The sequence below is a fragment of the Kumtagia ephedrae genome (genome assembly GCF_003012745.1).
GTDB lineage: Bacteria > Pseudomonadota > Alphaproteobacteria > Rhizobiales > Rhizobiaceae > Kumtagia > Kumtagia ephedrae.
Map to the genome: position 1 here is coordinate 1 of NZ_PXYK01000013.1, position 52,501 is coordinate 52,501.

The 52,501-nt window shown below is 66.2% G+C and carries 68 protein-coding genes and 1 tRNA gene (1 of these 69 cut by a window edge); 46 read left to right on the forward strand and 23 right to left on the reverse strand.

The window, feature by feature from the left end; all coding sequences use genetic code 11:
* Positions 1–155 precede the first annotated feature (155 nt).
* Positions 156–1,034 (reverse strand): diaminopimelate epimerase, encoded by an 879-nt coding sequence (gene dapF, locus C7I84_RS14350; RefSeq protein ID WP_106772893.1) that lies wholly within the window; start codon positions 1,032–1,034, stop codon positions 156–158.
* An 81-nt stretch (positions 1,035–1,115) separates the two neighbouring features.
* The gene (locus C7I84_RS14355) at positions 1,116–1,277 is read right to left on the reverse strand and encodes a DUF1328 family protein (RefSeq protein ID WP_106772894.1); all 162 of its coding nucleotides are present in this window, start codon (positions 1,275–1,277) and stop codon (positions 1,116–1,118) included.
* Positions 1,278–1,501: 224 nt separating this feature from the next.
* On the opposite strand from C7I84_RS14355, the gene C7I84_RS14360 reads away from it, so the two are divergent.
* On the forward strand, positions 1,502–2,050 hold the full coding sequence (locus tag C7I84_RS14360) for a protease inhibitor Inh/omp19 family protein (RefSeq protein ID WP_106772895.1): 549 nt from the start codon (positions 1,502–1,504) through the stop codon (positions 2,048–2,050).
* A 24-nt stretch (positions 2,051–2,074) separates the two neighbouring features.
* The gene (zapE, locus tag C7I84_RS14365) at positions 2,075–3,265 is read left to right on the forward strand and encodes a cell division protein ZapE (RefSeq protein ID WP_106772896.1); all 1,191 of its coding nucleotides are present in this window, start codon (positions 2,075–2,077) and stop codon (positions 3,263–3,265) included.
* A gap of 585 nt (positions 3,266–3,850) precedes the next feature.
* Here the strand turns inward: zapE and C7I84_RS14370 are convergent.
* Positions 3,851–4,279: a GNAT family N-acetyltransferase gene (locus C7I84_RS14370; protein ID WP_106772897.1), complete on the reverse strand. Its 429-nt coding sequence runs from the start codon at positions 4,277–4,279 to the stop codon at positions 3,851–3,853.
* A gap of 207 nt (positions 4,280–4,486) precedes the next feature.
* Between C7I84_RS14370 and mdh the strand changes: the two genes are divergently transcribed.
* From mdh to lpdA, 17 genes are all read left to right on the forward strand, one after another.
* On the forward strand, positions 4,487–5,452 hold the full coding sequence (gene mdh / locus C7I84_RS14375) for a malate dehydrogenase (protein WP_106772898.1): 966 nt from the start codon (positions 4,487–4,489) through the stop codon (positions 5,450–5,452).
* A gap of 5 nt (positions 5,453–5,457) precedes the next feature.
* Positions 5,458–6,009 carry a hypothetical protein gene (locus C7I84_RS14380; protein ID WP_106772899.1) on the forward strand — a complete coding sequence of 184 codons (552 nt, stop codon included), beginning with the start codon at positions 5,458–5,460 and terminating at the stop codon, positions 6,007–6,009.
* Positions 6,006–7,199: an ADP-forming succinate--CoA ligase subunit beta gene (gene sucC / locus C7I84_RS14385; protein WP_106772900.1), complete on the forward strand. Its 1,194-nt coding sequence runs from the start codon at positions 6,006–6,008 to the stop codon at positions 7,197–7,199. The genes C7I84_RS14380 and sucC overlap by 4 nt, the downstream gene beginning before the upstream one ends.
* 289 nt (positions 7,200–7,488) lie before the next feature.
* The gene (locus C7I84_RS14390) at positions 7,489–7,860 is read left to right on the forward strand and encodes a cupin domain-containing protein (RefSeq protein WP_106772901.1); all 372 of its coding nucleotides are present in this window, start codon (positions 7,489–7,491) and stop codon (positions 7,858–7,860) included.
* A gap of 63 nt (positions 7,861–7,923) precedes the next feature.
* Complete coding sequence (locus tag C7I84_RS29700) at positions 7,924–8,238, forward strand: hypothetical protein (protein ID WP_133170099.1); 315 nt, start codon at positions 7,924–7,926, stop codon at positions 8,236–8,238.
* On the forward strand, positions 8,162–8,581 hold the full coding sequence (locus C7I84_RS14395; RefSeq protein WP_165816079.1) for a PIN domain-containing protein: 420 nt from the start codon (positions 8,162–8,164) through the stop codon (positions 8,579–8,581). Before C7I84_RS29700 ends, C7I84_RS14395 begins: the two co-directional genes overlap by 77 nt.
* An 11-nt stretch (positions 8,582–8,592) precedes the next feature.
* A complete protein-coding gene (locus C7I84_RS14400; RefSeq protein WP_106772903.1) occupies positions 8,593–8,934 on the forward strand; it encodes a hypothetical protein in 342 nt (113 codons plus the stop codon).
* 23 nt (positions 8,935–8,957) lie between these two features.
* Positions 8,958–9,872: a succinate--CoA ligase subunit alpha gene (gene sucD / locus C7I84_RS14405; RefSeq protein ID WP_106772904.1), complete on the forward strand. Its 915-nt coding sequence runs from the start codon at positions 8,958–8,960 to the stop codon at positions 9,870–9,872.
* A gap of 122 nt (positions 9,873–9,994) precedes the next feature.
* Positions 9,995–12,985 (forward strand): 2-oxoglutarate dehydrogenase E1 component, encoded by a 2,991-nt coding sequence (locus C7I84_RS14410; protein WP_106772905.1) that lies wholly within the window; start codon positions 9,995–9,997, stop codon positions 12,983–12,985.
* A 38-nt stretch (positions 12,986–13,023) separates the two neighbouring features.
* On the forward strand, positions 13,024–14,343 hold the full coding sequence (odhB, locus tag C7I84_RS14415; protein WP_106772906.1) for a 2-oxoglutarate dehydrogenase complex dihydrolipoyllysine-residue succinyltransferase: 1,320 nt from the start codon (positions 13,024–13,026) through the stop codon (positions 14,341–14,343).
* 12 nt (positions 14,344–14,355) lie between these two features.
* A complete protein-coding gene (locus tag C7I84_RS14420) occupies positions 14,356–14,589 on the forward strand; it encodes a hypothetical protein (protein ID WP_106772907.1) in 234 nt (77 codons plus the stop codon).
* Entirely contained in the window at positions 14,590–15,171 is a 582-nt protein-coding gene (locus C7I84_RS14425; protein WP_106772908.1) for a hypothetical protein, read from the forward strand. It abuts the gene before it with no gap.
* A 13-nt stretch (positions 15,172–15,184) separates the two neighbouring features.
* On the forward strand, positions 15,185–15,589 hold the full coding sequence (locus tag C7I84_RS14430; RefSeq protein WP_106772909.1) for an MAPEG family protein: 405 nt from the start codon (positions 15,185–15,187) through the stop codon (positions 15,587–15,589).
* Positions 15,590–15,694: 105 nt separating this feature from the next.
* A complete protein-coding gene (locus C7I84_RS14435) occupies positions 15,695–16,123 on the forward strand; it encodes a VOC family protein (protein ID WP_106772910.1) in 429 nt (142 codons plus the stop codon).
* Positions 16,124–16,383: 260 nt separating this feature from the next.
* Complete coding sequence (locus tag C7I84_RS14445) at positions 16,384–16,962, forward strand: hypothetical protein (protein ID WP_342587166.1); 579 nt, start codon at positions 16,384–16,386, stop codon at positions 16,960–16,962.
* Positions 16,959–17,714, forward strand: a complete 756-nt coding sequence (locus C7I84_RS14450) for an SDR family oxidoreductase (RefSeq protein WP_106772911.1) — start codon at positions 16,959–16,961, stop codon at positions 17,712–17,714. Before C7I84_RS14445 ends, C7I84_RS14450 begins: the two co-directional genes overlap by 4 nt.
* A 24-nt stretch (positions 17,715–17,738) precedes the next feature.
* The gene (gene lpdA / locus C7I84_RS14455) at positions 17,739–19,145 is read left to right on the forward strand and encodes a dihydrolipoyl dehydrogenase (protein WP_106772912.1); all 1,407 of its coding nucleotides are present in this window, start codon (positions 17,739–17,741) and stop codon (positions 19,143–19,145) included.
* Positions 19,146–19,236: 91 nt separating this feature from the next.
* On the opposite strand, the gene C7I84_RS30360 is transcribed toward lpdA, so the two are convergent.
* From C7I84_RS30360 to C7I84_RS14475, 4 genes are all read right to left on the reverse strand, one after another.
* Positions 19,237–19,761 (reverse strand): hypothetical protein, encoded by a 525-nt coding sequence (locus C7I84_RS30360; RefSeq protein WP_207771006.1) that lies wholly within the window; start codon positions 19,759–19,761, stop codon positions 19,237–19,239.
* Between the two features lie 178 nt (positions 19,762–19,939).
* Entirely contained in the window at positions 19,940–20,137 is a 198-nt protein-coding gene (locus C7I84_RS14465; protein ID WP_106772913.1) for a hypothetical protein, read from the reverse strand.
* A gap of 79 nt (positions 20,138–20,216) precedes the next feature.
* Positions 20,217–21,293, reverse strand: a complete 1,077-nt coding sequence (locus C7I84_RS14470; RefSeq protein WP_106772914.1) for a TraB/GumN family protein — start codon at positions 21,291–21,293, stop codon at positions 20,217–20,219.
* 71 nt (positions 21,294–21,364) lie between these two features.
* The gene (locus C7I84_RS14475; RefSeq protein ID WP_106772915.1) at positions 21,365–22,303 is read right to left on the reverse strand and encodes a tyrosine recombinase XerC; all 939 of its coding nucleotides are present in this window, start codon (positions 22,301–22,303) and stop codon (positions 21,365–21,367) included.
* Positions 22,304–22,793: 490 nt separating this feature from the next.
* Here C7I84_RS14475 and C7I84_RS14480 point away from each other — a divergent pair, with 490 nt between their 5' ends.
* The 3 genes from C7I84_RS14480 (at position 22,794) to trmD (ending at position 25,101) form a co-directional block, all read left to right on the forward strand.
* Complete coding sequence (locus C7I84_RS14480; RefSeq protein WP_425351344.1) at positions 22,794–23,624, forward strand: hypothetical protein; 831 nt, start codon at positions 22,794–22,796, stop codon at positions 23,622–23,624.
* A gap of 179 nt (positions 23,625–23,803) precedes the next feature.
* Positions 23,804–24,400: a ribosome maturation factor RimM gene (gene rimM / locus C7I84_RS14485; RefSeq protein WP_106772917.1), complete on the forward strand. Its 597-nt coding sequence runs from the start codon at positions 23,804–23,806 to the stop codon at positions 24,398–24,400.
* Positions 24,397–25,101, forward strand: a complete 705-nt coding sequence (gene trmD / locus C7I84_RS14490) for a tRNA (guanosine(37)-N1)-methyltransferase TrmD (protein ID WP_106772918.1) — start codon at positions 24,397–24,399, stop codon at positions 25,099–25,101. The genes rimM and trmD overlap by 4 nt, the downstream gene beginning before the upstream one ends.
* Here the strand turns inward: trmD and C7I84_RS14495 are convergent.
* Entirely contained in the window at positions 25,083–25,835 is a 753-nt protein-coding gene (locus C7I84_RS14495; RefSeq protein ID WP_106772919.1) for a sulfite exporter TauE/SafE family protein, read from the reverse strand. The genes trmD and C7I84_RS14495 overlap by 19 nt on opposite strands.
* 308 nt (positions 25,836–26,143) lie before the next feature.
* On the opposite strand from C7I84_RS14495, the gene rplS reads away from it, so the two are divergent.
* The 3 genes from rplS (at position 26,144) to C7I84_RS14510 (ending at position 27,682) form a co-directional block, all read left to right on the forward strand.
* On the forward strand, positions 26,144–26,665 hold the full coding sequence (rplS, locus tag C7I84_RS14500) for a 50S ribosomal protein L19 (protein WP_106773045.1): 522 nt from the start codon (positions 26,144–26,146) through the stop codon (positions 26,663–26,665).
* Between the two features lie 201 nt (positions 26,666–26,866).
* Entirely contained in the window at positions 26,867–27,211 is a 345-nt protein-coding gene (locus C7I84_RS14505; protein ID WP_106772920.1) for a DUF6152 family protein, read from the forward strand.
* Between the two features lie 6 nt (positions 27,212–27,217).
* Positions 27,218–27,682 carry a hypothetical protein gene (locus C7I84_RS14510; RefSeq protein WP_106772921.1) on the forward strand — a complete coding sequence of 155 codons (465 nt, stop codon included), beginning with the start codon at positions 27,218–27,220 and terminating at the stop codon, positions 27,680–27,682.
* Positions 27,683–27,741: 59 nt separating this feature from the next.
* Here C7I84_RS14510 and C7I84_RS14515 read toward each other — a convergent pair whose 3' ends face one another.
* Complete coding sequence (locus C7I84_RS14515; RefSeq protein ID WP_106772922.1) at positions 27,742–28,095, reverse strand: DUF1428 domain-containing protein; 354 nt, start codon at positions 28,093–28,095, stop codon at positions 27,742–27,744.
* A 91-nt stretch (positions 28,096–28,186) separates the two neighbouring features.
* Complete coding sequence (gene leuB, locus C7I84_RS14520; RefSeq protein WP_106772923.1) at positions 28,187–29,299, reverse strand: 3-isopropylmalate dehydrogenase; 1,113 nt, start codon at positions 29,297–29,299, stop codon at positions 28,187–28,189.
* 157 nt (positions 29,300–29,456) lie between these two features.
* On the opposite strand from leuB, the gene C7I84_RS14525 reads away from it, so the two are divergent.
* Together C7I84_RS14525 and vapC are read left to right on the forward strand one after the other, a co-directional pair.
* Positions 29,457–29,669 carry a type II toxin-antitoxin system VapB family antitoxin gene (locus tag C7I84_RS14525; protein WP_106773046.1) on the forward strand — a complete coding sequence of 71 codons (213 nt, stop codon included), beginning with the start codon at positions 29,457–29,459 and terminating at the stop codon, positions 29,667–29,669.
* Positions 29,666–30,055 (forward strand): type II toxin-antitoxin system VapC family toxin, encoded by a 390-nt coding sequence (gene vapC, locus C7I84_RS14530; protein ID WP_106772924.1) that lies wholly within the window; start codon positions 29,666–29,668, stop codon positions 30,053–30,055. Before C7I84_RS14525 ends, vapC begins: the two co-directional genes overlap by 4 nt.
* An 82-nt stretch (positions 30,056–30,137) precedes the next feature.
* Here vapC and C7I84_RS14535 read toward each other — a convergent pair whose 3' ends face one another.
* On the reverse strand, positions 30,138–30,521 hold the full coding sequence (locus tag C7I84_RS14535; protein ID WP_106772925.1) for a RidA family protein: 384 nt from the start codon (positions 30,519–30,521) through the stop codon (positions 30,138–30,140).
* Between the two features lie 55 nt (positions 30,522–30,576).
* On the reverse strand, positions 30,577–31,182 hold the full coding sequence (gene leuD / locus C7I84_RS14540; RefSeq protein WP_106772926.1) for a 3-isopropylmalate dehydratase small subunit: 606 nt from the start codon (positions 31,180–31,182) through the stop codon (positions 30,577–30,579).
* A 170-nt stretch (positions 31,183–31,352) separates the two neighbouring features.
* Here leuD and C7I84_RS14545 point away from each other — a divergent pair, with 170 nt between their 5' ends.
* Positions 31,353–31,880, forward strand: coding sequence for a GNAT family N-acetyltransferase (locus C7I84_RS14545; RefSeq protein ID WP_106772927.1), 528 nt, complete (start codon positions 31,353–31,355; stop codon positions 31,878–31,880).
* A 47-nt stretch (positions 31,881–31,927) separates the two neighbouring features.
* Here C7I84_RS14545 and C7I84_RS14550 read toward each other — a convergent pair whose 3' ends face one another.
* Positions 31,928–32,590, reverse strand: coding sequence for a hypothetical protein (locus C7I84_RS14550; RefSeq protein ID WP_106772928.1), 663 nt, complete (start codon positions 32,588–32,590; stop codon positions 31,928–31,930).
* Positions 32,591–32,644: 54 nt separating this feature from the next.
* A complete protein-coding gene (locus C7I84_RS14555) occupies positions 32,645–33,109 on the reverse strand; it encodes a GFA family protein (RefSeq protein WP_106772929.1) in 465 nt (154 codons plus the stop codon).
* A gap of 185 nt (positions 33,110–33,294) precedes the next feature.
* Here C7I84_RS14555 and C7I84_RS14560 point away from each other — a divergent pair, with 185 nt between their 5' ends.
* From C7I84_RS14560 to C7I84_RS14580, 5 genes are all read left to right on the forward strand, one after another.
* The gene (locus C7I84_RS14560) at positions 33,295–33,591 is read left to right on the forward strand and encodes a 4a-hydroxytetrahydrobiopterin dehydratase (RefSeq protein WP_106772930.1); all 297 of its coding nucleotides are present in this window, start codon (positions 33,295–33,297) and stop codon (positions 33,589–33,591) included.
* A gap of 64 nt (positions 33,592–33,655) precedes the next feature.
* Positions 33,656–34,000 (forward strand): YkvA family protein, encoded by a 345-nt coding sequence (locus C7I84_RS14565; protein WP_106772931.1) that lies wholly within the window; start codon positions 33,656–33,658, stop codon positions 33,998–34,000.
* Positions 34,001–34,324: 324 nt separating this feature from the next.
* Positions 34,325–34,828: an invasion associated locus B family protein gene (locus C7I84_RS14570; protein WP_106772932.1), complete on the forward strand. Its 504-nt coding sequence runs from the start codon at positions 34,325–34,327 to the stop codon at positions 34,826–34,828.
* A gap of 201 nt (positions 34,829–35,029) precedes the next feature.
* A complete protein-coding gene (gene rlmN / locus C7I84_RS14575; protein WP_106772933.1) occupies positions 35,030–36,262 on the forward strand; it encodes a dual-specificity RNA methyltransferase RlmN in 1,233 nt (410 codons plus the stop codon).
* Between the two features lie 10 nt (positions 36,263–36,272).
* Positions 36,273–36,755 carry a hypothetical protein gene (locus tag C7I84_RS14580; protein ID WP_106772934.1) on the forward strand — a complete coding sequence of 161 codons (483 nt, stop codon included), beginning with the start codon at positions 36,273–36,275 and terminating at the stop codon, positions 36,753–36,755.
* A gap of 37 nt (positions 36,756–36,792) precedes the next feature.
* Here the strand turns inward: C7I84_RS14580 and C7I84_RS14585 are convergent, their stop codons facing one another.
* Positions 36,793–37,524, reverse strand: a complete 732-nt coding sequence (locus C7I84_RS14585) for an ABC transporter permease (protein WP_165816081.1) — start codon at positions 37,522–37,524, stop codon at positions 36,793–36,795.
* A gap of 377 nt (positions 37,525–37,901) precedes the next feature.
* On the opposite strand from C7I84_RS14585, the gene fsa reads away from it, so the two are divergent.
* The 6 genes from fsa (at position 37,902) to C7I84_RS14610 (ending at position 43,508) form a co-directional block, all read left to right on the forward strand.
* Positions 37,902–38,555, forward strand: a complete 654-nt coding sequence (gene fsa, locus C7I84_RS14590; protein WP_106772936.1) for a fructose-6-phosphate aldolase — start codon at positions 37,902–37,904, stop codon at positions 38,553–38,555.
* 209 nt (positions 38,556–38,764) lie between these two features.
* Complete coding sequence (locus C7I84_RS14595) at positions 38,765–39,670, forward strand: DMT family transporter (protein ID WP_106773047.1); 906 nt, start codon at positions 38,765–38,767, stop codon at positions 39,668–39,670.
* Positions 39,671–39,782: 112 nt separating this feature from the next.
* Positions 39,783–39,956, forward strand: coding sequence for a hypothetical protein (locus C7I84_RS30025; RefSeq protein WP_165816082.1), 174 nt, complete (start codon positions 39,783–39,785; stop codon positions 39,954–39,956).
* Complete coding sequence (locus tag C7I84_RS14600) at positions 39,953–41,407, forward strand: GMC oxidoreductase (protein WP_106772937.1); 1,455 nt, start codon at positions 39,953–39,955, stop codon at positions 41,405–41,407. The genes C7I84_RS30025 and C7I84_RS14600 overlap by 4 nt, the downstream gene beginning before the upstream one ends.
* Positions 41,408–41,645: 238 nt before the next feature.
* The gene (locus C7I84_RS14605; RefSeq protein ID WP_165816083.1) at positions 41,646–43,181 is read left to right on the forward strand and encodes a class I SAM-dependent methyltransferase; all 1,536 of its coding nucleotides are present in this window, start codon (positions 41,646–41,648) and stop codon (positions 43,179–43,181) included.
* Positions 43,182–43,202: 21 nt separating this feature from the next.
* Positions 43,203–43,508, forward strand: coding sequence for a hypothetical protein (locus C7I84_RS14610; RefSeq protein ID WP_106772939.1), 306 nt, complete (start codon positions 43,203–43,205; stop codon positions 43,506–43,508).
* Between the two features lie 90 nt (positions 43,509–43,598).
* On the opposite strand, the gene C7I84_RS14615 is transcribed toward C7I84_RS14610, so the two are convergent.
* The 3 genes from C7I84_RS14615 to C7I84_RS14625 form a co-directional block, all read right to left on the reverse strand.
* The gene (locus C7I84_RS14615) at positions 43,599–43,850 is read right to left on the reverse strand and encodes a hypothetical protein (protein WP_106772940.1); all 252 of its coding nucleotides are present in this window, start codon (positions 43,848–43,850) and stop codon (positions 43,599–43,601) included.
* Positions 43,851–44,236: 386 nt separating this feature from the next.
* On the reverse strand, positions 44,237–44,476 hold the full coding sequence (locus C7I84_RS14620) for a hypothetical protein (RefSeq protein ID WP_106772941.1): 240 nt from the start codon (positions 44,474–44,476) through the stop codon (positions 44,237–44,239).
* Positions 44,477–44,715: 239 nt separating this feature from the next.
* Positions 44,716–44,791: transfer RNA gene (locus C7I84_RS14625), tRNA-Ala, on the reverse strand.
* Between the two features lie 222 nt (positions 44,792–45,013).
* On the opposite strand from C7I84_RS14625, the gene C7I84_RS14630 reads away from it, so the two are divergent.
* From C7I84_RS14630 to C7I84_RS14640, 3 genes are all read left to right on the forward strand, one after another.
* The gene (locus C7I84_RS14630; RefSeq protein WP_106772942.1) at positions 45,014–45,304 is read left to right on the forward strand and encodes a YggT family protein; all 291 of its coding nucleotides are present in this window, start codon (positions 45,014–45,016) and stop codon (positions 45,302–45,304) included.
* A 10-nt stretch (positions 45,305–45,314) separates the two neighbouring features.
* Entirely contained in the window at positions 45,315–45,632 is a 318-nt protein-coding gene (locus tag C7I84_RS14635) for a DUF167 family protein (RefSeq protein WP_106772943.1), read from the forward strand.
* 76 nt (positions 45,633–45,708) lie between these two features.
* The gene (locus C7I84_RS14640) at positions 45,709–46,296 is read left to right on the forward strand and encodes a hypothetical protein (RefSeq protein WP_106772944.1); all 588 of its coding nucleotides are present in this window, start codon (positions 45,709–45,711) and stop codon (positions 46,294–46,296) included.
* A 68-nt stretch (positions 46,297–46,364) separates the two neighbouring features.
* On the opposite strand, the gene ppa is transcribed toward C7I84_RS14640, so the two are convergent.
* The 5 genes from ppa to C7I84_RS14665 all read right to left on the reverse strand — a co-directional run bounded on the left by ppa (position 46,365) and on the right by C7I84_RS14665 (position 49,860).
* A complete protein-coding gene (gene ppa, locus C7I84_RS14645; RefSeq protein ID WP_106772945.1) occupies positions 46,365–46,901 on the reverse strand; it encodes an inorganic diphosphatase in 537 nt (178 codons plus the stop codon).
* Between the two features lie 100 nt (positions 46,902–47,001).
* Positions 47,002–47,508: a GNAT family N-acetyltransferase gene (locus tag C7I84_RS14650; RefSeq protein WP_106772946.1), complete on the reverse strand. Its 507-nt coding sequence runs from the start codon at positions 47,506–47,508 to the stop codon at positions 47,002–47,004.
* A gap of 77 nt (positions 47,509–47,585) precedes the next feature.
* Positions 47,586–48,221, reverse strand: a complete 636-nt coding sequence (locus C7I84_RS14655) for a TPM domain-containing protein (RefSeq protein WP_106772947.1) — start codon at positions 48,219–48,221, stop codon at positions 47,586–47,588.
* A 1-nt stretch (position 48,222) separates the two neighbouring features.
* Positions 48,223–49,077 (reverse strand): TPM domain-containing protein, encoded by an 855-nt coding sequence (locus C7I84_RS14660; protein WP_425351345.1) that lies wholly within the window; start codon positions 49,075–49,077, stop codon positions 48,223–48,225.
* 210 nt (positions 49,078–49,287) lie between these two features.
* The gene (locus C7I84_RS14665) at positions 49,288–49,860 is read right to left on the reverse strand and encodes a LemA family protein (protein ID WP_425351349.1); all 573 of its coding nucleotides are present in this window, start codon (positions 49,858–49,860) and stop codon (positions 49,288–49,290) included.
* Between the two features lie 208 nt (positions 49,861–50,068).
* Between C7I84_RS14665 and C7I84_RS14670 the strand changes: the two genes are divergently transcribed.
* The 4 genes from C7I84_RS14670 to C7I84_RS14685 form a co-directional block, all read left to right on the forward strand.
* A complete protein-coding gene (locus tag C7I84_RS14670) occupies positions 50,069–50,299 on the forward strand; it encodes a hypothetical protein (protein ID WP_106772950.1) in 231 nt (76 codons plus the stop codon).
* A 4-nt stretch (positions 50,300–50,303) separates the two neighbouring features.
* A complete protein-coding gene (gene pdxY / locus C7I84_RS14675) occupies positions 50,304–51,188 on the forward strand; it encodes a pyridoxal kinase PdxY (protein WP_106772951.1) in 885 nt (294 codons plus the stop codon).
* 19 nt (positions 51,189–51,207) lie between these two features.
* Entirely contained in the window at positions 51,208–51,981 is a 774-nt protein-coding gene (locus C7I84_RS14680) for a DUF429 domain-containing protein (protein WP_106772952.1), read from the forward strand.
* Positions 51,982–52,049: 68 nt separating this feature from the next.
* Positions 52,050–52,501: the 5' portion of a carbonic anhydrase gene (locus C7I84_RS14685; RefSeq protein WP_106772953.1), read on the forward strand. It continues 193 nt past the right edge of the window; only the first 452 of its 645 coding nucleotides appear in the window; its start codon is at positions 52,050–52,052; its stop codon lies off the right edge, out of view.

Here is a 52,501-nt window from a genome sequence, read left to right on the forward strand (position 1 = left end):
ACCGGAAAATTCCGCCGCTTCGGGCCACCGAGGCCGAAGCAAACCAACACCCATACACCAAACGCCGGCAGCCAAAGTGTCAACCATGTGCCCGGTCCATAATGTCAAGCATCTGATCGGTTGCACAGGGGTGGGGGTACAAGTCGAGCACATCATCAGGCCGCGCTCTCCGTGTCGCGGGCCCAGGTGCCGGTGGCGGGATCGAAGCTGCCGGAAAACTCCCATTCGGCCGGGCCGGTCAGCACGACATGGTCGTCGCCGCGCCATTCCACCGAAAGCGGCCCGCCCGGCGCGATGATGGAAACCTGGCGTCCGGTCCTGCGGGTGCGCGCAGCCGCGACGGCGGCAGCGCAGGCGGCCGAACCGCAGGCCTTGGTCAGCCCGGCGCCGCGCTCCCAGGTGCGGATGGTGAGCTGGTCCGCCCCGGTGACCCCTGCGATGGTGATGTTGGCGCGCTCGGGAAAGACCGGGTGGTTTTCGAGCAGCGGGCCGAAGCGGTCGAGCTCGTAGGACCAGACGTCGCGATCGACCCAGAAGATGGCGTGCGGGTTGCCCATCGACACAACCGAGGGCGAATGCAGCACCGGCGCGTCGATAGGCCCGATCTGCAGCTCGATGGCACGGGTGTCGCGGAATTCCTCCGCCAGCGGAATCTCCCGCCAGCCGAATTTCGGCCTGCCCATGTCGACCGAAATGGTGCCGTCGGCATGCTCCTCGGCGTTGAGGATGCCCGCCACCGTCTCGAAGGTGAACATTTTTCGGCCGGTCTCGGCGGCGAGCGCCTGCACCACGCAGCGCATGCCGTTGCCGCAGGCCTGGGCCGACGAGCCGTCGGAGTTGAGGATGTCGACGAACCAGTCGGTGCCGGGCGTGCGCGCGTCGTGGATCGCCATGATCTGGTCGAATTTCGTCGCCGGATCGGCGTTGAGCGCCACCGCCGCGGTTGCCGTCACCCGGTCGGCGCGCGAACGCATGTCGGCAACGATGATCTCGTTGCCGAGCCCGTTCATCTTGGCGAAGGGTGCGCGCGCCATGGGTTCAAACGTCTCGTCTGCGGTTGGCGCCTATATGGCGGAAAGCCGTGCGAATTACCAGTGCGCCGGGGGTTCCCGCGCTCAGGCGATGGCGATGACGCCGAGGATGACCAGCAGGAACAGGATGAGCACGATGGCGATCAGGATGCGCGCGCCCGTCGCCGCCGCGCCGGCCAGCGTGTGGAAGCCGAGCAGGCTGGCCACCGCCGCGACCACCAGGAGAATGAGAATCCATTTGATCATGAAAGATGCCTCCGCTCGGGAGCATCAACGGACGGCGCCGAAGCTTTGTTCCCGCCGCGGTCCCGCCCCTCGCCCGCGGCGGCGGCATTGCGACATTATTGCAACGAATCCTCTCGGAAACCGTATGTTAATCACGACCGGTTGAAATTCCGCCCAATTATCGCTTCAGCAATGGCGGCTTCTGTGATCGGGTGATGCGGTCGAGATTCCGCAGGAGGTCGGGAATGACTTTTTCAAGGACAGGCGTCCTGTTGGCGGCGTTTGCGGCGCTGGCGCTGAGCGGATGCCAGAGCTCGCGCCTATCATCGCCCGTCGATACCCGGCCCGAGCCGCTGCCGGCCGCGCCGTCCGGCTCCGTCACCTCCGGCTCGCTGCCGCCGCCCTCGGCCCCAACCAATCCGGCGCAGTTCCCGACGGCGCCGACGACGACACCGCCCGCCCAGACGGCGGCCGCCACCCCGGCCGCTCCCGCCGCGCCGCCCGCCAACGCGCCCGACCTGACGCCGTCCACCGTCGGCGGCGTCTGGAACGTCGCCGTCTCCGGCCAGAGCTGCAAGATCGCCACATCGCAGACGAAGTTCGGCTCCGGCTTCCGCGCCGGGCCGCTGCGCTGCCCTGCCCCGGTCGACGGGGTGAAGTCGTGGAACGTCGCCGGCAAGCAGCTGTCGCTCTACGACGAGAACGGCGGCGTCATGGCCAGGCTCTATTCCTCGGGCAGCGAAAAATTCGACGGCCAGACCGAAAGCGGCGTGCCGATCTCGCTCAGCCGCTGATCCAGAATACCCCAGGACCACACCATGCACCTGCGCGACGGCATCCAGGCGCATGTCACGGTGCGGCAGCGCTACGACCATCTGGTCGACACCGGCGCGGTGACGCGCGATCCGGCACAGGAGCGCATCGTCAAGGCGCTCGACCGCCTGCTCGACGCGCTCGGCGCCAGGCGGCTCGCCCGCAAGTCGAGCGCGCTCGGCTGGCTGTTCGCCAGGAAGCCGGAAGCCTCCGGCGTCAAGGGGCTCTACATCCATGGCGGCGTCGGCCGCGGCAAGACCATGCTGATGGACCTGTTCTTCGCGCTGGTGCCGATGCGCCGCAAGCGCCGGGTGCATTTCAACGACTTCATGGCCGAGGTGCACGACCGCATCCAAAAACACCGGCAAGCGCGCAAGGAAGGCAAGGTCCGCGAATACGATCCGATCCCGCCGGTGGCGCGCGCGATCGCCGACGAGACCCAGCTTCTGTGCTTCGACGAGTTCACCGTCACCGACATCGCCGACGCCATGGTGCTGTCGCGGCTGTTCTCGGCCCTGTTTTCCAACGGCGTCGTGCTGGTCGCCACCTCCAACGTCGCCCCGGACGACCTCTACCGCGACGGCCTGAACCGTGCGCTGTTCCTGCCCTTCATCGACATCCTGAAGCGGCATGCCGACGTGGCGAGCCTTGATTCCGACACCGACTACCGCATGGAAAAGCTCAACCGCATGCCCGTCTACGTCACCCCGCTCGGGCCTGAGGCGGACCGCCTGATGGACGAGGCATGGGAGGCGATGACGCATGGCCGGCGCGCCGCGCCCGACAGCATCGCGCTCAAGGGCCGCGAGATCCCCGTGCCGGCGGCGAGTGGCGAGGCCGCCCGCTTCAGCTTCGCCGATCTCTGCGAAAATCCGCTGGGCGCCCGCGACTACCTCGCCATCGCCGCGCGCTATTCCACCATCTTCATCGACCGCATCCCGGTGCTCGACCCCACCCTGCGCAACCCGACCAAGCGCTTGATTCTGCTGATCGACACGCTGTACGACCGGCGCATCCGCCTGGTCCTCAGCGCCGCCGCCTCGCCCGACGAGCTCTATGCCGGCCGTCCGGGCGTGACCGAAGCCTTCGAGTTCGACCGCACGGCCTCGCGCCTGATCGAGATGCAGAGCAGGGACTGGCTGCGGGACTGGGCGGAGCGGCACACCGGCGCGGGACTGCAGGCGGCGGCGAGCTGACGCAAGCGCCGGGGACAGTTTACTTTTTTCGGCCCGCGCGGCATCTGAACCGCCGCGGCCTTTCTGCCGAAAGAAAGTAAACTGTCCCCTCCAGCCCGGCTCCCTAACTCGGGTAGCAATACGTGTCGACCTTCACTGTCGCCCTCGACAAACTCAGGGCGACACCCCTCCCGCGACCGACGGCTATCGCATTCCACCCCGCAATGGGCGGGCGGCCCCATTCCGAAGTGGCAGGTTCTTCATCGGCTTTGGCTTTCACCACCTCCGAGGCCTGGATTCCCGACACTCTCCGCTCGCTATCGCTCGCTCACGAGGTCGGGAATGACGACAGTTATGGTCTGCTTCAGCCAATCGCCGACGTTGACGACCGGCGGAAGGACGCTGACGATTATCGCAGGCATCAATCGATGTCGTCATTCCCGACCTCGTGAGCGAGCGGAGAGTGTCGGGAATCCAGGCCTCGGAGGTGGCGAAGCCAAAGCCGATGAAGAAAACCTATTCGGCGGCGCCGCAAAGCCAGTTTCGAGCTGCGTCGAGGGAGCCGACAAGTATTTCCAATCCGAGTCGTTACCTTCGAACAACCCGTCAAAGCTCGTAGACATACATCACAAAATCCTGCGCCGGCTCTGCCGTCTCGGGCCGCGTCTCATAGAACCGCCGCGCCGGAACATTGTCCGGCTCGGTCCCGACCCACGCCTCCTCGCAGCCGAGCGAGCGGCCGATGGCGAAAAGCTCGTCGAGCATCCGGCGGGCGATGCCCTGCCGCTGCCGGGCCGGCGCGACGCCGACCTCGTCGACATAAAGCTCGGTCGGCTTGTCGGGGTGGCGATGCACGACGCCCGCCGCCTGGCCGACGATGACGCCGTCGTCGAGCGCCACGATCATGATGTGCCCGGGCCCGGCGAGATAGGCCGACAGCCGGCCGGGCCTCACCGGCGCGTCGAAAACGTCGGCGGCGATCCGCTCGAACAGCGCCTCGTCGCCAGGATGCACCTGCCTGATCTCGACCGGCATGACCGCTCCTCCGCCGCGCGGTGGTTATAGTTTTGACGTTTACGTAAATACCAATCAATCTAACCGATTGAAAGTATTGGGCTCAAAATAATCGGTTGAATATTACAGCGGTCGGGTCTATGGCATCGCGACGTTCGGGCTTTTCTCCGGGCCCGTCAGCTTCTACCGCGTTTTCCGCGACGTTTCAAAGACAGGGGTTCGTTCCGAATGGCACGCAGCAAGATCGCTCTCATCGGGTCCGGCATGATCGGCGGCACGCTCGCCCATCTGATCGGCCTCAAGGAACTCGGCGACGTGGTGTTGTTCGACATCGCCGAGGGCATTCCGCAGGGCAAGGGCCTCGACATCGCCCAGTCCTCCACCGTCGAGGGTTTCGACGCAAGCTATGTCGGCATCAACGACTATGTCGGCATCGAGGGCGCCGACGTCTGCATCGTCACCGCCGGCGTGCCGCGCAAGCCCGGCATGAGCCGCGACGACCTGCTCGGCATCAATCTCAAGGTCATGGAGCAGGTGGGCGCCGGCATCCGCAAATATGCCCCGAACGCCTTCGTCATCTGCATCACCAACCCGCTCGACGCCATGGTGTGGGCGCTGCAGAAGTTTTCCGGCCTGCCCAAGAGCCAGGTCGTCGGCATGGCCGGCGTGCTGGATTCGGCGCGCTTTCGCTACTTCCTCTCGGAAGAATTCAAGGTGTCGGTCGAGGACGTCGGCGCCATGACGCTGGGCGGCCATGGCGACGACATGGTGCCGATGGTGCGCTACTCCACCGTCGCTGGCATCCCGCTGCCCGACCTGGTCAAGATGGGCTGGACCAGCCAGGAGAAGCTGGACGCCATCGTCGAGCGCACCCGCAAGGGCGGCGGCGAGATCGTCGGCCTCTTGAAGACCGGCTCGGCCTATTACGCCCCGGCGGCCTCGGCGATCGCCATGGCCGAGAGCTACCTCAAGGACAAGAAGCGCGTGCTGCCCTGCGCGGCCTATCTCAGCGGCCAGTACGGCGTGAAGGACATGTATGTCGGCGTGCCGGTGGTGATCGGCGCCGGCGGCGTCGAGCGCATCATCGAGCTCGACTTCAACAAGGCCGAGCAGGCCATGTTCGAAAAGTCGGTCGCCGCCGTGAAGGGGCTATGCGAGGCCTGCGAAGGCATCGCGCCGAGCTTGAAGTCTTAGGCAACATGCGCTTCTCCAAGGTCTTTCCAGTTGCGTTTGCAGTGTTCGCTTTAGCGAGCGGGTACGCATTTGCAGGAAAGGGCCAGGAGGATTGTAAGTCGTATAATAAATGGGAAGAAGGCCGGATAGCGACTGGCTCCGCTCAATACAGAAGCGGCGAAAAGCTCGTTGATTCCGGGAATGTTTCCAAGGATTTTCGGTCCCTACTCGTACGCATTACAGAGATCGATCCTGTTTACCGCAGCTTTCGGGTAGGCGATGTCAAAGTGAAAGTTTCCTTTTCGCTGCGCCCCAACGACGAACTCCCGGTAGAGATGGAAGTCGCTGGTCATGTAGAAGGTGCGACCTTCCAATTCGCCGACTCCTCAAAGCCAGCCCGTGAAGCAGGCCACGTTATTGTTTGCGGCAACCAGGACAAAGGCTTCACGATTGCCATCGACGAGAAGTTGATACAGCACCGCCCCTTTTTGACGAAAATCGCGACACAGTTCCTGAAGTCCGACAAGATTGTCGTGGCTGGCACAAAAATCTGGCCGAGAGAGGATTCTCAGCAATGAACATCCACGAATACCAGGGCAAGCAGCTTCTAAAGGGTTTTGGCCTGCCGGTCGCCGAGGGCGTGGCGATCCTCAAGGCCGGCGAGGCGGCGGCGGCCGCGAAGTCGCTGCCTGGCCCGCTCTATGTGGTGAAGAGCCAGATCCATGCCGGCGGCCGCGGCAAGGGCAAGTTCAAGGAGCTGTCGCCGGACGCCAAGGGCGGCGTGCGGCTGGCGAAGTCGGTCGACGACGTGGTCGCCAACGTCAACGAGATGCTCGGCAACACGCTGGTGACCAAGCAGACCGGCCCGGCCGGCAAGCAGGTGAACCGCCTCTACATCGAGGACGGCGCCGACATCGACCGCGAGCTCTATCTGTCGCTGCTGGTCGACCGCTCGGTCGGCCGCATCGCCTTCGTCGTCTCGACCGAGGGCGGCATGGACATCGAGGCCGTCGCCCACGACACCCCGGAAAAGATCATCACCGTGGCCGTCGATCCCGAAAAGGGCGTGACCGCCGAGGATGTGAAGGCGCTCAACGCCGCGCTGAAACTCGACGGCGACGCGGCGAAGGACGGCGAGATGGTGTTTCCGACGCTCTACAAGGCCTTCGTCGACAAGGACATGAGCCTGCTCGAGGTCAACCCGCTGATCGTCATGAAGAACGGCCGGCTGCGGCTGCTCGACGCGAAAGTCTCGTTCGACAACAACGCGCTGTTCCGCCACCCCGACGTGGTCGAGCTGCGCGACACCACCGAGGAGGACGAGAAGGAGATCGAGGCCTCCAAATACGACCTCGCCTATGTCGCCCTCGACGGCAATATCGGCTGCATGGTGAACGGCGCCGGCCTGGCGATGGCCACCATGGACATCATCAAACTCTACGGCGCCGAGCCCGCCAACTTCCTCGACGTCGGCGGCGGCGCGTCGAAGGAGAAGGTGACGGCTGCCTTCAAGATCATCACCGCCGACCCGGCCGTGAAAGGCATCCTGGTCAACATCTTCGGCGGCATCATGAAGTGCGACATCATCGCCGAGGGCGTGATCGCGGCGGTGAAGGAAGTCGGGCTCAAGGTGCCGCTGGTGGTACGCCTGGAAGGCACCAATGTCGAACTCGGCAAGAAGATCATCAACGAGAGCGGGCTGAACGTGATTTCCGCCGACGATCTGGATGATGCGGCGCAGAAGATCGTGAAGGCGGTGAAGGGGTAGGCGGTGACGGTTGAGCCGAGCACCATCAGCCTCGCTGTTGGGCTGTTCCTGATGGGATGCCTCGGCTTCGCAGTGCGATATCTCATGCGTCGAGCGCAAACGGCGGTTGCTGGCAAGCTGACGAGTAGAAATGCGTGGAATTCAGACCCCAAACCAAGCGCTGGCGAGGCTGCTGGACGGGCTTGGTTGGTCTGGGCATTTACCAACGTTTGGACGGCTATCGGCATGGGTGGATTTGTAGGCGCCGCTGTAGCGTTGCTAATAGCTGCCGTCGGAAAGGTCTGAGGCCATGCCGCCCCGCAAGATAAACCTCGTCGAAGCAGCGGACCGGAAGATCGAAAAGGTCTTCGATCCGCACATCGCCGGCGACATTAACGACAGCCAGGCCAAGGTCGCAAAATTCGGCAAGAGTTTCGACTGGCACGCGCATGAACATGAAGACGAGGCGTTCCTGGTGCTGCGCGGAAAGATCGCCATCGATTTCCGCGACGGGCCGGTCGAGCTCGGCGAGGGCGACTTCATCGTGGTGCCGCGCGGCGTCGAGCACCGCCCGCGCTCGCTGACCGAGGAGCCGGTCGTGCTGATGTTCGAGCCGGCGACGACGCTGAACACCGGAAATGCCAAGAGTGACCTGACGGTCACCGAGTTGAAGAGACTGTAGCAGAGATGGACATTTTACACATAATCACACATATACTCCCTGTGTGATTATGTGGAGGCGACCATGAAGAATGTGACGTTGGCAATCGATGAGACGCTTCTGGAGCAGGCGCGATCCCTGGCGGAGAAGCGCAAGACCACGCTCAACGCGATGGTGCGTTCGCTGTTGGAACATGAAGTCGAGCAAGCCGATCGGATTGCCTGGGCACGCGAGGGCATGCGGCAGTTGATCGAGGAAGCAAAGGCCGCTGCGGCTAAAGATACTGGCGGCGAACCCTATGTCTGGAATCGAATGGACGCCTATGAAGAACGAGAAAACCGCATACTTTCTCGACTCGAACGTCCTGATTTACGCGGCTTCAATGAGGGCGAATCGTGATCCACGACGCTCTCCTGTTGCAGAAACCCTCGTCCTGGGTTCGCTCTTTGCCACGTCCGGCCAGATCATGGCCGAGTTTACGTCGGTATGCCGTCGTAAATCTCTGCTCACCGATGATGCGCTCGACCGCTGGCTTGTTTTCCTTGGGACATGCCCGTCGGTCCCGGTCGATGAAATTTACGTGCGTGCCGGCCTCGACTTCGCTCGCCGCTATCGGATCAATTACTACGACGCAGCGCTGCTTGCCGCCGCCGAGCGGCTTGGCGCGCCGATTTTCTACACCGAAGACCTCAACCACAACCAGGTTTACGGCTCCGTGCGTGCCGTCAATCCATTTGTCTGAGGCACGGTGTCATGTCGGATGAATCCGTGATTCCGCTGGTGATGACATTATCGATCCTGCTGCCTGTTATTGTATTGCTCGCGATCGCGCTTTCGCCGCGGTTGCGCTATCACGGCCAGCTAGCATCAATTTTGGCGTTCGCGGCATTGGCGTTCAATGTCCTATCGTGGATCAACGGCCTGTCATCGACTTGTCGGATCAATGAGAGCGAATGCATCGGCGCTACGGCGGCCGCATTTCTCTTCGTCGTGCCCGCCCTTTTGATCGCATTTTGGTCCACGGGCCTGATCTTGCGTCATCACAGCTTTCGACAATCCGCGAAGCCGAACCAACAAGTCGCAACCGATATCTGACGTTCTTGGAGACCTCATTCCCAATGTCCATCCTCATCGACAAGAACACGAAGATCCTCGTGCAGGGCCTGACCGGCAACACCGGCACGTTCCATACCGAGCAGGCGCTGGCCTATCACGGCACAAAAATGGTCGGCGGCATCAATCCCAAGAAGGGCGGGACCTTCTGGGACGGCAGCGTGTCGCTGCCGATCTTCGCCACCGTCGCCGAAGGCAAGGAGAAGACCGGCGCCAACGCCTCGGTCGTCTACGTGCCACCTGCGGGCGCGGCGGCGGCAATCATCGAGGCGATCGAGGCGGAGATCCCGCTGATCGTCTGCATCACCGAGGGCATCCCGGTGCTCGACATGGTCCAGGTCAAGGCAAAGCTCGACAAGTCGAAGTCGCGCCTGATCGGGCCGAACTGCCCGGGCATCGTCACCCCGGACGAGTGCAAGATCGGCATCATGCCCGGCAACATCTTCCGCAAGGGTTCTGTGGGCGTTGTCTCGCGCTCGGGAACGCTTACCTATGAAGCGGTGTTCCAGACGACGAACGAAGGGCTCGGCCAGTCGACCGCGGTCGGCATCGGCGGCGACCCGGTGAAAGGCACGGAATTCATCGACATCCTCGAGATGTTCCTGGCCGACGACGAGACCAGGTCGATCATCATGATCGGCGAGATCGGCGGCTCGGCGGAAGAGGACGCGGCGCAGTTCATCAGGGACGAGGCGAAGAAGGGCCGAAGCAAGCCGATGGCGGGCTTCATCGCCGGCCGCACCGCCCCTCCCGGCCGCACCATGGGCCATGCCGGCGCGGTGATATCCGGCGGCAAAGGCGGCGCGGAAGACAAGATCGCGGCGATGGAGGCGGCGGGCATCCGCGTGTCTCCCTCGCCGGCCCGCCTCGGCACGACGCTGGTCGAGGCGATTACGGGTGAGAGAGCGAATAGCGAATAGGGAGTAGCGAATAGGGAAGAAAGCGAAGCGGGCGGGACACCATTTTTCCCTATTCGCTATTCGCTATTCGCTACTCCCTATTCGCTCTTGAAAGGAGACGGAGCCGGCGCTCCGGGACATGCATGGCACGCAACGATACGGCCAACGACCAGTTTTCCCTCACCTCGTTCCTCTATGGCGGCAATGCCGACTATATCGAGCAGCTGCAGGCCGCCTATGAGGACGATCCGCAGTCGGTAGCGCCGGAATGGCGGGATTTCTTCGGCGCGCTGAAGGACGACTCCGGCGACGTCAGGAAGAACGCGCAGGGCGCCTCCTGGTCCAAGCCCGGCTGGCCGATCGTCGCCAATGGCGAGCTGGTCTCGGCGCTCGACGGCGACTGGCCGGCGCTGGAGAAGCGGGTCGAGAAGAAGGTCAAGGACAAGGCTGCCGCCGACGGCCCGATCATGACGGACGCCGAGGTGCTCGGCGCCACCCGCGATTCCGTGCGCGCCATCATGATGATCCGCGCCTACCGCATGCGCGGCCATTTGCACGCCAATCTCGATCCGCTCGGCATCGCCAAGCCGATCGAGGACTATAACGAGCTGTCGCCCACCACCTACGGCTTCACCGAGGCCGACTACGACCGGCCGATCTTCATCGACAACGTGCTGGGGCTGGAATACGCCACCATCCGGCAGATGCTGGAGATCCTCAACCGCACCTACTGCTCGACGCTCGGCGTCGAGTTCATGCACATCTCCGACCCCGTCGAGAAGGCCTGGATCCAGGAGCGCATCGAGGGCCCGGACAAGGGCATCGCCTTCACGCCGGAAGGCAAGATGGCGATCCTGCAGAAGCTGATCGAGGCGGAAGGCTTCGAGCAGTTCATCGACGTCAAGTACAAGGGCACCAAGCGCTTCGGCCTCGACGGCGGCGAGTCGCTGATCCCGGCGCTGGAGCAGATCGTCAAGCGCGGCGGCCAGCTCGGCCTCAAGGAGATCGTGCTCGGCATGGCCCATCGCGGCCGTCTCAACGTGCTGTCGCAGGTGATGGCCAAGCCCCACCGGGCGATCTTCCACGAGTTCAAGGGCGGCTCGGCCGCCCCCGACGACGTCGAAGGCTCGGGCGACGTGAAGTACCACCTCGGCGCCTCCTCCGACCGCGAGTTCGACGGCAACAAGGTGCACCTGTCGCTGACGGCCAACCCCTCGCATCTGGAGATCGTCGACCCGGTCGTCATGGGCAAGGCGCGCGCCAAGCAGGACCAGCTCTACGGCCGCGCCCGCGAGGAGATCGTGCCGCTGGAGGAACGCGCCAAGGTGATGCCGCTCCTGCTGCATGGCGACGCCGCCTTCGCCGGCCAGGGCGTGGTCGCCGAGTGCCTCGGCCTCTCCGGCCTCAAGGGCCATCGCGTCGCCGGCACGCTGCACGTCATCATCAACAACCAGATCGGCTTCACCACCAATCCGCGCTTCTCGCGCTCCTCGCCCTATCCGTCCGACGTCGCCAAGATGATCGAGGCGCCGATCTTCCACGTCAACGGCGACGATCCCGAGGCGGTGGTCTACGCCGCCAAGATCGCCACCGAGTTCCGGATGAAGTTCCACAAGCCGGTGGTGGTCGACATGTTCTGCTACCGCCGCTTCGGCCACAACGAGGGCGACGAGCCGGCCTTCACCCAGCCGCTCATGTACCGCAAGATCCGCACCCAGAAGACGACGGTGCAGATCTACGCCGACAAGCTGATCGGCGAAGGCCTGCTCGGCCAGGCCGATTTCGAGCGGATGCGGGCCGACTGGCGCGCCAGGCTGGAGACCGAGTTCGAGGCCGGCCAGGCCTACCGGCCCAACAAGGCCGACTGGCTGGACGGCGTGTGGTCCGGCCTGCGCAAGGCCGACAACCAGGACGAGCAGCGCCGCGGCAAGACCGCCGTGCCGCTGAAGACGCTGAAGGAGATCGGCCGCAAGCTCACCGACACGCCGAAGGATTTCGAGGTGCATCGCACCATCGGCCGCTTCCTCGAGGCGCGCCGCAAGATGATCGATTCCGGCGAGGGGCTCGACTGGTCGACCGCCGAGGCGCTCGCCTTCGGCGCCATCCTGCTCGACGGCAACCCGGTGCGCCTGTCCGGCCAGGATTCGGAGCGCGGCACCTTCTCGCAGCGCCATTCGGTGCTTTACGACCAGCGCGACGAGACCCGCTACATCCCGCTGAACAACCTCTCGCCGGCGCAGGCCGGCTACGAGGTCATCAACTCGATGCTGTCGGAAGAGGCCGTGCTCGGCTTCGAATACGGCTACAGCCTGGCCGAGCCGCGGGCGCTGACGCTGTGGGAGGCGCAGTTCGGCGACTTCGCCAACGGCGCCCAGGTGGTGTTCGACCAGTTCATCTCGTCGGGCGAGCGCAAATGGCTCAGGATGTCCGGCCTGGTCTGCCTCTTGCCGCACGGCTACGAGGGCCAGGGGCCGGAGCATTCCTCGGCCCGCCTGGAACGTTTCCTGCAGCTCTGCGCCGAGGACAACATGCAGGTCGCCAACGTCACCACGCCGGCGAACTATTTCCACATCCTGCGCCGCCAGCTCAAGCGCGACTTCCGCAAGCCGCTGGTGCTGATGACGCCGAAGTCGCTGCTGCGCCACAAGCGCGCCGTGTCCAGCCTGTCGGAGATGTCGGGCGAGAGCACGTTCCACCGCCTGCTGTGGGACGACGCGCAGGCGATCGGCGGCGCCGAAGGCGTCAAGCTGGTCAAGGATTCGAAGATCCGCCGCGTCGTCATGTGCTCCGGCAAGGTCTATTACGATCTTTACGAGGAGCGCGAGAAGCGCGGTGTCAACGATGTCTACCTGCTGCGCCTCGAGCAGCTCTACCCGTTCCCGGCCAAGGCGCTGATCAACGAGCTGTCGCGCTTCCGCGGCGCCGAGATGGTTTGGTGCCAGGAGGAGCCCAAGAACATGGGCGCATGGTCCTTCATCGACCCCTATCTGGAATGGGTGCTCGCCCATATCGACGCCAAGCACCAGCGTGTGCGCTACACGGGCCGGCCCGCCGCCGCCTCGCCGGCGACCGGCATGATGTCGAAGCATCTGGAGCAGCTCCAGGCATTCCTCGACGACGCCCTCGGCGAATAATTTCTGACACCAAAGGTCCCAGAAGGGCAGGAAGCAAGATGGCCAGCGAAATCCGCGTCCCCACCCTCGGCGAATCCGTCACCGAGGCCACCATCGGCAAGTGGTTCAAGAAGGTCGGCGACGCAATCGCCGTCGACGAGCCGCTGCTGGAGCTGGAGACCGACAAGGTGACCGTCGAGGTGCCGGCGCCCGCCGCCGGCACGCTGTCGGAGATCGCCGTCAAGGAAGGCGAGACCGTCGGCGTCGGCGCCCTGCTCGGCTCGATCGGCGACGGCGCCGCAGCACCCGCCAAGGCCGAAGGAGCGAAGCCCGCGGAAGCGCCGAAGTCCGCCGAGGCCAAGCCGGAAGCGGTGGCCCAGGCCGCCGGCGCGTCCGGCGCCTCCACCACGAAGGACGCGGCCGCAAAGACCGCCGACACCGCCGGCGACGCCGGCCCGGTGACCGAGCGCAAGATGCCTCCCGCCCCGTCCGCCGCAAAACTGCTGGCGGAAGCCAACATCGCCGTCGATCAGGTGCAGGGCTCCGGCAAGCGCGGCCAGGTGCTGAAGGGCGACGTGCTGGAGGCGATCGCCCGGGGTGCCCCGTCGCAGCCGGTGGAGACGCCGAAGGCGCCGCCCGCGCCGGCCGCGGCCCGCGCCCCCTCGCCGGCCGAGGACGAGACGCGCGAAGAACGCGTGCGCATGACGAAACTGCGCCAGACCATCGCGCGCCGGCTGAAGGAGGCGCAGACCAGCGCCGCCATGCTCACCACCTTCAACGAGGTGGACATGAAGGCGGTGATGGACCTGCGCGCCAAATACAAGGACGTGTTCGAGAAGAAGCACGGCGTGAAGCTCGGCTTCATGGGCTTCTTCACCAAGGCCGTCACCCACGCGCTGAAGGAGATCCCGGCCGTCAACGCCGAGATCGACGGCACCGACATCATCTACAAGAATTTCGCCCATATCGGCGTCGCCGTCGGCACCGAAAAGGGTCTCGTCGTCCCTGTGGTGCGCAATGCCGACGCCATGTCGATCGCCGAGATCGAGAAGGAGATCGGCCGGCTCGGCCTCGCCGCGCGCGACGGAAAGCTGTCGGTCGCCGACATGCAGGGCGGCACCTTCACCATCTCCAATGGCGGCGTCTACGGTTCGCTGATGTCGACGCCGATCCTCAACGCCCCGCAGTCCGGCATCTTGGGCATGCACAAGATCCAGGAGCGGCCGGTGGTGGTCGGGGGCCAGATCGTCATCCGTCCGATGATGTACCTGGCGCTCAGCTACGACCACCGCATCGTCGACGGCAAGGAAGCCGTGACCTTCCTGGTGCGGGTCAAGGAGAGCCTGGAGGACCCGGAAAGGCTCGTGCTGGATTTGTAACGGACCGCCGAAATGGTTGACGGCCAGCTCGAGACCGCAATCCGCCTGATGCGCCGCTACGCGCTTTGGATCGGTCTGGGGGGCTTGGTGCTCTATGGCGCGGGGATGGCGTGGATCTACTCGGGGATCGGTACGCCTGTGGAAGCGTTTCCGCTTCTGTGGCTCGGCCATGTGGGGGTCGTGGCTGCCGGCGTGCTGGTCGTCCTGTCTTTGGTTGCCCGACGGCTACAACGGTTGCAGCGGTAGATGGTCGAGATCGTTGAACCCATAGATCTCTTCTTGTTGCTGAAAACAGGTCAGTCAGGGCCGATGGAGCTCGGCGTCATGAATCGCGACGCCGTGCGCGCGCTGGTCGAGCCGGAGGATATTCGGGCGGACAACCATTTCCGGCACGCCGATCCGGCGTCCCCTTGGTGCATCTACGGGATCAATTGCGAGTTCTTTTTCAGCCCGGATTTTCGGCTAAGGCATATCAAACTGCTTCCAGGCCGTTCTTTCTTCGGGTTCGGTGGTGAGATCGTGCGGTGGACGGGCAAGCTTGCGCTGGACGCTGGCAGGCATCCAGTGAATTTCGGGGGAGCCTCACCTCTCGAACTGCACGCTTTGCCGGATGCTCTGGCATTCCTCCACAAGGCTGAATTAAGCGGCCCCGTCGGCGCGGGACTGGATCGGACGATTACCATCGAATTGATTGACGAGCCTCGGCGGCTCACGCTTGGCTACGAGGTGGCTGTCCTTCCTGTCGAGGGCACGAAGCATGTTGCGCATGAAATAGATTATTTCCTCAGCGCCGTGTGGATGGTGGACGAGAGTCTCCCGGGCGAGTGAAAGGAAGGCAGGAATGGAAGCCGCAGCAGCCTCCACCGAAATCACCGTCCTCGCCTGGAGCGTCGTCCTGCTGATCGTGCAGGTGATCGCACAGGCGCTCGCCACCTACGATCTCGGCCCGAAATATCTCGCCGGCCCGCGCGACGAGGGCCGCGTCTCGAAGAGCGTGATCGCCGGCCGGCTCGCCCGGGCATTGCGCAACCTGCTCGAAACCTACCCGGCCTTCGTCGCTCTGGCGCTGGCGCTGGTGGTCACCGGCAAGTCCGGCGGGCTGGGTGCTGCCGGCGCCTGGATTTGGCTCGCCGCGCGCGTCGTCTATCTCCCGCTCTATGCCGCGGGCGTGCCCGTCCTGCGCACCGTCGCGTGGAACGTCTCGATCCTCGGCCTCGTGCTGATGCTCGTCCGCCTGGTCGCATGAGCAACGTCTTTCCCGCTGGACTGGCGCGCCTCGCAAGCTGTGCCTTCCGTTTCGTGCCGCGTCCGCTACAGTTGGCGGGCCTGGACCACACGATGAAAGGGGCACATGGCTTTCGAACCGGACATCCCGCCCATTCAGGTGCATCTGTGCGTGAAGCGCGGGCAGGAGGCGATCGCCTGGTACGAGAAGGCGTTCGGGGCGGTCGAGACCTTCGAGCAGATCGCCGAGGACGGCGAGCGGGTGCTGCATGCCAACCTGTCCATGTTCGGCTCGGAGGTGATGCTGCACGACGAGTTCCCGGAGTTCTCGCCGGACGTCTTTTCGCCGGAAACGCGCGGCGGCGCCGGGCTGACGATCAGCATCAACCTGCGCTCGCCGATCGACGTCGACCGCGCCGTGCGCCGGGCCGCCTCGGCCGGAGCGGAGATCACCATGCCGGTGGCCGACCAGTTCTGGGGCGCCCGCTACGGCAAGATCCGCGACCCGTTCGGCCATGTCTGGGCCTTCAACGCGCCGCTGGCGAAGGCGGGATGAGAGGCGGCCGCAAGTTGGCCAAGATGCGGTCATGGCTTGATCGGATCGGCTCTTCGTCCCACCCCCCTCTGTCCTGCCGGACATCTCCCCCGCAAGGGGGGGCGATAGATGGGTTCTGCCGCCTTGTACCCCCACCCCTAACCCCTCCCCACAAGGGGGAGGGGGACTTCGCGGCAGCCATGCCACGCAAAGCCGTCGACGATTGGCGCCTGGCGGAGACGAAAGCCGGTCCCCCTCCCCCTTGTGGGGAGGGGTTAGGGGTGGGGGTAAACTCATATGCGATTGCCCTCCCCCCTTGTGGGGGAGATGTCCGGCAGGACAGAGGGGGGCAACGTAAGGCGCGACCCTTCGCGCATCTTGCGTTCCTCCTGAGAGCGGCACTCGCCGCCCTCCTCCCCTCCCCCGCCTTCGCCGCCTGCCCGGTCGAGCTCGCCACCTATCGCGACATCGACGGCGTCGCCGAGCTCGAATTCCGCCCCACCGGCCAGAGCGCCGCCGTCACCAACAGCTTCCGCCTGATCGTCGGCGAGACGGTCATGGACGGCATGGTGATGTGGAGCGCCGAGGTGGCGCGGCCGAACGGCATCGTCGGCCGCGACTGCCCGGTGGGCGACGCCACCGGCGAGGAGCTTGAAGCCTGCACGCTGTGGCAGGGCGTCATCTATACCGTCGACAAGCAGGGGGCGGTCGGGCTGCTGCCGGCCGAAGGCACGCCGGCGCCGCCGACGCTGATCCTGTCCGACCTCGCCCATGCGCTGCGCCTGTCGCCCGCCTTTGGCGAAAACGGCTTCGACAGGCTCCCCCAGGATGTCTTCACCATGAGCGGCTGCCAGGAATGAGCAAGGCGGGCAAGGTACTGCTGGTCACCGGCGGCGGCCGCGGCATCGGCGCCGCCACCTGCCTGCTCGCGGCAAAGCGGGGCTACCGCGTCGCCGTCAACTACGTCTCCGACACCGCCTCCGCCGACGCCGTCGTCGACACGATCCGCCGAGGCGGCGGCGACGCGATTGCCGTCAAGGGCGACATCGGAAGCGAGGCCGACGTGCTCTCCATGTTCGAGACGGTCGACCGGGAGCTCGGCCGCATCGACGCGCTGGTCAACAATGCCGGCGTCGTCGACCGCAAGGCGCGCGTCGACGCCGTCAGCCTCGCACGGCTGGAGCGCATGATGCGCATCAACGTCATAGGCCCGATCCTGTGCGCCCGCGAGGCGGTCAGGCGCATGTCGACAAGGCACGGCGGCAAGGGCGGCGCCATCGTCAACGTGTCGTCCATCGCCGCCGTCATCGGCGGAGCGGGCGAATATGTCGACTATGCCGCCACCAAGGGCGCGATCGATTCCTTCACCCTCGGCCTGGCGCGCGAGGTGGCGGAGGAAGGCATCCGCGTCAACGCGGTCAGGCCCGGCATCGTCGGCACGGACATTCATGCCTCCGGCGGACAGCCCGACCGGGTCGCCGCCATGCGCGGGCTGGTGCCGGTGAAGCGCGAGGGCAATCCCGAGGAAATCGCCGACGCGATCCTCTGGCTTTTGTCGGACGGCGCGTCCTATACGACGGGCGCGATTCTCAACGTGAGCGGCGGGCGCTGACCGCCCAGACGGAAGGACAGGTTCATGGCTTATGACGTCGTTGTCATCGGAAGCGGCCCGGGGGGCTATGTCTGCGCCATCAAGGCGGCGCAGCTCGGCCTCAAGGTGGCGGTGGTGGAGAAGCGCGCCACCTATGGCGGCACCTGCCTCAACATCGGCTGCATCCCCTCCAAGGCGCTGCTGCACGCGTCGGAGATGTTCGCCGAGGCCGGCCACGGCCTGGAGGCGCTCGGCGTCGAAGTCGGCAAGCCCAGGCTCAACCTCAAGAAGATGATGGAGCACAAGGACGCCACCGTCGCCTCCAACGTCAACGGCGTCGCCTTCCTGTTCAAGAAGAACAAGATCGACGGCATCCAGGGCACCGGCCGCATCGTCTCGGCCGGAAAAGTCTCGGTCGCGCTGGAAGGCGGCGGCACGCAGGAGTTGGAGACAAAGGCGATCGTGATCGCCACCGGCTCCGACGTCGCCGGCATCCCCGGCGTCGAGGTCGACATCGACGAGAAGGTGATCGTCTCCTCCACCGGCGCGCTGTCGCTGGAGAAGCCGCCGGCGCACCTCATCGTCGTCGGCGGCGGCGTCATCGGCCTTGAGCTCGGCTCCGTCTGGGGCCGCCTCGGCTCGAAAGTCACCGTCGTCGAATATCTGGACACGGTGCTCGGCGGCATGGACGGCGAGGTGGCGAAACAGTTCGGCCGTATGCTGGCCAAGCAGGGTTTCGACATCCGCCTGGGCTCCAAGGTCACGGGCGTGGAGAAGATCAAGAAGGGCGCGAAAGTGACCTTCGAGCCGGTCAAGGGCGGCGACGCAGAGACCATCGAGGCCGACGTGGTGCTGGTCGCCACCGGCCGCCGTCCCTATACCGACGGCCTCGGCCTCGCCGAGGCCGGCGTGGAGCTGGACGAGCGCGGCCGCGTCAAGACCGACCAGCACCTGCGGACCAACGTGCCCGGCATCTATGCCATCGGCGACGCCATCGCCGGGCCGATGCTCGCCCACAAGGCCGAGGACGAGGGCGTCGCGGTTGCCGAGACCATCGCCGGCCAGAAGGGCCATGTGAACTACGACGTCATTCCGAGCGTGGTCTATACCAGCCCCGAGGTCGCCTCGGTCGGCAGGACCGAGGAGGAGCTAAAGAAGGCCGGCATCGACTACAAGGTCGGAAAGTTCCCGTTCACCGCCAACGGCCGCGCCCGCGCCATGCTGCACACCGACGGCTTCGTGAAGATCCTGGCCGACAAGGCGACGGACCGGGTGCTCGGTGGACACATCGTCGGCTTCGGCGCCGGCGAGATGATCCACGAGATCGCCGTGCTGATGGAGTTCGGCGGCTCCTCCGAGGATCTGGCCCGCACCTGCCATGCGCATCCGACCATGTCGGAAGCGGTAAAGGAGGCCGCGCTGGCGACTTTCTTCAAGCCGATCCACATGTGACCGGCGCCAGCCTCTGTCCGGAAGGATATTCAGACGCACTTGAGCGGCCCGCCGAAGCGGGCCGCTTGTCGTTCAGCCTTGAGCGTCGCCCTTACTGCGCCGGAGCCGGGGCAGGTTCGGCCGGTGCCGGGGCGGCGGGAGCCGTCGCATCCGGTGCCGGAGCCGTGCTGTCGGCGGGCGGCGTGGCCGGAGCGGTCTCGCTCGGAGCCGGCGTCGCGGGCGCGGCCGGGGCCGTCGCATCGGGAGCCGGGGTCGCGGGAGCCGCAGCGTCCGGAGCCGGAGCCGCGGCGTCAGGAGCCGGGGCGGGCGCCGTTGCGTCGGGCGCCGGCGTTGCCGGTTCGGTCGTCGTCGTTGCCGGCTGATCGGCCGTTCCCGGCGTGTTCTCCGCGCCAGGCGCGAAGATGAAATAGGCGATCACCGCCAGAACCAGCACGACGACCGCGATCAGGACGCCGCTGCCGCGCGAGCGCTCGGCGACGACGGTGCGGTTGTCGACATGCGGATCGTGCCCGTTCGTCGGGGTCAGACGCTCACCCATCGGGTCGGCCCCGAGCGGGGGAACCGGGTTGATGGGGTCATCGCGCCGGGGATCCGGCACGCGCTGAGGGTTGGCCATGGCTGGTCCTCCATCGGTTGCGATGACGACACAACGCACGACCGGCGATTCGGTTTCACGTGGAGTTGAACGTTTCTCCCGCAACGAAAAAAGGGAACGCCGCGCTGGGCGCGGCGTTCCCTGGATCGTCCGGATTTTCAAGCCGCCGGCAGGTCCTGCGCGACGGCGAATGTTGCGGCTATTCGACGGTCTTTTCGACCTGCGGCTTTTCAGCGGCCGCCTCTTGGGTGACGACCGGCTTGGACTGCGGAACGGCGACGCTCGCCACCGTCGTCTTGTCGAGCTCGGTTGCCTTCACGGATTTCTGGTATTCGCATGCCTGGGCTCCGGAAACGGCGAGGCCGAGGCCGGCGGCAATCAGGAGAAGCTTGGTCATCCATGCTGTCCTTCTGGTTGGCGACCCGGACAGGCTAACAAAGCCGGCCGTATCAGCCAAATCACGCTTTGCGTGAACGTCAGCCCCGGTCGGCGCGCGACACCGTGTAGCCGGCCTTGCGCAGCAGCGCCACCAGCCCCTCCGGCCCGGGCAGATGCAGGGCGCCGACCGCGATGAAGGCATTGCCGGCGTCGAGGATCGGCACGGCATGCTCGGCCATGGTCCGGTTGCGCGCCGTGATCATGGTCTCCTCGAAGGCCGCATAACCCGATGCCTCGCCCCCGCCGCCATCCGGCAGGACGGCGTTGAACAGCGGCCAGAACATGCCCGTGTCGCCGCGCGTATAGAGCACGATCATCGTCTCGATGACGTCGTCGACGCGGTCGCCGAGCTTCAGCGTGTCGACCAGCCCCTGGATGTGGAACTGCATCGGCAGCGACGCCATCGCCTCAAGCTGGTCGACGGCCGTCTCCAGCCCCTCCAGCGTCTTGCCCGCGGCCGCCGCCTCATGGCCGAGCTTGATGTCGAGCACCGGCGCCCCGCCGGCCTTGCGCTGCAGCTCGCAGGCCGGCAGCGCGATCATCGCCGAGATGATCCACGGCTTCATCTTGGCGACGCTGTAGGGCGGGATACCGCGCGCCTCCAGCGCCTTGTTGACGCCGTCCACCTCGCCCGGCGGGATCAGCGAGGCGAGCGTGGTGTCGTCGGTGAACATCATCAGCTCCGGCCGCTCCACCATGATCGCCGCCATCTTCGACTGGTCGAGCACGTCCGTCGTCTCGATGACGACCGTGCCCGACGCGTCATAGGCCGTCTGCGCGGCCGGCGGCAGCGCCGTCACGCGCGGATCGGTGACGTGCATGGTGCCGAAGAGATAGGAGGCAGGACCGCCGTCCTTCTCGATCTTCCAGAGCAGGCCCTCGCCGTTCTCGGTCCTGCCCGCCTCGGCCTCGATGCGCGCCAGCGCCGCCGGATCGCTGGTCTTCAGCTCCGCCAGCATGTCCTTGCCGGAGCATGTGACCTCTTCGGCCCGCGCGCGCTCCGTCGCCAGCGCGACCATCAGCGCGAAGGACAGGAAGAACAGCAGGTTGGCCGCGACCAGCAGTTTCACCAGCGGCAGGGCGCCGCGGTCGGCAAGGGCAATCACACGTTTCATGGCCGGAAAGCTACCGGGCAAAAGCGGCAAAACCGTTAAGTCCGATGCGAAACTTGCAGCGTTCGATGTGTTCAGGCGCGCGGATGCGCCGCCTGGTAGATTTCCAGCAGCCGCGCCGTGTCGACGCCGGTATAGACCTGCGTGGTCGACAGGCTGGCATGGCCGAGCAGTTCCTGGATGACACGCAGGTCGCCGCCGCGCCCGAGCAGGTGCGTGGCGAAGGAATGGCGCAGCGCGTGCGGCGTCGCCGTATCCGGCAGGTTGAGCGCGCCGCGCATCTTGCGCATCGCCCGCTGCACGATCGCCGGATTGAGCGGCCCGCCGCGGGCGCCGCGGAACAGCGGTCCCTGCGCATCGAGATGGTAGGGGCAGAGCCGCCGGTATTCCGCGACCGCCTGCACGGCCACCGGCAGCACCGGCACCAGGCGGGTCTTGCCGCCCTTGCCGGTGACCCTGAGAACGCTGTCGCCAGGCGGGGCCAGCGCGCCCGCCGGCAGGCCGAGCGCCTCCGATATGCGCAGCCCCGAGCCGTAGAGCAAAGTGAGCACGGCGGCGTCGCGCGCCGCCACCCACGGCTCTTCCGCCAGTTGCTCGTCCTCCGAGACGACGCGCCGCGCATCCGCCGCCGTCAGCGGTTTCGGCAGCGACTTCGGCTGCCTCGGCGCCCGCAGCGCCGCCGCGCCCGCGGCATTGACCAGCCCCCTGCGCTCGAGGAAGCGCAGCAGCGAACGCACCCCCGCCAGCCCGCGTCCCAGAGTACGCGCGCCGGCGCCGTCCTTGCGCCGCGCGGCGAGGAAGGCGCGCAGGTCCGCCGGCCGCAGATCGGCGATGTCGGCAATGCCCGGCGCGCCGCCGCGATGGCCGGTCAGGAACTGCAGGAACTGCCTGGTGTCGCGCTCATAAGCCTCGACCGTCAGCGCCGACAGCCGCCGCTCCCTGGCCAGCATCTTCAGCCAGCTTTCGCGCGCCGCCTGCAGGTCTGGCTTTGCGGCGATGAGGAATTCCTGCATGGGCCTCGCTCCGGCTTGTCTCCCGATGCTTGCCGTGTCCCGGTTAGCAAGACGTGAATGCCGCGCGATCGAAAAGCCCGGACTGGGCAGGTGTGCCGGCTCGTTCGATGTCGTCCTTCGGTCAAGACGCAACTTCGCCACCGTTACGGCATGGATCCTAGGGTCTCCGCCTTCGCTGCGCTGCGGCTCCGTCCTAGGATGACGAAGCAGGGGGCGTGCCTGAGCCAATCGCCAACGTCAGCGATTAGCGACAACCCCATCGCCTTCGTCATCCTAGGGCGGAGCAGGCCGAAGGCCGTCGCGGAGACCCTAGGATCCATGCCGTAGAGGTTGTGAGGCGCTCCGGCGATGGAGAACGGCAGGAAGACCCGCTCGACGGCAGCATCGCCTCACGGAGGGCGGCGTTGTCAGCGTCTGTCAGGATCGTTTCCCTTATTTTATCCCCGCCCTCCCGACCCGAGCGATCATGTCGCCACCTTGTGGAAAGGAGGTGACGTTGGACTGGGATGCGGCAATCGAGAAGAATCGCGAAGCGCTGAAGCGCATCCTCGCCATGCTCGTCGCCATGGCCGGCCTGGAACTCGAGGAACTCAGGGGACAGTTTACTTTCTTTCGGCAGAAGGGCACAGCCGCTTCAAGGTTGTCGCGGGCCGAAAAAAGTAAACTGTCCCCGGCACTTACGCCGGCACTTGACCCCTCGCTCACCCTTCCCCGCCGTCTCCACCGCGCCATACTCCGGCTCCTGCGCCCGGCCGAAGCGGCGGTGCGGCGCCTCATCGTCGTGGCGGCACGTGGGCTGGTGGTCGCATTGCCGCCGCCCCGGCAGAAACCGAAGCCGAAATTCCGGCCCGGGGCCGGCCCCGTCCGCATGCCGGCGCGGCCGAAAATCCGCGCCCGTCGCGCGACCCTGCCGCTGCTCGATCCGCTAAAACCCTGGAACCGCCGCCCGCGGCGGGCGCCCAGGGGCGTGCCGCGCATCTCCTGTCCCGGCTACAGCGAGCCGTTCCGCATCCCCGCCTGGTCGCCCAACGATCCCATCGATGCGACGCGGCTGGACGCGCGGCTGTGGGCGCTGGCTGCGGCGCTTGACGATCTTCCTGGCCAGGCAAGGCGCTTCGCCCGCTGGCGGGCACGCCGCGACGCAGCGATCGCGCGCGAGCGAGAATCCGGCGGTCTGCGCCGGTTTGGCCGCTTCTCGCCGCTGAAGCCCGGCCGGCCGCCCGGCTGGCGGCGAAAAAAGCCCGTTCACGAGGTGCACGAGGTCCTCGACGTCGTGCACGGGCTTGCCCAGTGGGCGCTGGAGCCGCCCGACACGTCGTGATTGCGCCCCCGCCGGACTCAACAAGCGAAAAAATCAGCAACCCCTCGGATTTTTCCGCAGCGGGGCGACGATGGCTGTCGCAACGCTTATCGTTGCGAATCTGTTGGCGAAGCCGGCCAAACCTGCTTAGAGCATCGGCTTCGAAACCCGGGACGACAAACGTGAAAAACCCCGTCCAGATGGCCGTCATCGGCGCCCCGCACGGCATACGCGGCGAGGTGCGGGTGAAAACCTTCACCGGCGATCCGCTGGCGCTCGGCGACTATGGGCCGCTGCAGGCCGCCGACGGCCACCGCTTCGAGGTGCTCGACATCCGCCCGGCGGGAACCGTGGTCGTGGTGCGCTTCAAGAGCGTCGGCGACCGCAACGCCGCCGAGGCGCTGAACGGCACGGAGCTCTTCGTCGACCGCTCGGCGCTTCCCGACGACACCGAGGAAGGCGAGTTCTACCACGCCGACCTGGTCGGGCTCGCCGTGCGCGACGAGACCGGCGAGCCGGTCGGCAAGGTGGTCGCCGTGCAGAATTTCGGCGGCGGCGACATTCTGGAGATCGTCCATGGCGGGACGAAGGGCGTGCTGATCCCGTTCACCGAGGCGGCCGTGCCGGAGGTCGACGTCGCCGCCGGCTTCGTCCGCATCGACAGCATCGCCGCCGGGCTGGTGGAGGAGGAGGACGACGCGCGGCCGCCGGCCGATGAGAAGCGGGACCATGGCAAGCGCGGCTTCGATGCGAGCCGGCGTCCGCGCGGGCCGAAGGACGCCGGAGGCAACCGGTGAGCTTTTCCGCCACCGTGCTGACGCTCTATCCGGAGATGTTTCCGGGCCCCCTCGGCCTGTCGCTCGCCGGCCGCGGCCTGGGCGAAGGCGCGTGGTCGCTGGAGACGGTGCAGATCCGCGACTTCGCGCTCGACAGGCATCGCAGCGTCGACGACACGCCGGCCGGCGGCGGCGCCGGCATGGTGATGCGCGCCGACGTCCTGGCGCGCGCCGTCGACCATGCCTCGCCGCAAGGCGATCCGCGCCCGCGCCTGCTGATGAGCCCGCGCGGAAAGCCGCTGACCCAGGCGCGCGTGCGCGCGCTGGCCGCCGGCCCCGGCGCCGTCATCCTGTGCGGCCGCTTCGAGGGCGTCGACCAGCGCCTCATCGACCTGCGCGGACTGGAGGAGGTGTCGGTCGGCGACTTCATCCTGTCGGGCGGCGAGCCGGCGGCGATCGTCCTGCTCGACGCCGTCGTGCGCCTGCTGCCCGGCGTCATGGGCAATGCGCAGTCCGGCGACGAGGAGAGTTTCGAGAACGGCCTGCTGGAGCACCCGCATTATACGCGCCCGCAGGAATTCGAGGGCAGGCCCATCCCTGAAGTGCTCACCTCGGGCAATCACGCGAAGATCGCTGCCTGGCGGCGGGCGCAGGCGGAAAAGCTTACGAAGGAGCGGCGGCCCGATCTGATGGCGAAGCCCCCTCATCCCGTCCAGAAATAATACCCAGCGAGAAACAGGCCGACGGCGATGACCAGGCCGCGCATCACCGTCTGCGGCACACGCTTGGCCGTCCACACGCCGGCATAGCCGCCGAGCGCTACCGCCGGCACCATCACCAGCGCCTGCGGCCACGCCACCACGCCGCCGGAGACGAACACGACGATGGCGACCGCCGCGATCACGATCGACAGCATGTTCTTCAGCGCGTTCAGCCGGTGGTAATCGCCGGACTGGGTGAGGCCCAGCGTGGCGAGCATCATCACGCCCATGCCGGCGCCGAAGAAGCCGCCATAGACGGCAGTCAGGAACTGCACCAGCGAGCCGAGCGCCGAGCCGACCGCCGCCTCCTGACCCGGCTTCGGCTTGGGCTTCAGCCACGGACCGGCGGCGAACAGCGCGGTGGCGGCGATCAGCAGCCACGGCACCATGGCGCGGAACGACGGGTTGGAGAGCGACAGCAGGATCAGCGACCCGGCCAGCGCCCCCGCCGCCGAGATGGCGCAAAGCAGCAGCGCGCCGCGCCAGAACCGCTTGATGTCGCTCCAATAGGCCAGCGTCGAGGTGATGTAGCCGGGGAACTGGGTGATCGACGAGGTCGCGTTGGCCGCGATCGGCGGCAGCCCGGCGAGCGACAGCGCGCCGAAGGTGAGGAAGGTGCCGCCGCCGGCGATGGCGTTGACCACGCCCGACAGGAAGCCGGCGGTGGCGAGAAGCAGGATGTCGGCTGGGTCCATGTCCGGCGGCGGTCCTTGAAGCGGCGATCCGAAAGGCTGTAAAGGCGGGGATGGCCGTTCGCAAGCAATGGGGCGGGAACGAGCGACCCGAGAGCCGGGCCGAATTTCGCATACCGGGCGTGACAAGCCGGCGATTTTGGTGTATCGCCGCGCACGCAACCGGAAGGATGACCGACCGGGCCGTCATAAGGACGGTGAATTCGCCCCTGCTTCTCCTTTCGAGGATCGGCATAGCCGCGCGGCAAGATGTGCTGCAAGGCGAGCGTCGGGCGCTCTGGCTGTCGAGAAGCAAGAAGAGGTTTATTCCGATGGATATCATCCGTCAGCTCGAGGCCGAGCAGGCCGCCAGGATCGAAGCCAAGCGCACTCTGCCCGAATTCCAGCCGGGAGACACGGTGCGCGTCCAAGTGCGCGTCACCGAAGGCACCCGCACCCGCCTGCAGGCCTATGAGGGCGTCGTCATCGCCCGCTCCGGCTCCGGCTTCCAGGAGAATTTCACGGTCCGCAAGATCTCCTACGGCGAGGGCGTCGAGCGCGTCTTCCCGGTCTACTCGCCGATGGTCGAAGGCGTCGAGATCGTGCGCCGCGGCAAGGTGCGCCGCGCAAAGCTCTATTACCTGCGCGATCGCCGCGGCAAGTCGGCCCGCATCTCGGAGAACACCGGCGTGCGCGCCCGCAAGCTGAACGACGCCGAGCGCGAGGCGCTCAACGCCGAGAAGGCCAAGCTGGAGGCCGAGAAGGTCGCCGCCGCCCAGGCGCTGGCCGCCGAGAAGGCAGCGGCCGAGAAGGCAGCCGCCGAGGCCGCGGCCGAGAAGACCGCAGCCGAATAAGCTCGGCGCAGCAGCAATATCAAAGAAGAAAAAGGCGGCCGGCGAGCCGCCTTTTTTGTTGCGCGGCTGCGCAGCCTCCTCCCGAAGTGATTTGACCTCGTGCCGCGGGACCCTACCCTGTGGGGCGGTCCGTTCGCGAGGTGTCCCATGAAACCCTTCCGATCCCAACGAGCCGGTACGCGCGGTCTGCTGCTGGCATCCATGCTCGCCGTGGCGACGGCCGTTCCGGCGCTCGCCCATCACGGCTGGTCGTGGACGCAGGATGGCTTCTTCCGGCTCGAAGGCGTGATCCGCGCCGTCTATGTCGGCAATCCGCATGCAACCCTTGACGTCGACGCCGAGGGCGAGCTGTGGCGGGTCGAGCTGGCGACGCCGTCCGCGACGATCCGCGCCGGCTTCACCGAGGATGCGGCGAAGATCGGCGACGAGGTGGTGGCGATCGGCAACCGCTCGCGCGACGCGGCGGAGAAGCGGATGAAGGCGGTGCGCATCACCGTTGGCGGCAAGACCTATGACGTCTATCCAGGCCGCGTACCGCCGGCCTGAGCCGCCGTGGAAGCCCTGTCCGCAATCGAGCAGCTCGGCGCGATCCGGCTGCTGAAATCGTCCTTCTATGCCTACCCGCTGGTAAACGCGCTGCACATCGCCGCCATCGGCGCGCTGTTCACATCCGTCTGGCTGATGGACCTGCGCGTGCTCGGCGCGTTCCGCACCGTTCCCGAACACCCTTTCCTTACGCTGATGCGGCGGGTCGCTATCACCGCCTTCGCCGGCGCAGCCCTCACGGGAGCGGCCCTGTTCTCCATACGGGCGACGGAATATGCGGGGATGCCGGTGTTCTGGGCCAAGATGGGGCTCATCCTGCTCGCCGGCCTGAACCTGCTCTTGTTCGCGATGCTGGCCCGCAAGCGGCCGCCGCAAGCACCAGCCGGCAGCGGCGAACGCCTCGCAGCAAGCCTCTCCGCCCTGCTGTGGACAGGCGTCCTGCTGTGCGGCCGCTTCATCGGCTTTGCCTGAAGGGCTGGCAGGCACGGAACTTGAACGGCCGGCAGATCATCGCGGAAAGAGCGGGCCCGTCAAAGCTCCAGGAACGTCTCGAACCCGCCATAGATCATGCGCTTGGCGTCGAAGGGCATGGTGTCCCAGTCCGGCTTCAGGCGCGGATCGGCCATGACCTTGGCATTGATGGCATCGCGCTGCTCGCGGGACTGGTAGAGTATCCAGGCGAACACGACGACCTCGTCGTCCTTGGCCTGCACCGAGCGCGGGAACGACGTCACCTCGCCATAAGGAACGTCGTCGCCGATGCACTCGACATAGGCGAGCGCTCCATGGTCCTTCCAGATCTCGCCGGCCTGGGCCGCCATCTTGCGGTAGGCGTCGAGATTGGCTTTCGGCACTGCGAGCACGAATCCGTCGACATAGGACATTCCGGGTCTCCTCCTTCTCGTCCGCACATAGGACGTGTAAGGAAACCCGGCGCCGACATCGCGGTTCCGCTTTTTCTGCGCGGCGGAGCGGCTAAGCCGACAGCGCCCGGAATCGTTCGACGACGGCGTCGCCGATGGCCGTGGTGCCGACCTCGGTCTTACCCTCGGAGAGAATGTCCCTGGTGCGCAGGCCTTCGTCGAGCACCGCCGAGATCGCCGTCTCCAGCCGGTCGGCTTCCGCCACCATGCCGAACGAGTAGCGCAGGCACATGGCGAAGGAGGCGATCATGGCGATCGGGTTGGCGATGCCCTTGCCGGCGATGTCCGGCGCCGAGCCGTGCACCGGCTCGTAGAGCGCCTTGCGGCTGCCGGTTTTGGCGTCGGGAGCGCCGAGCGAGGCCGACGGCAGCATGCCGAGCGAGCCGGTCAGCATCGCCGCCACGTCCGACAGCATGTCGCCGAACAGATTGTCGGTGACGATGACGTCGAACTGTTTTGGCCAGCGCACGAGCTGCATGCCGCCGGCATCGGCCAGCATGTGGTCGAGCTTGACGTCGGCATACTTCGCCTTGTGCGTCTGCGTCACCACCTCGTTCCACAAGACGCCGGACTTCATCACGTTGCGTTTTTCCATCGAGGTCACGTGGTTCTTGCGCGTGCGCGCCAGCTCGAAGGCGACGCCGGAAATGCGTTCGATCTCGAACGTGTCGTAGACCTGCGTGTCGATGCCGCGCTTCTGGCCGTTGCCGAGGTCGATGATCTCCTTCGGCTCGCCGAAATAGACGCCGCCGGTGAGTTCGCGCACGATCAGGATGTCGAGACCCTCGACCACCTCCGGCTTGAGTGACGAGGAGGCGGCGAGCGCCGGGTAGCAGATCGCCGGCCTTAGATTGGCGAACAGGGCAAGGTCCTTGCGCAGGCGCAGCAGGCCGGCCTCGGGGCGGACCTCATAGGGAACGGGATCCCACTTCGGCCCGCCGACCGCGCCGAACAGCACCGCGTCGGCGGCCAGCGCCTTGGCCATGTCCGCTTCGGAGATCGCCTGGCCGTGCGCGTCATAGGCCGAGCCGCCGACCAGGCCGCGCTCCGTCTCGAAGCCCGCGCCGAGATCGGCGTTCATCACCGCGATCAGCTTCTCCACCTCGGCCATCGCCTCGGGACCGATGCCGTCGCCGGGAAGCAGCAGGAGTTTTTTCGAAGCCATGTCGCGATGTCCTTGGACCGTTGGGGAAAGCCGCGGTCTTGCTAGCGGCGAAGGCAGCACCGCGCAAGGCTTATTGCCGGGCAAACCTGCTGCTCGATTGCAAGCTTGCCGGCCGATGTGTATCTACTTCGAGAGACATACACACGAGGCGAGATCCATGCGAACCAACATCGAACTTGATGACGCGCTGATCGCCGAAGCGATGAGGATCACCGGGCTTACCACGAAACGCGCAACGGTGGAGGAGGCGCTGAAGCGACTGGTGCGTCAGGATCGACACCGCGAAGCGCTCGAGACGATGAGGGGGATCGGCTGGGAAGGCGACCTTGATGCCATGCGCACGGACTGGACGGACGACGACAGTCGATGATCGCCGTCGACAGTTCTGTCTGGATCGACAATCTTCGCAATCTCGATACGCAGCAGGTGAAGAAGCTGGCGGCAATCGCCAACCCCTACGAAATTCTGGTTGGAGACATCGTTCTTCTGGATGTTCTGCGAGGGCTTCGCGACGAACAGCAAGCTTCGCTCGTCGAAAATGAAATGCGCCAATACCGGATCGTTCCGATGCTCGACGGTCTATTGGCGGTCAAGGCGGCAGCGAACTACCGCTATCTGCGGGCAATGGGAGTAACGATCAGGAAAAGTGCCGATCTCATCATCGGCACGTTCTGCATCGAGCGCGGCCACGTTCTGCTGCACGCCGACCGAGATTTCGACGCGATGCAGAAGCACCTCGGGTTGCGCATCTATTGATGTCTATGCCCTGACCTTCGGACGATCTACCGGGTGCATCCCCCGAAGCGAGCCTCGAAGGACGCTCGCCGGTTACGCCGCGTCACCCATTCCGTCTCAGCGCCGTCACCTCGATCTCGATCTTCATCTCCGGCTTGTTCAGCCCGCAGACGATCATCGTCGCGGCGGGCCGGACGTCGCCGAAGGTCTCGCCCAGGATCGGAAAGACGCGGTCCACATAGGCGGCGTCCGTGAGGTAGTAATGCGCGCGCACCACGTCGGCGAAGGAGAAGCCGCCCTCCTCCAAAGCCCTGCCGATGGTGGCGAGACAGTTGCGCGCCTGCTCCTCCACGCTCTCCGGCATCGTCATGGTCGCGTAGTCGTAGCCGGTGGTGCCGGCAACGAAGCACCAGTCACCCTGAACGACGGCGCGCGAATAGCCCGCAGTTTTTTCGAACGGCGATCCGGTGGAGATGAGCTTGCGCATGTTCCCTCGCCGCCTGCATGGCGCCGCATATGCCGACCCGGCCAGGCGCCAGTCGTCAGGCCCAGGGCCGGGCGGCCGCCGCGCTCTTCTCGTAGGCGGCGATCGCCGGCGCCTTCTCCAGCGTCAGGCCGATGTCGTCGAGGCCGTTGAGCAGGCAGTGGCGCTTGAAATCGTCGAGGTCGAATTTCACCACGCCGCCGTCCGGCCCGCGGATTTCCTTGGCTTCGAGATCGACGGTGACAGTGGCATTGGCACCGCGCGAGGCGTCGTCCATGAGCTTGTCCAGGTCCTCGGGGCTCACCGTCACCGGCAGGATGCCGTTCTTGAAGCAGTTGTTGTAGAAAATGTCGGCGAACGAGGTGGAGATCACGCAGCGTATGCCGAAGTCGAGCAGCGCCCAGGGCGCATGCTCGCGGCTCGAGCCGCAGCCGAAATTGTCGCCGGCCACGAGAATCTGCGCGGTCCGGTACGCCGGCTTGTTGAGCACGAAATCCGGGTTCTCCGTGCCGTCCTCCGCATAGCGCATCTCGGCGAAAAGCCCGGTGCCGAGACCGGTCCGCTTGATGGTCTTCAGATAGTCCTTGGGGATGATCATATCGGTGTCGACATTGATGATCGGCAAGGGCGCGGCGACGCCGGTGAGTTTCGTGAACTTGTCCATGATAGTCTTGCCCGTGACACGGAGAGGAACTTCGCTGCCTCGCTTTACAGGAAGCGGCGGCGGATTTCAAAGCCTCGCGGCGCTTCGGTTCAGAAGAAGTGCCGGTCGAAAATCGTGTCGGCGATGGAGACTTGTTGCCGCATCCACCTGTCGAGAGCTATCCGTCTGCCATGAACCAGCTCGACAGCCTCGTCATCAGAGCAGCGCAGCCTGCGGATGCGGAGCTTTTGCCCGAAATCGAACGGTCGGCGGGGCAGGCCTTTCTCGACGTGCCCGGTCTCGCCTGGATCGCTGAAGACGAGGTTCAGCCGCCCGCCCGCCATCTGGAACTGGTTGCCGGCGGTCATTCCTGGGTCGCAACTGATGGGAAGGCGCTTGTCGGCTTCCTGAGCGCCGAACGGCTCGACGACACGCTGCACATCTGGGAACTGGCCGTGGCGCATGGGTTTCAGGGCCGGGGCATCGGCCGCGCCCTGCTTGCGCACGCCATCGACGTCGCGCGGCGCCGGAAGCTGGCGGCCGTCACGCTGACCACCTTCCGCGACGTCCGCTGGAACGAGCCGTTCTACCGCAAGCTCGGCTTCCGGACGCTGGATGCCGGCGCCACCCCCGCCCGCCTCCAGGCGATCCTCGATCGGGAATCCGCAAGCGGCCTGCCGCGGGACCGCCGCTGCGCGATGCTGCTCGCCCTCCGCTAGCCGGCTGTCCACCACGGCGCCGTCCACGTCCGCCGGCTGTCATACGCCTACGAATAGGTCTGCGGCGACTTTTTATACGCCTCCTCGCAGCGCGGCGAACAGAACCACGGCCCGTCCGGCGGAGCCCGCCGATAGGACGCGTAGGGTGCATGCATCTTGCACACCGGATCGATCCAGGCCGGATCGGGCGAGGGGGCAAGCTCGATCTCGTAGAGCGGGACTTCGGCGGCCAGCGACCGCAGCGCCGTCGAGCCGAGATCGCGGACCGATATGCCCCTCGCCTCGGCGATCTCGGCAACCGGCTGTGTCGCGAGCAGCTGGCCGGGGGCGGCCAGCGCCGCAATGCGTGCCGCGATGTTCACGGTCGAGCCGAAGAGATCGCCCGCCCTGCGGATGACCGGACCATGGTTCAGCGCCGCCCGCGTCAGCGGCAGTCGCGGTTCCTTCCGGCAGGCCGGCAGCAGCCTTCCAAGCGCCTGGATCGCGCTTTCCGGATCGGCAAACGACAGCATCGCCTCGTCGCCGATCCATTTGATCGGAGGGCCGCCGAGCGCCTCGCCGACCATGGCCTCGAATATCTCCAGCACGTCGATCGCGGCTGCGTCCCCGTAGACGTCGGCGATGGCGCTGAAGCCCGCGAGGTCGATGAACGCAACAGTGGCCGATGCGCCGGCGGAACTCTGGGTCGGACTGTCGGTTGTTCTATGCATCGCCAAACGATTTAGCGCCATTGTACGGTTTTTCGAATCCCGGCGCCCCGGCCCTCACCCCGGTCCGGCACCCTCCGCCGCATACTCCTCAGCCATCGCCATGAAGCGGTCGTTGTCGGGCAAGGTTTCGTAGCTGTAGCGCGCCGGGGTCTTCGCCCATGCAAGGCCCTCGCTGGTGTACAGTTCGACGAAGGGCATGAACCACTGGTGCTCGTCGAGCATCGTCGGACGCAAATTGACCAGCCAGTCGAGGCCTTCCGGCCGGGTGAACATCCAGCTCTTGCAGAACGGGCAGAAGAAGTGTTGCGACGCGCCCTGCAGGCCGCCCCGCACCGGCTCGCCCAGGGTGACCGAAAATCCTTCCGCCGGAACGGCGAGCGACAGCGAATAGGCGCTCGCCGTCATTCGCTGGCAGCCGCTGCAGTGGCAGGCGGAGGCCAGCAGCGGCGGCGCGCTCACCTCGATGCGGCAGCGGCCGCAGCGGCAGCCGCCGGCCCAGGGCAGTTTCCAGTCGCGCATGGCGGGCCTCCTCCGTAGGCTTCAGGATAAGGAAAGTCGGTGCATGGCGAAAGCGGCATGTCGGCGCGGGCCTCGCCGGAGCCGCCTCCGCGGATCGCGGATAGATCGCTTTGCCGGTGCCGCAGGGCTGTCCCCGCCGGTCCGAAGCGCTATCATGACCGAAAATCGCAACCCGAGGAGAGATCATGGCACGGGAAAAGCTCGACGAAGCGGCGGTCCGCCAGGCGCTGGCCGGACTGGAGGGCTGGACGCTCGCGGCGGACGGCGCTGCGATCAACCGCACGTTCGTCTTCAGGAACTTCAGCGAGGCCTTCGCCTTCATGACGCGCACGGCGCTCGCCGCCGAAAAGCTCGACCATCACCCCGACTGGTCGAATGTCTACAAGACTGTCGAGGTGAAGCTGAACACCCACGATGCCGGCGGGCTGACGGCGCTCGACTTCGAGTTGGCCAGGAAGATGGACCGTTTCGCAGCCGGCTGACGCAAAAGCCCTTGCAGGGCGGGCAGTGCTTTCCCACATCTTTCGGGGAAGGGAGAAAGCGCAGATGGCGACGTTGAACAGCCAGGATGGAATAGCCCAGGAGCAGACGGTACGCGAAAAGTTCTGGCAGACCGCCAGGAAGGCGGCCGCGCAGGTTCCGTTCATGGACGAGGTGGTCGCCGGCTACTATTGCGCCATGGACAAGGAAACCCCGCTCAAGACCAAGGGCATCCTGTTCGCGGCGCTGGCTTACTTCGTGCTGCCCGCCGACACCATCCCCGACGTCTTCTTCGGCCTGGGCTTCACCGACGACATCGCCGTGCTGACGGCGGCCTTGGCGGCGGTCCGCGCCCAGCTGAAGCCGGCGCACCGGCTCGCCGCCCGCGAGACCCTGCACAACATTTCGTGATTTTCCTCTGCCGTCGACGGAATTTGCGCCGGAAGGCGGCGGCTTCCGGCGATGCTCCGTGTCACGGCAGCCGGCCGCGGTCACAAGCAGGCGCAAAAAGTCAAACTGCTGCCGTTTTTGTTGTCTTGAACCTGCCCAGGGACAAAAACGGAACCTGCAAAGGGTCCGGAACAAGGTTGGCGGTGGTGCTGGATGGCGAGGGCCGTTTTTCGCGGACGTTCACCATTTCGTAACCCTGACTAATTCAAAATTAAACGAACGGGCCGGGCTGCAAAACCCGGCCTGCTCCCGCAATTCCAGCGGAATGAACAAGACGGTGAAAAGATGCGCGGATTGATAGCAGCGGTTTCGGGCCTGATCCTTGTCGCGGGTGCGATGCCGGCCCTTGCCCAGTCGGCCACCAAGATCGGCCAGCACAATGCATGGGGCACCTACAGCTATCAGGCCGGCAACGGCAAGGTCTGCTACGTGCTGACCGTGCCGACGGAGAAGCAGCCGCCCTCGCTCGATCACGGCGACATCTTCTTCTTCGTCAGCCAGCGTCCCGGCCAGCAGGTGAGCTATGAGCCGCAGTTCATCGCCTCCTACAATTTCCAGGAGAACTCCAAGGTTCAGGTGACGGTCGGCAGCAAGACCTTCTCAATGTTCACCAAAGGCAAGTCGGCCTGGGTGGAGAACGCCGCCGAGGAGCCGGCGCTGATCGCCGCCATGAGAGGCGGCGCCGACATGAAGGTCGCGGCCAAGTCGGGGCGCGGCAACGCCACCGGCTACACCTTCTCGCTCAAGGGCATCTCGGCGGCGCTGTCGTCGATCGCCAACTGCAAGTAGGAGACAGCTTGCGGCCGGAAGAGATCGATCCGGCGATCCTCCACGCCGTCGCGTCCTGCTGGCAAAGGTAGGCGACCTGAAGCGGTGATCTGGCGAGGCGGGCGGTGACGATGCGGGCAGGCCGTGACGCGGGCCGCCGGCCGTGCTATGGGCGCGGCGGATCGCTTTGAATTTTCTTCGGCATCCCCATATAGGCTTGCCATGACGCTCACCCTCGATCTCACCGCGCCGGAACGGCGCGACACACTCCGCACCCGCCCGGCACTTGCCGAAAAGCCGTCGCTGGTCGGGCTGACGCGCGCCGAGATGGCCGAGGCGCTGGTCGCCGCCGGCATCGTTCCGGAGCGGCAGGCCAGGATGCGCGTGCAGCAGCTCTGGCACTGGCTCTATGTGCGCGGCGTCTCCGACTTCGCCGACATGTTCAACATCTCCAAGGAGCTGCGCGCGACGCTCGCCCGGCACTTCACCATCGCCCGGCCTGAGATCGTCGAGGAGCAGATCTCCAACGACGGCACCCGCAAGTGGCTGTTCCGCTTCCCGCCGCGCGGCGCCGGCCGGCCGGTCGAGATCGAGACCGTCTACATACCCGAGGAAGGCCGCGGCACGCTCTGCATCTCCAGCCAGGTCGGCTGCACGCTGACCTGCTCCTTCTGCCACACCGGCACGCAGAAGCTGGTGCGCAACCTCACTGCCGAGGAGATCCTGGCGCAGCTGCTGACGGCCCGCGACCGGCTGGGCGACTTCCCCGACCGCGACACGCCGGACGGCGCCATCGTGCCGGCGGAAGGCCGCAAGATCTCCAACATCGTCATGATGGGCATGGGCGAGCCGCTCTACAATTTCGAGGCGGTGAAGAAGGCGCTGCTGATCGCGTCGGACGGTGACGGTCTGTCGCTGTCGAAGCGCCGCATCACGCTGTCGACCTCCGGCGTCGTGCCGGAGATCGCCCGCACCGGCGCCGAGATCGGCGTGATGCTGGCGATCTCGCTGCACGCCACCAATGACGACCTGCGCGACCTGCTGGTGCCGATCAACAAGAAATACCCGCTGAAGGAGCTGATGGCGGCCTGCCGCGCCTATCCCGGTCTGTCCAACGCGCGGCGCATCACCTTCGAATATGTGATGCTGAAGGACGTCAACGATTCGCTCGACGACGCCCGCGCGCTGGTGTATCTGCTCAAGGGCATTCCGGCCAAGATCAACCTGATCCCGTTCAACCCGTGGCCGGGCACCAACTACCAGTGCTCCGACTGGGAGACGATCGAGCGTTTCGCCGACTTCATCAACAATGCCGGCTACGCCTCGCCGATCCGCACGCCGCGCGGCCGCGACATCCTCGCCGCCTGCGGCCAGCTCAAGTCCGAATCGGAGCGGATGAAGAAGACCGAGCGGCTGGCGCTGGAGGCGATGATGATCGCCGGCCACGGCGACTAAGCGCGGCTCCTTGGCGAGCGTCCTCACTCTCCTGCTGCGCCTTCTGGTGATGGTGGTCGGCTATGCCGCCGCCAGCCTGGCGGCGAGCGCCTTCCTGCATCTCACCGTCCTCGGCGCGCAGGGCTTCACCGCCGAGGAGGCGCATTGGGTTGCGCTCGGCTCGATCTATTTCTCGATTCCATTCGTCGCCCTGTTCGTCGCCTACTACGCCTTCCTGCCAGCGGCGGTGGCGGTCGTGCTCGCCGAATATGTCGGCCGGCGCGACTGGCTCACCTACGCGCTCGCCGGCGCGGCCGTAGGCCTCGCAGCCGCCGGCATGCTCTGGCAGTCGGGCGCGACGGTCGTCGATCGCGACGCTACCGACCTCACGGCCAATCCGATGCTGGCCGGCCCGCGTCTTCTGGCGCTGCTGATCGGCGCCGGCATCTGCGGAGGGCTGGGCTACTGGCTCATCGCCGGACGCTCCGCCGGCGGCTGGCGGGCCGGCACCTGAACCGCGCCGGCGCCGGAACCCGTTCGACCGCCGACGATCAGCTATTGCTCAGAATGACGTGGCGATAGCCCCGTTCTATCAGCAATCCCAGAGCCAGCACGACGCTGGAAAAGATCAGCACGTAGGACTTGTCCAGCAGCGGGTCGTAGGTGACGTAGGTCGCCGTGCGCAGCCACTCGACGCAATGCAGAACCGGATTCCACCAGATGATGGCTTGCACCCAGGGTGGCATGAGGATGGGGACGTAGAAAATCCCCGAGAGAAACAGCATCGGCAACCGGATCAGCGGCCATATGCGCTCCCAGGTCGCCGACAGCGCCGCCATCACCGCGTTGAACACACCCATGCTGGCGGAAAGCAGCACGAGCGCGGACGTCGCCTCGAAGAACCGGTCGAAGTGCACGATCACCTTCTGCTCGGACCATGCCGCGAGCAACCCGAAAAAGATCACCCAGACGACGAACATCACCATCGTCTCGAGGCATATCCGCGCCGCGATGATGTCGAACGGCTTCACCGGCGGATAGGCGAGCAAGGCGCGGTTGGCCGTCAGGGACGCCTGCGCCCGCGTCGCGATCGAACTGAAGGTTCTGAACACCAGAATGCCGGTCAGGAGGAACAGCGCCATGTTCTGGCCGAAGGGAACGCGCGTTTCCAGAAAGAAGCGCAGCATCAGGAATCCGGCCAAAAAGAGGATCGGCTCCAGAAGCACCCAGACCAGGCCGAACCGGTTGCGACCGAAGCGCGTCTTGATGTCGCGCAGGATCATGGCCGTGATGACCCGGCTCATGCCGCCGATCTGCGTGGCCCAGGTGTTGGTTCTGACAAGGTCCTGCATGCGGAGTGATACTGATCGCAATTCGGTCTATTTGATGGTGGCTGAGCGGCCTGCCGGGCGACCTCTATCAGACTCGGCCGCCCTCTCAAAGACCCCGTGTTCCCGCGGGGTTCGGCAGGTCGACCTCCGAGCCATGGCACCGGCGCACACGGGCCGGCAAGGGCCCGCATCGAACGACAGACGAAAACAGTCCTTTGAGCCCGGCGCCAATCGCATTAAAAGGCCGGTCGAGGATTGCCGGTTTCCGGAGACGGAACGAAAGCGCACAACCGGCATCGAGCGCGATTCGGCAAAAGAGGACGATCCCCATGAAATTCTTCGTCGACACGGCGGACGTGAAGGAAATCCGCGAACTCAACGATCTCGGCCTGCTGGACGGCGTCACCACCAATCCCTCGCTGATCCTGAAGGCCGGCCGCAACATCGCCGAGGTCACCAAGGAGATCTGCGATATCGTCGACGGCCCGGTCTCGGCCGAGGTCACCGCCATCGAATATTCGGAGATGATGCGGGAAGCCAAGGCGCTCGCCAAGATCGCCGACAATGTCTGCATCAAGGTGCCGCTGACGCTGGACGGGCTGAAGGCCTGCAAGGCGATCACTTCGGAGGGCCGGCAGGTCAACGTCACCCTTTGCTTCTCCGCGACCCAGGCGCTGCTCGCCGCCAAGGCTGGCGCGACCTTCATCTCGCCCTTCATCGGCCGCCTCGACGACACCGGCATCGACGGCATGGAGCTGATCGCCGAGATCCGCACCATCTACGACAACTACGATTTCAAGACCGAGATCCTGGCGGCCTCGATCCGCACGGTGAACCACGTCAAGCAGGCCGCGATCATCGGCGCCGACGTGGCGACGGTGCCGCCGGCGACGCTGAAGGCGCTGGTCAAGCACCCGCTGACCGACAAGGGGCTGGAGCAGTTCCTCGCCGACTGGGCCAAGACCGGCCAGCAGATCGGCTGACGCAGCCGGCCTTCCGCCGGACTGATCCGGGGAGATGCGGCAAGGGCCGGCGGCGACGCTGGCCCTTTTCCGTGGAGGCGCTGCCGGGCCGTGGCCGAGGGCCGGGCATCCGCGCCGGCGATGCCTGGCCAATTGCCGGACACGCCCGGATATTGCGCCCGGCCGCCGCCATGTCCTAAACCGCGTCGTTCAGCGAAGGCGGCGACATGATTGAGCTCTGGATCCCGATCACCATCGGCGCCGCCTTCCTGCAGAACCTGCGCTCGGCGTTCCAGAAGCATCTCAAGGGCGTGATGGGCACCACCGGCGCCACCTTCGTGCGCTTCGGCTTCGGCGTTCCCTTCGCGCTGGCCTTCGTGGCCTTGCTGCATTTCGGTCGCGGCGATCCGCTGCCGGCGGCGAACCAGGAATTCCTCGTCTGGGCGGCCGTCGGCGGGCTGGCGCAGATCGCGGCGACCTTCCTGCTGGTGCACCTGTTCTCGTTCCGCAACTTCGCCGTCGGCACCGCCTACTCTCGCACGGAGCCGGCGCAGGCGGCGTTGTTCGGCCTGCTCTTCCTGGGCGAAGGCGTGACGCCGGGCGCGCTGACGGCCATCGGCATCAGCGTTTTCGGCGTCATGCTGATCTCGGTCGCGCATGTGTCGATCACCGCCCGCTCGCTGGTGACCTCGATGTTTGCCCGCAACGCCCTGATCGGTCTGGCCTCGGGCACGGCCTTCGGCATATCGGCCGTCGCCTATCGCGCCGCCTCGCTGGCGCTGGGCGGGCCGAACTTCCTGATGCAGGCGGCCTATACGCTGAGCGTCGTGATCGTGCTGCAGACGGTCGTCATGCTCGTCTGGATGGTCTGGCGCGAGCGAGCCGAGTTCGGCCGCATAGCCAGGGCGTGGAAACCGTCGCTGTTCGTCGGGCTGGTCGGCGCCTCGGCCTCCTTCGGCTGGTTCGCCGCCATGACCCTGCAGCAGGCGGCGGTCGTCAAGGCGCTGGCCCAGGTCGAGATGATCTTCACCTTCGCCTCCTCGGTCTTCTTCTTCCGCGAGAAGATCAACCGGCTGGAAGTCGCCGGCTGCGTGCTGATCGTTTGCGGAATCTTAACCTTGCTTGCGATCGGCTGAGCCGGCCAGCCGCCGGACCCCATGATCTGGCACGGCTTTCGCTTTTTCTTCAGCAAGTGTCCCGCCTTGTAGAAGAGACACCACGACCATCGAACCTCGTGGGAAAGAGATCATGAGCCCCCAACAGACTTCTCCCAAGGTGAAGCGCCGCACTGTGCTTCAGGTGCTTCTGTCCATACCTGCCCTCGCGCTCTTCCGCGAGCATGCCGTGCCGGCCGCGGAGCCGCCCGCGGACGAATTCGTCGAGATCAATGGCTGGATCCTGAAGAGGAGCGACCTGGCATGATCTTCGACAGTTTCGAGAGCTTCCGCTCCAACGGCTTCAAGCCGAAAGTCATCGTCATCGGCTCCGGCCCGGCCGGCGTCACCATCGCCCGCAAGCTCGGCGCCGCCGGCATCCCGGTCGCCGTCTTCGAGGCCGGGGCCGCCGACTACACCGAGGAATCGCAGGATTTCTACAAGGGCACCACCGTCGGCGACCCTTATTTCGACCTCGACGTGACGCGGCTGCGCCATCTCGGCGGCTGCTCCAACCACTGGGCGGGCTGGTGCCGGGTCATGGACGCCGTCGATTTCGAACCCAAGGCGTGGGTGCCGGATACCGGCTGGCCGATACGGCGCACCGACATCGAGCCGTATCTCGACGAGGTCCACGACATCCTCGATCTTGTCCCGTTCCGGGACGACGTCCCGATTTCTGACGACATCCGCTGGGTGCAGCTCATCAAGAGCCCGGCCGTGCGCTTCGGCGAGAAATTCGGTCCTGAGATCCAGGCCAGCAAGACGATCGCGCTGGTGCTCGATACCTACGTCACCGAACTGCAGGGCGACGGCAGCAAGATCACCGGCGCAAAAATCTGGTCGGCGGGCCGCGACCAGGGCGTCGCCACGGCGGACTATTATCTGCCCTGCACCGGTGGCCTGGAGAACTCGCGCCTGCTGCTGTGGTCGAACGAGCGGTCCAATGGCGGCGTCGTGCCCCATGCCGAGGCGCTCGGCAGGTACTGGATGGAACACCCGCAATTCGAGGGCGGCAACGCCATCATGAACAATCCGGACCAGTTCGAGATGGACGACGTTTCGGAGGCGTTCTTCTCGCCGTCGCTGCAGGCGATGGAAGAGCGGCAGATCATGAATTTCGGCGTTCGTTTCATCAAGATGCCGTATCACGGTGCCAAGTGGCTGGTCGCCGAGCTGGCCTGCCTCGCGCCGGAAACCGCCGAATGGACGGCGGAGAGCATCGGCGCCAAGCTGCGCTGCGCCGCCCAGCTCTATGTCGGCTGGGAGCAGTCGCCGCGCGCCGACAACCGCGTCGCGCTGTCGGCTTCCGCGCGCGACACGCTCGGCATCCCGCGCATCGAGCTGCACTGGAAGAAGAGCGAGCTGGAGCACCGGACCCTGCTGGAGGGCCTGCGCCTGTTCGGCGAGACGCTCGCCGCCAAGAACTACGGACGGGTGCGCATCGCCGACTGGGTGCTGAACGGCGACCCCTATCCCACCGACCAGGAACTCGCCGGCCACCACCATATGGGCGGCACCCGCATGGGCGACGACCTGACCAGGAGCGTGGTCGACCGCAACTGCAAGGTGCACGGCATGGAGAACCTCTATGTCGGCGGCTCATCCGTCTTCGCCACGTCGGGCCAGTGCAATCCGACCACGACGATCGTGGCACTCAGCGCCCGGTTGGGCGACCATCTCGTCCGCACCATAGGCCAGAGCGCCATGTTGCGGTGATATAAAGCCCTCTTGCCTGCAGCCGGGTGGCGCGTGCGTGACCCGGCTGCCACCGATTGCCCGGTGTCACCGCTGCGCGGCGCGGTCAAACCGCGGTCCTGCAATCGGCTTTGCTGCGGCCGCGCGGCCTTTACCAAGCTGAAGTGAACATCGCGGAAGTTGATCCGACCCATTTGCATTCCCACCCGAAGCAGTTACTTCTATCGTTCGGTGCCAAATGCCGCGCGGGGGGATCGGGGTGACGACGAGTTCCTGGACATCCGGCTACATCTCGGAAGTGGCCTATACGGCCGGGTTCTATCGCGAGCTCACCCCCGCCATCCTCGATCTTGCGGCGCTGGCGAAATCCGTCACGGCGCAGCCGGCAACGGGTCCGTTCGCCATGTGCGAACTGGGCTGCGGGCGCGGCGTGAGCACCAACGTGCTCGCCGCGGCCAATCCGCATGGCGTGTTCCACGCCACCGACTTCAATCCGACCCATATCGCCGAGGCCCGCGCCCTTGCGGCCGCCGGGGGCATGAAGAACGTCCAGTTCTCCGACTCCAGCTTCGCCGAATTCCTCGAGGACCCGTCCCTCCCGCAGTTCGACATCATCGCGCTGCACGGCATCCTGTCCTGGATCAGCGCGGCCAATCGCGCCACGATCGTCGCCTTCATCGCCAGGCACCTCAAGCCGGGCGGCCTCGCCTACGTATCCTACAACTGCATGCCCGGCTGGGGCGCAGCCGCGCCGCTGCGCCGCCTCATCGCCGAATTCGCCTCGCTGCGCAGCGGCAGCCCGCTGAACCGCTTCGAAAAGTCGATCGAGGCGATCTCGCGGCTGAAGGAGGCCAATGCCCGCTATTTCCAGGCCAGCCCGGCGGTGGGCGAGCGGCTGGAAAAGATGAAGTCGCAGAACAAGAACTATCTCGTCCACGAATTCCTCAACCAGGACTGGAACCCGTTCTACCACAAGGACGTGGCGGCCGAGATGGCGGAGGCGAAGCTGACCTTCCTCGGCTCCGCCCATCTGCTCGACCATGTCGATGCGCTGAACCTGACCGAGGCGCAGCGCACCTTCCTCAACGAGATCGAGGATCCGGAGCTGCGCGAGACGACGCGCGACTACATGGTCAACCAGCAGTTCCGGCGCGACATCTTCGTCAAGGGCGCCGTGCCGCTCGGCTTCTTCACCGCGCGCGAGCGCTGGCAGGAGATGCGCTTCGCGCTGTCCATCGGCCGCCCCGACATGCCGGCCAAGGTGAACGGCTCGCTCGGCGAGGCGGCGATGCAGCCGGAGGTCTACGGCCCGTTCCTCGACGCGCTGGCCTCCGGCCCCAAGACGTTGCACAGCATGCAGGCCATTCCCGCGATTGCCGAGCTCGGCTGGGCGCGCACCATACAGGCGCTGCTGGTTCTGGTCGGCTCGGGCCACGTGCATCCCTGCCTCGACGAGAAGGGCGACGCCAGGCGACGCGAGTCGACGCGCCGCTTCAACCGCGCGGTGATGGAGCAGGCCCGCCACTCGCACGACATCCAGGCGCTGGCCTCGCCCGTCACCGGCGGCGGCGTCAACGTCGACCGCTTCGAGCAGCTCTTTCTTCTTGCACGCCAGAACAAGCAGCCGGACCCGCCGGCGCTGGTCTGGCAGACGCTGAGCACGCTCGGCCAGCGGCTCATCCGCGACGGCCAGGCGATCGCAACGCCGGAGGAGAATCTCGCCGAATTGCGGACGCGCTATGAAACCTTCGCCGACAAGCGGCTGCCCGTGCTGGAACAGCTCGGCATCGCCTGACGGCCTTCAGCGGGTGATGGCATGCGACGAATTCTGACGGCTGCCGCGGCTCTCCTGGCCGCCACCGGCGCTGTGGCCGAGCCGCGCTACGAGATCACCGGCTGGACCTGCGCCCGCATCAAACAGGCGGTTGCCCAGAACGGCGCCGTGATCCTGCGCTACCGGTCGTCGCGCATCGCCGGCCTGCCGCTTTACGATCGCTATGTCTCGGATGCGCGTTTCTGCGATCCCGGCCAGATCATCGCCTATGCCAGCGTCCCGGCCGCCGACGACAGGTCCTGCCCGGTGCGCAAATGCCGGGAGATCGAGCGGCCCGATCCGCGCTGACAGCGGAACGGCAAGGGTATTCGGCTGCCGTTCCGCGGTGGTCACCGCGCGGGATCGATGATCGACCATTCCCGCGCCGCGACCAAGACGTTACGTGATCGGCTGGGCTGCCCGGCCTCTGACGGCCGACGTCCGCGCGAATTCGAGCTGGGGTGCGATGTCGTCGATCGAATCCCTGACTGCAAGCAGCTTCTGCTTGGCCTGTCGTCCCGTAGGGTCAGCGGTTTCCATCGCAAGGTAGAGCGTCGAGCCCCCGCCTGCCCGCGGTGCAATATGCGTAACCTGGTCCAGCGAAACCAGCAGAGTGTTGCCTTCCTTGTTGGACTTCAGCCTGATCCACATTCCAATATTTCTCCTCTCCACACGAATTGAGGTTCACCGCCGCCCTGAGCAAATCAAAAAAGCAACGTGACCTTGGTGCGGCTTACACGCTTCGGTAGGCGATGTCTTCTTGGTCACAACCAATTTACCGGCTGTGTAGCACTTGCCCGCGTACAGCGTTGCATTTGTCGACCTTGACTGAACAGGCACCCTCGTCATGCGGGAGGCAATTGACACTCGCGCACCATCCCTGCCGAGGCGTTCATCGGCTGTGCGGAAGCGGACTTGTGACGAGCGGGCCCGAAGCTAACGGGGCCGCGACTACATCGGAACGGCAAGCGACATCGCCCGCCGTTCCGCGTTCGGCGCGCAGGGGCCGGTGGCCGTTTCCGAGCCGCGACCGCGAGCTAGGCCGCGCGGCTCCTGACGGAGGAGAGCCCGGCAAACTCGAGCTGGGGCGCGATGTCGTCGATCGAATCCCTGACTGCCAGCAGCCTCTGCTTGGGCTGTCGTCCCGTGGGGTCAGCGGTTTCCATCGCAAAGTAGAGCGTGGAGCCTCCGCCCGCCCGCGGTGCAATATGCGTAACCTGGTCCAAGGAAACCAGCAGAGTGTTGCCTTCCTTGTTGGACTTCAGCCTGATCCACATTCGGTATCTCCTGTCGACAGGCCCCCCGCGCACCAAAGCTAATGCCAAGCGAATGTGACCTCGGTACGACGCATCACACGTCTGAGTAGATGAAAGTTGCATACCCACAACTTTTGCGGAGCCTGAACGGCGCGCCCACGCCCGACACGCGCGGATGACGACGCGAGATGAGACGTAACGGACCCGGTGGTCGGCCAGTTGTCGATGGGTATTTCGGGGAGTCGAAGGAGAAAACCGTCTGGTGGAGCTGAGGGGGATCGAACCCCTGACCTCGTCATTGCGAACGACGCGCTCTCCCAGCTGAGCTACAGCCCCATCCGACGGTTGGCGGTGTTATGGCAGAGCCGCGGCGGCTGTCAAGCAGGACAAGATCGCCGCCGCTGGATTGTTTTGCCGGGAAGACGGCTGGTCCCGCCGGGGCATGTGCCGCCGGCGCCGGACTTGCCATGCATATGGTCTCGGCGCCGCCACGACAGGCACGGGCTTGTCGGCACTCCGGCCAGTGGCTAAATGTCGGGGCGTCACAGGAGACCGCCTATGCTCGCCCTCATCCAGACGCTGGATCTCGCTCTCGGAATCTACTGGTGGTTGCTGATCGCGTCGGCGATCTTTTCCTGGCTGTACGCATTCAACGTGGTCAACCCGCGCAACCAGTTCGTCGGCACCGTCGGCAACTTCCTGTTCCGCATCACCGAGCCGGTGCTTGCACCGATAAGGCGGCTGCTGCCCGATCTCGGCGGCATCGACATCTCGCCGATCATCGTGCTGCTGATCATCTTCTTCCTGCGCCAGTTCCTGTGGACGACCATCGCGCCGCTGGTCGTCTGACAGGAACGCCATGGCCGGCTTCTTCCGGGAGCGCGGCGGAGGGCTCGAGCTGTTCGTGCGCCTGACGCCGAAGGCGGCCGCCGACCGGATCGACGGCATCGAGACCGGCGACGACGGGCGCAGCCATCTTGCAATCCGCGTGCGCGCGCTGCCGGAGAGGGGCGCCGCCAACGCCGCCCTCGAGCGCCTGCTCGCCGAAACGCTCGGCCTGCCGCGCTCCAAGGTGAGCGTCGTCGCCGGCCACACCGCCCGGCTGAAAACGGTGCGGCTGAACGCCGGCGCCGATTTCGTGCTGAACGTGCTGGGCGGGCGGACGACCGGAGGCTGATCCCGCGCGCTGCCGCCGGTTTTCTTTCGGCCGCGCCTGCACTACGCTTGCCTGGACCCTGCGGAGCGAGCAGTCGATGCGGAAGCTTGCCATCTCGATCATCCTCGCCGGGCTCGGCCTGCCTGCCGGGGCGGCCGAGATCCGCAGCGACTATACCGAGATCGACATTGCTAAGGACTGCGCCACCTTCGAGGCCGGCGAGGCCGACTTCGCCAGCCTGGTCTGTCCCGGCTGGCGCGGCTACCCGGTGCTCTACTACCTCGGCGACCTGCGCGAATCCGTCTTCTACGGCTTCCCGCCTTCCGGAGCCGGGCATGTCTGGGAGAGCTTCTCCGCCTTCAATTCGACCGGACCGACGATCGAGTGGCGCATCGAGACCGAGGGCGAGCGCGAGATACCGATCGCAACCATCCATCGCTGGTTCGTCAGGAGCGACCCGGACAATCCCGACGAGAAGATCGAGGTTCTGGCGGTGGAGAAGGTCGGCCAGGTCGGCGAGGCCGACGGCTGCACGGTCGGCCTGGTGATGGCGAGCGGCAATGCCAAGGCCAACGAGACGGCGCGCCGCATCGCCGACGAGCAGGCGCGGCAGTTCGCCTGCGGCGCCGACGAGCGCGTGCTGGTCGGCGACGGCCTGCCAGAATTCGACCGGCAGGAGAATTGAGGCGGCGCGGAACTGCCCCCAGCCATGTGGCAGCGTGGATCGCGAGCCGTCGATCGCTTTGGAGGATACTAGCCCTTCACCCTGGCGGCCCGCTCCATGGCTTCCGAGATCATCTGCCTGGCGCGGTCGGCGTCGTGCCAGCCGCCGATCTTGACCCACTTGCCGGGCTCCAGATCCTTGTAGTGCTGGAAGAAATGCGCCACCTGGTCGAGCGTGATCTGCGGCAGGTCGGTGTAGTTGCGCACCTTCTCGTAGCGTTTGGTGAGATGCTGCGACGGCACGGCGATCACCTTCTCGTCCTCGCCGGCATTGTCCTCCATCACCAGCACGCCGATTGGCCGCACGTTGATGACGCAGCCCGGAATGAGTTCGCGCGTGTTGCAGACGAGCACGTCGATCGGGTCGCCGTCGCCCGACAGGGTGTGCGGGACGAAGCCGTAATTGCCGGGGTAGCGCATCGGCGTGTACAGGAAGCGGTCGACGAACAGCGTTCCCGCCTCCTTGTCCATCTCGTATTTGATGGGCTCGCCGCCGACCGGTACCTCGATGACGACGTTCACGTCCTCGGGCGGATTCTTGCCCGTGGGGATGGCTTCGATACGCATGGCTGGTTTCCGTTGAACTCGGCTTGATCTCGGCCTTCCGATAGCCGGCTAGCCGGCCGGGCGCAACTGGTGAGGACGGCCGCAGCGGCCGCCGGGCCGGTCAGTCCCAGACAAAGGCAATCTTCTTCAGCGCCTTCTGGTCGAATATCTCGACGCCCTCGGCGGCGTCGCGCCCGCCCGCGCCCGCGTAGAAGCCGACGGCGTTGCCGTTGTCTTCCAGGGCCCACACCACGAGGCCCCTGAGACCGTGGCCGGCGAGACGCCTGCGCGCCTCGGCGAACAGCCGGCTGCCGAGGCCAACGCCCTGATACTCCGGCTTGAGGTAGAGCTCGTAGATTTCGCCCTGCTGCGGCAGTTCGCGCGCCCGGTTGCGCCCGATCGTCGCATAGCCGGCGACCTTGCCGCCGATCTCGACCACCAGCACGCTGGCGGCGCGGCGGATGGCATTGGCCCACCAGTCGCTGCCGCGCCGGTTGACCATCCTGGTCAGCGCCTTGTGCGGAATGATGCCGGCATAGGCACCCATCCATGCCTCATGATGCACCTCGGCGATGGCCACGGCGTCGCGCGGCTCGGCCTTGCGGATATCGATGGTGAGGGTGCTCATGATGGTTAACATTAGCCTGCCCGCCGGCCATTGCAAGCGACGGCGATTCACGGACGCGTCAGCGCCGGGCCGGCGTGTCAGATTTCCACAAGATGATCGTCGAGCTCGTTGTCGTCGGCCTCGCCGCGCGGAAAGTGGCGCGCCAGGAGAACGCCGACCGCCGCGACGGCAGCGACGAATCCGTCGGTGAGCCGGTCGTCGCGGGCATGCGCCACGAGGTCGGCGACGATGCCGTTCCAGCTCTCCTGCTCGACCTCGGCGTTGATGCCGGCGTCGGCGACGACCTCGGCATAGCGCTCGGCGAGCGACACGAAGATGAGCACGCCGGTGCGCGCCGTGGTGATGTGGACGTTGCGCGCCAGGAACTGCTTCAGCGCATTGTCGTGGGCGCGCTGGTAGCGCAGCCGCCGCGGCACGAAGTGGATGCGCAGGCCGGGAAGGAGGAGCAGGACCAGCCAGGCGGCGGCGAGCGCCAGCACGACGGCCGACCAGAACACCGGCAGGCGCAGGCTGACCCACCAGAACTCCAGCAGGAACGCCAGGATGACACCGACCAGCACGATGCCCAGCGTGACGAAGAAGGCGGCGGGATAGAAATAGGGATCGCTGGACCGGGCGACGACGCAGTAGATCTCGCCCGCCGTGTCGGCCTCGGCGGCGCGGATCGCCGCGACGATGCGGTCGTGGTCGGGAGCGCTCAGCGTGTTGGTCATCTCACCAGCTCCCCGAGGATCCGCCGCCGCCGGACGATCCGCCACCGCCGGAAAAGCCGCCGCCTCCCGAGGACCACCCGCCTCCACCGCGCCCGGAAGACCAGCCGCCCGAACCGGTCGACCAGCCGCCGCGCCGCGACGAGCCCCCTCCTCCGACGGTGATGTCCATGCCGAGCCAGCGATAGCGGTTCGGCCCGATCTTCCGGCCGAAGATCGGCGGCAGGATCGCCATCGCCATGCCGCCGAAGAACAGCGTCGCCCACAGCGCGATGAAGAGGATGAAGATCCAGTCGACCTCGCTGTTCTCGCTCTGCTGGTTGCGCTTGGCGCGCGCCTCGAGCTCCGCCGCATTGCCCTCCAGCACCATGACGATGTCGTCGACCGCCCGCGATATGCCGGCGGAAAAATCGCCAGCGCGGAAGGCCGGCACCATGTCCTCGATGATCAGCCGGGAGTGCAGGTCGGTCAGCGTGCCCTCCAGCCCGTAGCCGACCTCGATGCGCATCTTGCGGTCGGATTTTGCGACGAGCAGCAGGATGCCGTTGTCCTCGCCCGCCTGGCCGAGCCCCCAGGCGCGGAACAGGCGGTTGGCGTAGGGCTCGATCGCCTCGCCGTCGAGGCTGTCGACGGTCGCCACCACGATCTGGTCCGACGATCGCTTCTCGAACGCCTCCAGCTTCTGCACCAGCGCCGCCCGGGTGGCCGCGTCGATCATGCCGGCGTCGTCGACGACCCGTCCGGTGAGTTTTGGAAGCTCGGCGGCGAAGGAAGAGAGGGTGAAGAGGAGAAGGATTGCTATTGTTGCGGGGAGGATGCTCGGCCATCCGTCTCCGGAGAAGCATACGCCCCTTCGCACCCCCCTCTGTCCTGCCGGACATCTCCCCCGCAAGGGGGGAGATTGATCGACCGCTTTGGTTTCGCCAATCACCAGCTTTGGTTGAAGAGCGGCGCCGCCGAAGCTGCCAATCTCCCCCCTTGCGGGGGAGATGTCCGGCAGGACAGAGGGGGGTGCGAAGGGCGCGAGCATGGACCGAGCGTGAAAAGATTGTCGGCTCAGCACATATCCTTACCCGCCCTGATTGGTGCCGAAATCCACCTTCGGCGCTTCCATCTTGTCCTCGCTGACCGAAAAATTCTGGAAAGGCTTGTTGTCGCGGAACCAGAAGGTCGCCCACAGGATCGACGGGAAGGTGCGCAGCGTCGTGTTGTACTCGCGCACCGTCTCAATGTAGTCGCGCCGCGCCACGGCGATGCGGTTCTCGGTGCCTTCGAGCTGCGCCTGCAGGCCGAGGAAATTCTGGTTGGCCTTGAGGTCGGGATAGTTTTCCACCACCGCGAGCAGCCGCGACAGGGCGCTGGTGAGCCCCGCCTGGTTCTCCTGGAAGGCCCGGAACGCGTCGGGATCGCTGAGCGCCTCAGGCGACACCGTCACCTGCGTCGCCTTGGCGCGTGCCTCGACCACCGCATCCAGCGTCTCCCGCTCATGCGAGGCATAGCCCTTCACCGTCTCGACCAGGTTGGGGATGAGGTCGGCGCGGCGCTGGTACTGGTTGAGCACCTCGCTCCAGGCCGCCTTGGCCTTCTCCTCGGCGGTCGGGATGGTGTTGTAGCCGCAGGCCGACAGCAGCGGCAGCAGCATGGCGACGACCAGCAGCGCGGCAGTGCGGCGGACATTCGGAATGGCGGCGGCGTTTTCGAGAATCATCGGTCCCCTCCCTCGAAAAGGCATCAGGCAGCAAAGACTTACCACAACCGCGGGGCAAAGGAATGGGCCAGCGGCGAACGGCCTTGGACGTGGCCCGCCGCCTGTGATAGCGCTTGCAGCGAACCGGCCCGAGGATGGAACATTGGCAAGCGACGGCGACGCGGGCCGCGAGCGGGAATCCCGGCGCATCCTGGATCGTGTCGGGCGCGAGGCCGACAGCAGCGGCTTCGCACAGCAGGCCACCCCGCAAGCGGCCGACCGGCAGAGCGATCCGATCGAATATTGGGGCACGCGCATCGGCCGCATGCTCGGTCTGGCCATCGCCATCGTGCTGATGATAACGCTCGCTTTCTATATCGTGCGGAGCCTTTGACCCGATGACTGCCGTCCCGACCGAAAACCCCCGTGCCGTCATCGTCGTCTCGAGCCATGTCGCACGCGGCTCGGTCGGCAACCGTGCGGCGGTGTTCGCCCTGGAGACGCTCGGCTTTCCGGTCTGGGCGGTTCCCACCGTCATCCTCCCCTGGCATCCCGGGCATGGCCGGGCGACGAGGATCGTACCGGATGCGGAACAGTTTGCCGCATTGATGAAGGATCTGGAACGGGCGCCCTGGCTGGGCGAGGTGACCGGCGTGCTGTCGGGCTATCTCGGCGACGCCCGCCAGGCCGAGGCGGTGGCCTCGCTGGTCGGCGCGGTGCGGGCGAAAAACCCGCGGGCGACCTATGTCTGCGACCCCGTCATGGGCGATCAGGGCGGGCTCTATGTGCCGCAGGAGCTCGCCGAGGCGCTGCGCGACCTGCTGGTGCCGATCGCCGACATCGCGACGCCGAACCGCTTCGAGCTGGAGTGGATGGCGGGCAGCGCGCTGCCCGACCTGCGCTCGATCATGGCCGCCGCGCTGGACGCCGGGCCGCCGACGATGCTGGTCACGTCGACGCCCGGCATGATGGCCGGCGGCATCGGCAATCTGCTGATCACCCGCTCGGAAGCGCTGCTGGCCGAGCACCGGGCCATCGACAAGCCTCCGAACGGGCTGGGCGACCTCACCGCGGCGGTGCTGCTCGCCCGCCTGCTCGACGGCCAGCCGATCGCCAAGGCGCTGCAGAGCACCACGGCATCGGTGTTCGAGATCCTGGCGCGCACCGCCAAGCGCGGCGGCGACGAATTGCAGATCGAGACCGACGCGGCGAGCCTGTCGCATCCCATGGCGATGGTGCAGTTGCGCCACCTCATGCATCCCGGACGGGACCGGCGGGCGTGAACCGCCTCGCAGCCGCTTGATGTCGCTGGAAGCGGCGGTCGCGATCGCCGGCGTCGACGGCTGCAAGGCCGGCTGGACCGCCGTCGTCAAGATGCCGGCAGCGGAGCCGGCGATGCGGATATGCAACACCTTCGCCGAATTGATCGACGGCCTGCCTGACGATGCAGTGGTGGCTGTCGACATGCCGATCGGCCTGCCGGCCATCACCCGCCACGGCGGGCGTGGGCCTGAGACGATCGTGCGCAAATTCCTCGGCGAGCGGCAGTCCAGCGTCTTCTCCATCCCGTCGCGCGCCGCGATCTATGCGGCGGACGAGGATTTTACCGGCATCGAGCGCTGGTACGAGGCGCACCGCCTGGCGAGCGCGGTGGCGCGCGACACGTCCGACCCGCCCCGCGGCGTCTCCATCCAGGCCTTCGGTATCTTCTCGAAAATCCGCGAGCTCGACCGGCTGTTGCTGGCGCGCCCCGAATTGCGCGGCCGGGTCATCGAATCGCATCCGGAAGCGGCGTTCTGGCGGCTGAACGGCGGACGGGCGATGAGCTTGCCGAAGAAGATCAAAGGCCGCGTCAACCCGGCCGGCATGGCGGAGCGCCGCGCGCTTCTGGCGCGGCACGGTTACGACCGTGCCTTCCTCGATGGCGAGCCGCCGCGCGGTGCCGGCGAGGACGACGTCCTCGACGCCGCCGCGGTGCTGCTGGTCGCCGCCCGGCATGCGCGCGGCGAAGCAACGCCGTTTCCCGATCCGCCGAGCCGCGACGAGCACTGGATTCCGGTCGCCATCTGGACGTGACCGGCTTTCTTGTTGCGCCGCAGCGATAGCCATTGATCCGACGGGCCGATTGCCGTTAGGTGAAATCCATGACCGATCTGCCCGACCATCTGCTCGCCGGTTATCGCAACTTCATGACCGGGCGCTACGTCGCCGAAGGGGACCGCTTCCGCACGTTGGCGCGCGAGGGCCAGGCGCCGGAGACGATGGTGATCGCCTGCTGCGACTCGCGCGCAGCACCCGAGGTCATCTTCGATTCCGGTCCGGGCGAGCTGTTCGTGGTGCGCAACGTCGCCAATCTGGTGCCGCCCTACGCGCCGGACGGCGAGTTCCACTCCACCTCGGCGGCGCTCGAATTCGCCGTGCAGGCGCTCAAGGTGAAGAACATCGTGGTGGTCGGCCACGGCCGCTGCGGCGGCATCCGCGCCGCGCTGGCGCCGGCCAGCGAGCCGCTGTCGCCCGGCGACTTCATCGGCAAGTGGATGAGCCTGCTCGCCCCTTCGGCCAGCGCGGTCTCCGGCAACGCGCTGCTGACGGCCGG

Bases quoted from the DNA above. Each gene is read 5' to 3' on its own strand.
- C7I84_RS14665 (WP_425351349.1), bottom strand. From the start codon at position 49,860: ATGCTGCTGCCGCTGCTGTCGGCCTGCGGCTACAACACCATCCCGACC.
- mdh (WP_106772898.1), top strand. From the start codon at position 4,487: ATGGCACGCAGCAAGATCGCTCTCATCGGGTCCGGCATGATCGGCGGC.
- C7I84_RS14545 (WP_106772927.1), top strand. From the start codon at position 31,353: ATGAACCAGCTCGACAGCCTCGTCATCAGAGCAGCGCAGCCTGCGGAT.
- C7I84_RS14410 (WP_106772905.1), top strand. From the start codon at position 9,995: ATGGCACGCAACGATACGGCCAACGACCAGTTTTCCCTCACCTCGTTC.
- C7I84_RS14505 (WP_106772920.1), top strand. From the start codon at position 26,867: ATGCTCGCCGTGGCGACGGCCGTTCCGGCGCTCGCCCATCACGGCTGG.
- C7I84_RS14650 (WP_106772946.1), bottom strand. From the start codon at position 47,508: ATGAGCACCCTCACCATCGATATCCGCAAGGCCGAGCCGCGCGACGCC.
- ppa (WP_106772945.1), bottom strand. From the start codon at position 46,901: ATGCGTATCGAAGCCATCCCCACGGGCAAGAATCCGCCCGAGGACGTG.
- dapF (WP_106772893.1), bottom strand. From the start codon at position 1,034: ATGGCGCGCGCACCCTTCGCCAAGATGAACGGGCTCGGCAACGAGATC.
- C7I84_RS14615 (WP_106772940.1), bottom strand. From the start codon at position 43,850: ATGTGGATCAGGCTGAAGTCCAACAAGGAAGGCAACACTCTGCTGGTT.
- C7I84_RS14400 (WP_106772903.1), top strand. From the start codon at position 8,593: ATGTCGGATGAATCCGTGATTCCGCTGGTGATGACATTATCGATCCTG.
- C7I84_RS14495 (WP_106772919.1), bottom strand. From the start codon at position 25,835: ATGGACCCAGCCGACATCCTGCTTCTCGCCACCGCCGGCTTCCTGTCG.
- C7I84_RS30025 (WP_165816082.1), top strand. From the start codon at position 39,783: ATGAGCCCCCAACAGACTTCTCCCAAGGTGAAGCGCCGCACTGTGCTT.
- C7I84_RS14425 (WP_106772908.1), top strand. From the start codon at position 14,590: ATGGTCGAGATCGTTGAACCCATAGATCTCTTCTTGTTGCTGAAAACA.
- leuB (WP_106772923.1), bottom strand. From the start codon at position 29,299: ATGGCTTCGAAAAAACTCCTGCTGCTTCCCGGCGACGGCATCGGTCCC.
- rimM (WP_106772917.1), top strand. From the start codon at position 23,804: ATGGCCGTCATCGGCGCCCCGCACGGCATACGCGGCGAGGTGCGGGTG.
- C7I84_RS14630 (WP_106772942.1), top strand. From the start codon at position 45,014: ATGCTCGCCCTCATCCAGACGCTGGATCTCGCTCTCGGAATCTACTGG.
- C7I84_RS14390 (WP_106772901.1), top strand. From the start codon at position 7,489: ATGCCGCCCCGCAAGATAAACCTCGTCGAAGCAGCGGACCGGAAGATC.
- C7I84_RS14380 (WP_106772899.1), top strand. From the start codon at position 5,458: ATGCGCTTCTCCAAGGTCTTTCCAGTTGCGTTTGCAGTGTTCGCTTTA.
- C7I84_RS14655 (WP_106772947.1), bottom strand. From the start codon at position 48,221: ATGACCAACACGCTGAGCGCTCCCGACCACGACCGCATCGTCGCGGCG.
- C7I84_RS14475 (WP_106772915.1), bottom strand. From the start codon at position 22,303: ATGCAGGAATTCCTCATCGCCGCAAAGCCAGACCTGCAGGCGGCGCGC.
- leuD (WP_106772926.1), bottom strand. From the start codon at position 31,182: ATGGACAAGTTCACGAAACTCACCGGCGTCGCCGCGCCCTTGCCGATC.
- C7I84_RS14370 (WP_106772897.1), bottom strand. From the start codon at position 4,279: ATGCCGGTCGAGATCAGGCAGGTGCATCCTGGCGACGAGGCGCTGTTC.
- C7I84_RS14550 (WP_106772928.1), bottom strand. From the start codon at position 32,590: ATGCATAGAACAACCGACAGTCCGACCCAGAGTTCCGCCGGCGCATCG.
- fsa (WP_106772936.1), top strand. From the start codon at position 37,902: ATGAAATTCTTCGTCGACACGGCGGACGTGAAGGAAATCCGCGAACTC.
- pdxY (WP_106772951.1), top strand. From the start codon at position 50,304: ATGACTGCCGTCCCGACCGAAAACCCCCGTGCCGTCATCGTCGTCTCG.
- C7I84_RS14610 (WP_106772939.1), top strand. From the start codon at position 43,203: ATGCGACGAATTCTGACGGCTGCCGCGGCTCTCCTGGCCGCCACCGGC.
- C7I84_RS14465 (WP_106772913.1), bottom strand. From the start codon at position 20,137: ATGACCAAGCTTCTCCTGATTGCCGCCGGCCTCGGCCTCGCCGTTTCC.
- C7I84_RS14640 (WP_106772944.1), top strand. From the start codon at position 45,709: ATGCGGAAGCTTGCCATCTCGATCATCCTCGCCGGGCTCGGCCTGCCT.
- C7I84_RS14585 (WP_165816081.1), bottom strand. From the start codon at position 37,524: ATGATCCTGCGCGACATCAAGACGCGCTTCGGTCGCAACCGGTTCGGC.
- C7I84_RS29700 (WP_133170099.1), top strand. From the start codon at position 7,924: ATGAAGAATGTGACGTTGGCAATCGATGAGACGCTTCTGGAGCAGGCG.
- rlmN (WP_106772933.1), top strand. From the start codon at position 35,030: ATGACGCTCACCCTCGATCTCACCGCGCCGGAACGGCGCGACACACTC.
- sucD (WP_106772904.1), top strand. From the start codon at position 8,958: ATGTCCATCCTCATCGACAAGAACACGAAGATCCTCGTGCAGGGCCTG.
- C7I84_RS14635 (WP_106772943.1), top strand. From the start codon at position 45,315: ATGGCCGGCTTCTTCCGGGAGCGCGGCGGAGGGCTCGAGCTGTTCGTG.
- zapE (WP_106772896.1), top strand. From the start codon at position 2,075: ATGCACCTGCGCGACGGCATCCAGGCGCATGTCACGGTGCGGCAGCGC.
- rplS (WP_106773045.1), top strand. From the start codon at position 26,144: ATGGATATCATCCGTCAGCTCGAGGCCGAGCAGGCCGCCAGGATCGAA.
- C7I84_RS14360 (WP_106772895.1), top strand. From the start codon at position 1,502: ATGACTTTTTCAAGGACAGGCGTCCTGTTGGCGGCGTTTGCGGCGCTG.
- vapC (WP_106772924.1), top strand. From the start codon at position 29,666: ATGATCGCCGTCGACAGTTCTGTCTGGATCGACAATCTTCGCAATCTC.
- C7I84_RS14515 (WP_106772922.1), bottom strand. From the start codon at position 28,095: ATGTCCTATGTCGACGGATTCGTGCTCGCAGTGCCGAAAGCCAATCTC.
- lpdA (WP_106772912.1), top strand. From the start codon at position 17,739: ATGGCTTATGACGTCGTTGTCATCGGAAGCGGCCCGGGGGGCTATGTC.
- sucC (WP_106772900.1), top strand. From the start codon at position 6,006: ATGAACATCCACGAATACCAGGGCAAGCAGCTTCTAAAGGGTTTTGGC.
- C7I84_RS14565 (WP_106772931.1), top strand. From the start codon at position 33,656: ATGGCGACGTTGAACAGCCAGGATGGAATAGCCCAGGAGCAGACGGTA.
- C7I84_RS14560 (WP_106772930.1), top strand. From the start codon at position 33,295: ATGGCACGGGAAAAGCTCGACGAAGCGGCGGTCCGCCAGGCGCTGGCC.
- C7I84_RS14395 (WP_165816079.1), top strand. From the start codon at position 8,162: ATGAAGAACGAGAAAACCGCATACTTTCTCGACTCGAACGTCCTGATT.
- C7I84_RS14450 (WP_106772911.1), top strand. From the start codon at position 16,959: ATGAGCAAGGCGGGCAAGGTACTGCTGGTCACCGGCGGCGGCCGCGGC.
- C7I84_RS30360 (WP_207771006.1), bottom strand. From the start codon at position 19,761: ATGGCCAACCCTCAGCGCGTGCCGGATCCCCGGCGCGATGACCCCATC.
- C7I84_RS14555 (WP_106772929.1), bottom strand. From the start codon at position 33,109: ATGCGCGACTGGAAACTGCCCTGGGCCGGCGGCTGCCGCTGCGGCCGC.
- C7I84_RS14680 (WP_106772952.1), top strand. From the start codon at position 51,208: ATGTCGCTGGAAGCGGCGGTCGCGATCGCCGGCGTCGACGGCTGCAAG.
- C7I84_RS14535 (WP_106772925.1), bottom strand. From the start codon at position 30,521: ATGCGCAAGCTCATCTCCACCGGATCGCCGTTCGAAAAAACTGCGGGC.
- C7I84_RS14600 (WP_106772937.1), top strand. From the start codon at position 39,953: ATGATCTTCGACAGTTTCGAGAGCTTCCGCTCCAACGGCTTCAAGCCG.
- C7I84_RS14435 (WP_106772910.1), top strand. From the start codon at position 15,695: ATGGCTTTCGAACCGGACATCCCGCCCATTCAGGTGCATCTGTGCGTG.
- C7I84_RS14470 (WP_106772914.1), bottom strand. From the start codon at position 21,293: ATGAAACGTGTGATTGCCCTTGCCGACCGCGGCGCCCTGCCGCTGGTG.
- C7I84_RS14525 (WP_106773046.1), top strand. From the start codon at position 29,457: ATGCGAACCAACATCGAACTTGATGACGCGCTGATCGCCGAAGCGATG.
- C7I84_RS14430 (WP_106772909.1), top strand. From the start codon at position 15,185: ATGGAAGCCGCAGCAGCCTCCACCGAAATCACCGTCCTCGCCTGGAGC.
- C7I84_RS14355 (WP_106772894.1), bottom strand. From the start codon at position 1,277: ATGATCAAATGGATTCTCATTCTCCTGGTGGTCGCGGCGGTGGCCAGC.
- odhB (WP_106772906.1), top strand. From the start codon at position 13,024: ATGGCCAGCGAAATCCGCGTCCCCACCCTCGGCGAATCCGTCACCGAG.
- C7I84_RS14620 (WP_106772941.1), bottom strand. From the start codon at position 44,476: ATGTGGATCAGGCTGAAGTCCAACAAGGAAGGCAACACTCTGCTGGTT.
- C7I84_RS14570 (WP_106772932.1), top strand. From the start codon at position 34,325: ATGCGCGGATTGATAGCAGCGGTTTCGGGCCTGATCCTTGTCGCGGGT.
- C7I84_RS14420 (WP_106772907.1), top strand. From the start codon at position 14,356: ATGGTTGACGGCCAGCTCGAGACCGCAATCCGCCTGATGCGCCGCTAC.